Below are 57671 nucleotides of genomic sequence, written 5' to 3'. Positions count from 1 at the left end.
GGCCTACAAATCGGCTCTGCTGGTTCGACTTTTAGTCAAAGCGGGCGCGGACGTACAGGTAGTTATGACCGAGTCGGCAAAAGCCTTCATCACGCCGTTAACGTTAGCCACGCTCGCGAAGCGACCTGTCTTCTCTTCCTTTGTCCAGTCTGAACACCAGAGCGGGGGCGAAGGTAGCTGGACAAATCACGTTGAACTGGGCCTTTGGGCCGATGTCTTTGTGGTGGCTCCGGCATCGGCCCATACACTGGCCCGATGCGCCAACGGTCTGTGTGACGATCTGTTGTCGGCGGTGTACCTATCAGCGAAATGCCCCGTTTTTTTTGCCCCCGCTATGGATCTCGACATGTATCGTCATCCCGCCACAGTCGAAAATTTACGTAGGCTGGGTTCATTCGGTAATCACATTATCCGGGCGGAACACGGAGAATTGGCTAGTGGACTGGTGGGCGAAGGGCGGCTGGCTGAACCGGAAACCATCATGCAGGTCCTCAGCACATTTTTTGATCACCCGAAGCCTTTGCTTGGTAAACACGTCTTGATTACGGCTGGACCTACCCAGGAGCCCATTGATCCTGTACGTTATATCAGCAATCACTCGACCGGGAAAATGGGGTATGCCCTTGCCGCAGCCTTCGTCAAAGCCGGTGCTACGGTTACGCTGGTGAGCGGACCTACCGGGTTGCCACTCCCCGACCCGGCTATTCGGCGCATCGACGTACAGTCAGCCCGGCAAATGTTCGAAGCTACTCAGGCCGCTTTTGCCGAAGCGGATGTCCTGGTGCTGAATGCCGCCGTGGCCGATTATAGCCCGGCCCACCCGGCTGAGCAAAAAATCAAAAAAAAAGAAGCTCATTTTTCGCTTGAACTGACAAAAACCACCGACATTGCCGCTACGTTGGGCGCTCAAAAGAAGCCCGGTCAGCTATTGATGGGATTTGCACTCGAGACCAATAATGAGCGCGAGAACGCCCTTAAAAAGCTGCATACCAAGAATTTAGACTGGATCGTATTAAATTCCCTGCGCGACACTGGTGCCGGTTTTGGACACGATACCAACAAGATAACCGTTATTGATAAAGACGGGCAAACACACGAATTTGCGCTGAAAACCAAAGCGGAAGTAGCGGAAGATTTGGTGAACATTGTCGCCGGAAACCTAGTGTCATGATAAAGATAGCCCTATTAGTCGGCCTGCTGGGTTTGCTGACAACTGCGCAGGCGCAGGAATTGAACTGCCAGGTGACGATCAACTCCGATCAGTTGATTGCTCAGCAAAAAACAGACTTCACCTATGCCAGTCAGTTGCAGACCGTCATTACGGAGTTTATGAACAGTCGGCGGTGGACCAACGACCAGTTTACCGCTTCGGAACGCATCAACTGTTCGATCAATATCAATCTGGTAAAGTCACTTACCCAGGGGACCTTTGAAGCCACTGCGCAGATTGTTGTTACCCGTCCTGTTTACGGTACCAGTTATGAATCGACGATTTTTAATTACGTCGACCGATCCTTCAGTTTTTTTTATTTACCGACTACCCCTGTTTTTTTTCGGGAAAATCAATTTTCCGACGATCTGACGAGCATGCTGGCATTCTACGCGAATGTGATTCTGGCGGTAGATTATGATACGTTTGGCAAACGGGGCGGCAACTTGTACGTCCAGCGGGCGTTTAACATCGCTACTCTGGCCGATGGTGCCTCAACAAGTAACATTGGCTGGAAAACAAGTGGTGATCGTCGGAATCGGTACTGGCTGGTTGAAAACTTGCAAAATCAGCAACTGACTACGTTCAGGGACGCGATGTATACCTACCATCGGCAAGGACTTGATGTGTTTGGGGCCAATCCAGTGCAGATGCGCAAACAAACGCTGGATTTGTTGAGTAATATCCGGGTCGTGAGCCAGCAACTTCAGTACTCGGTGCTGATCAATACGTTTTTTGATGCCAAGTCGCAGGAATTGTATAATATTCTCTTTGAGGGCACACCCGCTGAACGTAAACGAGCCTTTGAGTTGCTGTCTTTTCTGGACCCGTCTAAAACGGAGCTTTACCGTAAATTAGTAACCACGTAGCCTCACCGGGTTTGAACCGCACCCCGTCTGGTGTTGTTAGGTAAGCAAGGAGCCTCATCTATGCTATCGCATTTACTCATAAAAAATTACGCCCTTATTGACGAACTTGAACTGGCACCCGACCGTGAACTGAATATTGTCACGGGAGAGACCGGAGCAGGGAAATCGATTATGCTGGGAGCTATTGGCTTGTTGCTTGGCAACCGGGCTGATACCAAAGTGCTGTACAATCCAGAGCAAAAGTGTGTTATAGAAGGCACATTCAGCATCTCGGGCTTCGCTATCGAACGGATTCTTGAGGAAGAAGAACTGGACTATTCCGATACCTGCATTGTACGGCGCGAAATCAGTGTCAGTGGAAAGTCCCGCGCGTTCGTGAATGATACCCCCGTTAACCTGGAGACGCTCCGGCGGGTGTCGAGCCAGATGATGGATATCCATTCGCAACACGACTCGGTTATGCTTGGCTCCAATGAGTACCAATTGGAGATCGTCGATACCTACGCGCAGGACGACATTTTATTACGTGGCTATCGGTCCCACTTTCAGGCCTACCGTAATAAAAAAGCTATTTACGACCAGTTGCAGTCAGAAGCGTCGGCGATGCGCAAAGAATTCGATTACAATAATTTTTTGTATGAAGAATTAGCAAAAGCACAACTGGTGCCCGACGAGCAGGAAACGCTGGAACAGGAGTTGACGATTCTGGAGAACGCCGAAGATATCAAGGAGCGTTTACAGGTGGCCTACGAGTATCTGGATAATACAGAGCAATCGGTCATTGACTTTCTGAAAGGTACGGTCAGTAATCTGGCGTACATCAGTAAAATTTCTAATCAGTATGAGCAGTTACAGCAACGGGCACAAAGCGCCCTGATCGAGCTGCGTGATCTGGCCGATGAGATCAGTACTGAACAGGAACGGGTTGAGGTTGATGATGCGCGGGCCGAGACGATCCGGGAGCGACTTAACCTCCTATACCAACTCCAGACAAAACACCAGGCCAGCGACGTGGCAGGACTGATCGCATTGCGCGATGAATTGAGTCAGAAGATCAGCAAGGTACTTAATCTGGATGATGAACTGGCTGAGGCCAAACGACAGACTGAGCAGGCCCGCGCTGAACTACAGACAAGTGCCGATACGCTTTCTGCTGCCCGTCAGGCGGTCCTACAACCCATCGAATCGGAAATTGGCCACTTGCTTCACGACCTGGGCATGCCCAACGCATCGCTCAAGATACAGGCTGAAACGGGTAAGCCTACGCTGGCGGGCATCGATACGATCTCGTTTTTGTTCAGCGCGAATAAAGGCATTAAACCTCAGCAATTGAAAAATGTGGCTTCCGGGGGCGAGTTTTCCCGGTTGATGATGGCAATCAAGTACATTCTCGCCAACAAACGCTCCCTGCCAACTATCATCTTCGATGAGATCGATACGGGCGTTTCCGGCGAAATTGCCATCAAGATGGGCAACATGATGCGCGATATGGCCCACAGTCATCAAATTATTGCCATTACGCACCTCCACCAGATTGCGGCTCAGGGTACGGCCCATTATTTCGTCTACAAAGATCATTCGGCGGCAAAGACTGCCAGTCGTATCAAAAAACTTACGTTTGACGAGCGTGTGAATGAGATTTCACAGATGATTGGCGGGAAAACCCCATCGCCCAGCGCGGTAAAAAATGCCCGGGAAATTCTGAAGCAGCGGGCTACGGTTACGGCAAAGTAGCGTTTTACTAATTTACTTCCCTGAGGGAGTTCGTTCAACACGGTCTCAGGCCGATTATCCCACAAACTGTACCTTTTATTAACTTTTCGATGTCAAAGTTTGTCTTCTCTATAGCCGCCTTACTTAGTGTCAGTACCGTTTTCTGGGCCTGTCAGTCCGACGAAGAGGCCGTCAAAAAAGCAGAAAACGATGTGTTTGCCCTCCACGATGAAGTAATGCCCAAGACAGATGATGTGATGAAATTGCGGAAGCAACTAAACAAACGCATCGCGTCGCTCGACAGTGTTCAGGCTTCGGCAGCGGGCACTATCCGGTCGGACGAAGAAAAAGAACAGGCCCGGTTATTGGTCCGAAATCTTTCAAACGCAGACAGTTTGATGATGAACTGGATGAGTCGCTACAATGGTGATACGCTCGCCAAACTTTCTACAGAGGATGCCCTGCGCTATCTATCTGAACAAAAAGACAAAATTACCGATGTTAAAACAAAGCTTAATTCCAGTATTGACCAGGCCCGCCAGTTTTTGGGCACTAAGTAGTCGTTGCTTCCTCGTGATTGGTTTAGCCCTTGCATTCAGTAGCTGTAGCTCAACCGATGACAAACTTCCCATTCTTGGGCAGCGTCAGGCTGTCACGAAACTAGTCGATGGAAAACCGGTCACCGACTCATCCTACCAGACAATCCCCGACTTTGCGTTTGTAAGTCAGTATGGCGATACCGTAACGGCTAAAACACTCGATGGCAAAGTGTATGTTGCCGATTTTTTCTTTACCAGTTGCCCTACCATATGCCCTAAAATGAAGGTGCAGTTGAAGCGGGTTTATGAAAAATTCAAAGGTAACTCCAATGTCATGATGCTCTCCCATACCATTGATCCTGCTCATGACTCAGTGCCTGTGCTAAAAGAGTTTGCCGACAACCTGGGCATAGCAGGTCGGCAGTGGTTGTTTGTGACGGGTGATCGGGAAAAAATTTACGACATTGGGCAAAACAGCTACATGGTAACGGCTCAGGCCGATTCGACGGCACCCGGTGGCGTTGTCCATAGTGGTGCCTTTATCCTTGTCGACAAAGCCAAACATATTCGTGGTATTTATGACGGGACCACCGAAGCAGGGGTCGACAAACTCATGGCAGATATAGACCGGCTGCTGGCCGAGTACAAATCATGATACGCACCGGTGCCATGGTTGCCCTTCTTCTAGTGTTAATCAATACGATTTCCTGTCAGACAGACGTAGAGATCAAACGCCAGCGCTATATAACCGAGGGGATTCTGATTTATAAGACCAATTGTGCAAACTGCCACCAAACTAATGGCCAAGGTTTAGCAGCCCTATACCCTCCCCTTGCCGGGTCAGACTACCTGGCGAACAAGAACACTGTTATCTGTTTGATTCGATACGGGCAACAAGGGCCCATTCAGGTCAATGGCAAACGGTACAACCGGCCAATGCCTGCGCAACCACAACTGAGTGATCTTGAAATTGCCGAGTTGACAACCTACATCTATAATGAGTGGAGCACAGAGACGACGGTGACCGACGTTAAAACAGTTACGCCCGTTCTGGATCAATGCAGGGAAAAAGTCGCAAGTCAGTGAAAAAGTGGTAGAGGTCGTAACGCACAGAAGTCATAAGTCGGTAAGTGGCTGACGCTGTTGTACTGCTTTCGCTGGTCCGCAGTCAGCCACTTACCGACTTATGACTTCTGCGACTTTTTTAAAATCCTGGTCCGCCTTCTACGTTGAAGACCCCCGTTGGCTTACGAATCGAATACTGGGTAAAATCCTGATTGGCATCAAGCCCAACTCCATACAGCTTTTCGCCCGTCATCTGGCTAAGCACTACTACCCGCTTCTCCGTAAATACCTTTTTTGTGACGGGGTTCCAGTTCAACTCCGGCGTAAGCAATTTCTCCTGTTTTTGCTTATTTACAACCACGACATTGCCCATGACCGTATATAGGTCTTTTGCTTTGTTGTAGCGGCCTGAATCTGACCGAAGTGTCGTTACCTCCTCGCCTGCGGGGCCATAAAAAATGATGGAAACCGGTTTTGGATACTTCCTGTCATCATTGGCATAACGAAATTGTTTCGGGGTCGTCAGCTTTACCTTCAGTAGAGCGGCCTCGCTATAAAGCAATTTCACATCATTTATTTCTTCTATCGGCCCCGTATAGGCAGCTACTTTTTTAGCTTGTTTCGGTTCTTCGCAGGAAAGCAGCGTGATTGACAGAAAGGAAATAATCAATGATGAATACCTTACCGACCTCACTACGTTAGCCGTTTGCCCGGTAACGGCAGTGGTCAGCCGTTTGGTCCATACTCCAACGCTCATCATAAATCATGTTTCATATGTAACGGCAGCTTAATCAACTACCTGCTTACGGAACCACCAGTCGTTGAGCGAGAAGCCCAGCGCCATCCGTACATACTGCTCTTTGATCTGCGTACCGGTAAGTACGCCCCGTTGGCCGCCAACTACAGACAGCGTGACGTGGTTGACCAGATAAGCACCCAGGGGTAGTGACAAACCAACGCTGGCATTTATGTCTTTGATCTGAACGCCTTCAACAAGGTATGGGAGCCTGTTATACTGGAAACCTAATCGGTATGTTATCAGATCCCGGTAGCGGGTTGACGTTGCTTTTGGCGTAATTTCCATACCCGTTGCAATACTGACCCCGTTGGTCAGATTGCCCGGTTGACCCGTACTGGTGCGGAATTGACTCCACTGTTGAAAGCCAACATCCAGACCTACCAGAAAGGTATTGTTTTTTTCCAGACTGATCCCAAAGTTGGTGCGTTGCGGCAGGGTTGCCCGCCCACCCGCGTTTATCCGTAATGTATCCGAGGAGGAAATGATAGTACCACCCAATGACGTTTGTTGGTAAACGTCCGTTTCCTGTGCGTTGACGCGGGTCTGTGGATCGTAGGTAGCCCCCACGTTGAGCGTCCATTTTTCACTCAGTTTAGGACGCCAGGCACCACCCAGTTTCCAGATTATGTCGCTGTAGTTTGCCCGGTTCAACCGGCTGACGCGCGTATCCTGAACGCCGGCGCCGGTATTGTCGTTGATGAGAACCCGAGAGTCGGATGCGTTCGTGATATTCCCGAAGACAAAGGCAGCTTCGACACCCACATAGATGTTTTTGGTAATGCGTACACCGTTCGCAAGCGATGCTTTATTCAATCCACCACGGCCCGTGTAATTGTACTCGGCCTCGTAGATGGTTCCGGCAATAGGGCGGTACTGACGGGTGCTATAATCTACGTAGGTATAGGGCTTGAGGCTCAGCGACAGGTTCCACCGCGTATTAGCCGGAACAGCCAACGCTAAATAGCCCAGGTTACCACCAAAATCACGCTGGTTCTGCAAACCACCATTCAGATTTTGAGACAGACTTTTCGATTGGCCCATAAGGCCTACTTCAAAGACTGTGAAACGGGTTCGTCGGGCTAGCAGGGCTGGATTTTGCATATTCAGGTAGAACGGACTGGCATTACTGATGCCGATACCACCCATGCCCATATTGGTCACATTTCCTTCATTGTACAACTCGCCAATGCCCAGTGCCGAATAGGGCGAGTTACCTAATCCCTGCGCCAGAACAACAGGCGACGATGCGGCAATGGCCAGCAAACTATGCGTTAACGTCTGGCGTATCCGCTTGTAAATTCTCAACATTATAGCGTAAAATTCGATTCAACCCAAACAGCACTAATTCGGGCACTGCAAATATCGGCCCTTTCAAACGACTTTCAAAGGAAGACGCATCCCCTCCGCACAACACCACTACCGTTTCTGGCCGCTCCTGACGGTATATATCGATGATACCATTCATCTCGAACACCAATCCGTTCACTACGCCACTCTGCATTGCCTGACGCGTATTTTTGGCTGTCAGGACGGGCCATTCCCAGGACGGTTCATCGGGATCGAAGTCGATCAAGGGCAGCCGTGCCGTTTGCTCGTGCATAGATCTGAACCGCATCCGTAGTCCTGGTGAAATAAGCCCACCCTGAAATACCCCACTTTTATCGACAAAGTCAGCTGTCAGGCAGGTACCCAGATCAAGGACGAGACAGTCTTTGTCAGGGAAAAGAACCATGGCCCCCACTGCTGCGGCCACCCGGTCAGCACCGAGCGTATGAGGTGTATCGTACGTATTTCCAATCGGCACGGGCGTAAGCCCATCCAGCACCCACACATCACTGCCAAGAGCGGCTAACCGGTCTTTGATACCCTCAGCCGACTGGCTTGTCGATGAAACGATCACCGGCATCGGCGGCCGTTCGGCCAGATGAGCAAATAAAGCATCGGGCGAGTTGTAGCGACGGACATCCAGCAATGTTGATCCATTGAACCAGCCGGTTTTCACCATCGTGTTTCCCCAATCGATAACCAGGTTAGCGGCAATAGGTGCGTGTGGTATTATCATGCGCATTCGATACCTGTAACGCTGAACAACCCGTGAGTCGTTGCGCCAGTGTTTAGTTTTAAGGAAATTTAAGGATAGCGTTCGCTAACCGACCGCCATTAGGATTTGTATTCCTCTACAGTCTTATCCTGGCTGTTTCGCCGGTTTATAAGTTAGCCATCCTGGGCGGAACTGTTGTGCATGAATCTTAGGCACATATTCACGTACCAATTAATTGACTTTCTTCACTTTTTCTGCTCAACGCCATTGATAAATTTGAGTAGAGAAGGATAGTAACAATCTCGATTAGTCCAAAACATAATATGACCTCCCTCTGGGCAAATAGTGACTTCAGCCTTTGGAATATGTTGCTTCATAAAGGCAGCGTCGGACACGGACAAGGCATAGTCCTGATCGCCGGCCAAAATCAACACAGGCATTCGGAGACGGTGCATACGATCCTCAAAGTTCCAACTCATTAGCTCACCCGAGTTGATGAAGTGCTGATAAATTTTTTGGCTCGCATCATTTAGCTCAGATGAGTGAGCTGCTTCTTGAAATGTGGCTAATTCAGGCAGAGAATTGCCTATGGATGGAGTTTGGCTGTGGCTTAGTAAATTGAACGCCAAGCTGTCGGATTGAGCCATCAGCTTACTATATAAATTACTGCTGGATTCCAGCGATTTCGCTTGGGTTCGTAACCCCTGAACCGTAGCATCATGAGCGGCTAAGCTATCCACGAATCGATCTGTATTGATTCCCACTGCTTCTGTGCTGTAACTCATATTAGATACTATAAGCCCTTTAACGGCTTGCGGGAAGGCATAAGCATACTCTAGGGCAATTGCTCCACCAAAGGAGTGACCCAGCAAATAAAGTTGCTCTACGCCCAGTTCCTTACGGATTTGTTCAATGTCTTTAACATAATTGGTCAGCGTCCAGAAAGCAGGGTTATTTGTTCGATCAGACAGACCACAATCAACCATATCTACGATGTATACTTGTACGCCCTTAGGAGGTAAAAAATAGGAAAATGGAGCGTATCCCGTATGGTTGTTACCTGGTCCACCAGGAATGATTAGTAGTTTGATATCGCTTGGCTCTGTCTGTTGCAGCCAGATTCGATATTGGCTACCACTATAGATCAGTTTTCCGCTCTCCGTCCTGCGTTTCTGAGTAAGAAGAGATTCGGTCATCTGAGCAGAGCTGAACAAGTAGCTTAATGACAACCCGAAAAGGAAGCAAATTCTGAGCATTATTGTAGTATAAATGTGTAGTCGGCCATCCTGCTACGTCATTACCTGATTGTATTTCGCTATGAATTTAGCGAGATTCTGGATGCTGCCAACGGTGTAGTCGCTCTTTGAAGAATATGAACCTGTTCAGGATTACTGACAGGTAGTAGCCTGGACGGCCACGTCCGGGTAAGCGTATTCCCATTTCACACCCGGACGTGGCCGTCCAGGCTACAACCGACTACCTCCTGCCAGTAATCCTGAACAGGTTCTATGGGTAGAGAAAAGTAGTTGAACCGATTGGCAGGATTAGTTTATGGGAAGTTGACGATTACAATCCCGGTAGCCTGTATTGAGCAGACCTGTTATGTAGTCTGTAGGTACAGCTGGCTGTATGCTTTTATGGGGCATAATAAGCCTTTTGTAGCCAGTATTCTTGTAGACTGGAAACCTTAGCCCGGCACCAGGAGCCTACTTATGTCCGGAAATTTTCAGGAAAATGCATTTCACAGTCGGCAGGTGGAAACATTTTATACGGGGAAACGTTATGTTGACAAAACCGGATCAGTGTATTACCTTTGCTACCATCAACCCGGTCAGCAGGTGGTGCTTTCTTAAAGGCAACGCTCCATAGCTACGACAGACTGTCCGTTTTCCCAAACGTTTTGATAATCACCAAGTCTGGCCCCACCAGACCTTTGTGTTTGGATCAAGTAAACTACTTCCAGTTAACCTGTTTTCATTGCGTACTTAAGCAACCCTGTTAGATTCAGATCGGTTTGGCATTTGACCCCTCTGTTCGCTTTTCAACCCGAAGCATTGCCTTTCACGATAGGCGTTACCTGCTTCTTATATACCAAACTCTATCATTACCGCCAGTAAATTGGCTTCTCCAAGGTTTACTGCTAACCTGCACTTATGTATAATATTGAAGAATTGAATGCAAAGCTCCTCTCTGAGCTTCGTCCCATTGCCGATGAATTTGGTATTCGCGACAATGCCAAATTCCAGAAAAAAGAATTGATTTACGAGATACTGAAGAAACAGTCGGTCATGCCCGGCCCTGATGTCGTTGAGGGAGCCGCTCCAGCCCCGGTCGCAGAGGAAGCCCCCCGTCGTGGCCGGCGCCCCAAGGCAGTACCCGCTACTACCGAGCCTGCGCCTGAACCCGTAACCCCTGTCGCATCAGACAGTGCACCCGTCTCCCGTCCGGCAACCGATGGACCTGACAGCAGCCGGACCCGTCAGCGTGTTCGGCGCGATGCCGGTGCGGCCGATATGCCAGCCCCTACCCCCGAAGATGGCATGACCTCCGCGGATCAGGGCGCTGCCGCCGAAACAAAACCAGGTACGTTCCCAGCCGACGCTGAGCCTTTACAACAACCTGAAACGAAAACTCAGCCTGCCGATGAGCAACCTGTACAGACTGACGTTCAGCCTGTAAATGGTGTCTCAGAACAACAGGTGCCCCGTTCAAGAAACGAGCGGGAAATAAATCCACGGACTGAAGTAAACCGCCAGCAGCGCCCACTGCGGTCTGACGGGAACCAGCCGGCGGGGCGCGATGGTGCAAATAATCGGCAACGCACAGATACTAACCGGGATGGCGCACAGCCACGTCGGGACCGGCTGGACCGGCCACGCGAAGGCAGTGAATCGTCAAATCGACCCATATCTGCCGGTCAGCGCCCCCGCACACCGCGTGTGGTATCCGACGAAGCGCCATCAACCTTTGCTTCGCGGCCAGACGAAGAAGCGCTGACACCAACTGTTCTATCAGAAGATAATGCTGGAAACAGGCAATCTGAAGAAGCTGTAGTGACAGATTCCTCGGTTGAAACGGATGCCCAGCCAGGCCAAACGCAGGAAGGCGAGAACCAGCAACAGAGCGATCAGCCGCAAACCGGCCAGCCGTCGCAGCCGCCGTTGAATCAGCCATCGCGGGAAGCACAGGAATACCAGAATCGCATTCGTCGCCAGTATAACCAGCATATCCGTGAATTCGATGGTATCATCGACAACGAAGGTGTTCTGGAGATTATGCAGGACGGCGGCTATGGTTTTCTCCGTTCAGCCGATTACAACTACCTCGCCAGTCCGGACGATATTTATGTATCGCCCTCACAAATCAAGCTATTCGGTCTGAAAACCGGCGATACCGTACGCGGAGCCATTCGTCCACCTAAAGAGGGAGAGAAATATTTTGCCCTATTACGGGTATCAACCGTAAATGGCAAAACAACGGAGGAAATTCGGGACCGGATTCCGTTCGAGTACCTGACTCCTCTATTTCCCGAAGAGCAACTTCACCTGAGCAACCGCCCCGAGAATTATTCGTCGCGGGTGCTGGACTTGTTTGCGCCAATCGGAAAAGGACAGCGCGGCATGATCGTGGCCCAGCCTAAGACGGGTAAAACGGTGCTATTGAAGGAGATAGCCAACGCTATTACGCGTAACCACCCGGAAGTATACCTCATCGTGTTACTCATCGACGAGCGCCCGGAAGAAGTGACAGACATGGCCCGCAGCGTTAACGCAGAGGTTATTTCGTCGACCTTCGATGAACAGGCCGACCGGCATGTGAAAGTATCGAGCATGGTGCTTGAAAAAGCTAAACGTATGGTCGAATGTGGCCATGATGTGGTTATTCTGCTCGATTCGATTACCCGTCTGGCCCGGGCCTACAATACCGTTGTTCCATCCTCGGGTAAGATTCTGTCGGGTGGTGTGGATGCCAACGCCCTCCATCGGCCGAAGCGGTTCTTCGGGGCTGCCCGTAACGTAGAGAATGGCGGTTCGCTAACGATCATTGCCACAGCCCTGATCGATACGGGCTCCAAAATGGACGAAGTGATTTTCGAGGAATTCAAAGGCACCGGCAACATGGAACTCCAGCTCGACCGTAAACTGGCGAACAAACGTGTATACCCAGCTGTCGATGTAATGGCTTCAGGAACGCGCCGGGAAGATCTGCTGCTGGATAAAGAAACCCTGCAACGGGTATGGATCCTGCGCAAACACATGTCTGACATGAACCCTATGGAAAGTATGGATTTTCTGCTCGACCGCATGAAAGGTACCCGAAACAACGAAGAATTCCTGATCTCGATGAACCGGTAATTCGACATCGTTCTTCTACACACTTTAAAAAAAGCCTGAACATCACCGTTCGGGCTTTTTTTATGAGCCTGACTGAATAATTGGTATGACCTGTATGCTAGAAGAAAGCTTCCCTACCTGATTTTCAAATCACTATCCCAGGTATTTTTGGCTTTACTTGTTCAAATACATTCCGGTAGTTCACTTGGAATAATTACCCTGCTTACTTTTGTTAGGATATAGGTAGTAGTTGTCGCGTTTAGCCTTTATAAGAGGGTAATGTACCGGGCCGATAGGGGTCCAAGACGAGGGTCAGAAGTAGCCAGTTCCTGCCCTTCGATAGTAACGGATCGGTTGGCATATCCAGACGCACACCTACATGAGGGACCTAATTCAGTATGCGATTCCGGGCTTTATCATCTTACTCGTTGCGGAGGTCATCCTGACCGCCAGGCAGCAGAAAGATTACTACGACGTCAAAGACACGGCCGGAAGCCTGACCATGGGCATCGGTAACGTGATCGTGGGAATTGTGGGGAAAATGATCGTCTTCGGCACGTATTCTCTCGTCTATCAATTTCGGCTGTTCACCGTCGATATGACGCAGGTATGGGCCTGGATAGTGCTGTTCTTCGCCGATGATTTCAGCTATTACTGGTTTCACCGGATCAGCCATAGCAGCCGTTACTTCTGGGCGTCGCACGTGGTACACCACTCCTCGCAGAAGTACAACCTCGGCACGGCACTACGCCAAACCTGGACGGGTACCCTTTCGGGTGCTTTTCTATTCTGGATCTGGCTGCCGCTGGTCGGCTTTTCGCCCATTGCGGTTATGACGATGCAGGCGGTCAGTTTACTGTATCAGTTCTGGATTCATACCGAACACATCGATAAACTGCCCGCCCCTATCGAGTATATTTTCAATACGCCATCCCACCACCGGGTGCATCATGGGTCAAATCTGGCCTATCTGGACAAAAACCACGCCGGTATTCTCATCATATGGGACCGGTTGTTTGGTACGTTCGCTCCTGAACAACAGCGTCCAACCTACGGGCTGACCACCAATATCGATTCGCATAACCCCATCAGAATCGCCTTCCACGAGTGGACAGCTATCGGGCGGGATGTAAGCCAGGCCGGGTCCCTGCGTAACGCACTGGGTTATATCTTCGGTCCGCCGGGCTGGAGTCACGATGGCAGCCGACGAACCACGAAGCAGCTAAGAAACGAGGAACAAAAAAAGTCCGGCGTTCTCACCGATTCGATCTAGTGTTAGAAATCCTCGGCCCGATAAGCCGTTGAAACAACCCGGTCCCAGTCGGGATGGCGTTTGATATAAACGGATACAAACCGGCAGAGCGGCACAATTTTCAGATTATTCCGGTCGATATAGTCCAGAGCACCTTTTACCAACTGTGAGCCTATTCCCTGACCTTCCAGGCTAGGATCTACTTCCGTATGAACTAGAGCAAGCGTTTCATCATCGACCTGCGTGTAGTTTATGATGGATACTTTATCACCGGTTTTCATCTCAAACCGGTGATGATGGCGATTATCCGTAACAACGGAACCGTCGGTCGGGCTGTCGGACATTTTCATACCTGTATATTTGTTTTTACGACTGTGTCTTACTTCTACGTACTGCATTACCGGCTCATTTGTTTAACTTGACACATCGGGTCGTTTCAATTTTCAATGGGGCGCTCAGCCAATGGCCTTACCTACCCTGGCGGTTGTAAGTAGGTGGTAAAGCCCTTAATTTTCGACTCAGTCCTCCTGTCCCCCTCTTATGAACCGACTCGACCGTTTGACCGCTATTCTCATCCACCTGCAAACCAAACGGGTTGTGCGAGCGCAGGAGTTGGCTGACCGGTTTTCCATAAGCCTGCGCACCGTTTACCGTGATGTGCGCTCTCTGGAAGAAGCGGGCGTCCCAATCGGCGCAGAAGCAGGCGTTGGCTACTTTCTGACCGATTATCACCTGCCCCCCGTATCGTTCACCAATGCAGAAGCCAGTGCTCTGCTCCTGGCGGGAAAACTAATTGAAAAATGGGCCGACAAATCGATACGCACTGAGTTTGAATCTGCCCTGTATAAAATTAAATCGGTGCTGAAGCAACCGGACCAGGAGCACCTTAACGAACTCGATGAACTGATGCACGTGTCCAGGCCAGAAATCCGGCAGCCCTATTCCGATACGTTACTGACTACCATTCAACGGGCCATTGCGCAACAGTATATCCTTGATATTATATACCATTCGAGCTATAACGATGCTGAAAGTCGGCGCGAAGTCGAACCTGTTGGCCTGTATCACTACAGTATGGCGTGGCATTTGATTGCCTATTGCCGCATCCGTCAGGACTATCGTGATTTCCGGGTCGACCGCATTCGTGAACTCAGTGATACTGGGCAGCAATTTGCCCGCCACGAACGGCTTTCCTTACAGCAATACCTCAACCAAATCAAAGCCAGATTTGACAGGCCGTCAGCCGTAGTAACGGTGGTTTTTGAGAAGGCAATTGTACGCCATCTGCACGAACAAAAATATATATGGGGGTTTTTGGGTGAGGAAGACCTGGGAGATCGCGTTCGAATTCAACTTAGTACACCTTACATCGACGGGCTGGCCCGCTGGCTTCTCTCTTACGGAAAATTCGTTACTGTCGAAGAGCCAGAATTACTGGTGGAAAAGATGCGTGCCCTGGTTAACGAAGTTCGCCATCATTACCGTCAACCAACCTTGATTGACGTTGACTAATTCGCTTGGGCCATCCCAGATTCCCTAAACGTTTGTATCTGCCTGTTGCCCGGTTTCGTATATTCCCTACCGGCATGAACACACGGCAACTCTATTCGCTTCAAAACAGCTCGTTATTTAGTAGTATTACCTAATGCGCTGACTACAAGCGCTCCCTGCTCCCCAGCCTGTAACATTGGCAAAATGAGCAACCGTTTAGTTAATATTCTATAACTATAGACTAACTATCAAGTTTATATGTCGTTACATTAAACTAAACGTTATGAACCATTTTTTCCCTGATTCAATGCTTCGTTTTACGCAATGGAGCCTCGCCCTTACATTACTGGCTGGCCTGACACTATCGTCATGCGAAGATCACCGAATTGCTCTGCCAGGGCAAAGTATCCAGCCAACCGGACCTAAGCCTGACTTTGCACCTACCATCAGACCTCAAATGCAGGCTGTTATCGAAGAGCTTCAACGCCTGAATCCTGTTCCGCTTTATCAACTCTCGACGGAGGAGGCCCGTAGCCAACCGACGTTCAAGGATGCCTTAAACGCTGTACTCGACAAAAATAACATTGCTCCTCCCAAAGCAATGGTTACCAAGAGCGAGCGTACCATTCCAGGTGCCAATGGCACACCAATCAGGGTTGTCCTCTACAGACCGGATGGCGCATCTGCCACTGCCCCGGTCATTGTTTATTTCCATGGTGGAGGCTGGGTAATTGGTAGCCCCGAAGTATATGAGTATTCGACACTGGCACTTGCTCAGAACACAGGGGCAATTGTTATGTCGGTCGATTACCGGCTGGCTCCTGAAAACAAATTCCCAACCGCTCATGAAGATGCCTACGCAGCCTATAAATGGGTAAAGGAAAACGCAGCATCTATTGGCGGAAATGCGGAGAAAGTGGCGGTTGCGGGGGAGAGCGCTGGTGGAAACATGGCGATCACGGTAGCTATGATGGCCCGCGACCGGGGATTGGGTTTACCTGTTCATATTTTGTCGGTGTTTCCGGTAGCAAACAATGATCTGTTTTCACCGTCTTACAACCAATATGCAAACGCCGTTCCTCTTAGCCGTCCCTTAGTCCAATGGTTTGTGGAGCGCTATTTCAGAACGCCCGCCGATGGCGATAGCCCCCTGATTTCCCTGACGGATGTGGCTAACCTAAGCGGTTTACCCCCAACCACGATCATTGGGGCAGAAATTGATCCGCTGCAAAGCGAAGGAATGGCCCTGCGGGAAAAACTGAAATCTGTTGGCGTACAGGTTACGTATCAACTCTACGAGGGCGTAACCCATGAGTTTTTCGGCATGTATGCAGTTGTCCCGGAAGCTGCGCAGGCACAGGAGCTTGCGGCCGTTCAGTTGAGAAATGCGTTCAAATAGTTAAACCCGTTACTCCCATGACAGAACAGCCCGACACTCACTGAGTATCGGGCTATTCTGTTAGGGGAGACTATGGTAAATTGTTCCTTACTGGTGATCCATCCCTCCGCCTTTCTTGCAGCAACTGGGCAACTTGGCATATCCTGCTTCGTCGGCCAGCACTTCTTCGGCGTCGTACCCGGTTTTGCTGATGTTTGCTTTCAACTTGGCAACATCGGTTTTGGCAGGGTTATATTTAATGGTCACTACTTTTGACTTGACGTCCAGTGTCGACTCTTTGACACCTTTCTCAAAGGCCAGATTTCGCTCGATGCGGGCTTTACACATCCCACAAATGGCTGATGTTTTGATCTTTACTTCTTTCTCTTTGTCATCGCGGAGCGATATGCCGGCAAAGCTGTTGCCGAAGATCATCAGCGACGTAAGGGCGGTTAGAAATAGGTTCCGTAACATGGTTGTAGATGGTTTATGGTTTACTGATAACGAAAAATAGATATTAATGGTGCCGTGTCTTATGCCCTTTCATGCCGCTCATGGTCATAAGTGAAGGCGATAGCCGAAGGTAAACCTGCCCGGACACGGGTGTTTTGCCGTAAATCGGTTGCAATAATCGATCCATAGCAGCACCTGTTACCTGAGCACCCAGCACCAGATCACTCCCGTATTGCTGAGCAATCCGATAGTTCATACCTAACGTCAGGTTGTTTATGGTCAAAGGCTTATGACTATCAAGTCCGGGAATACCGTCGAAAAAGGGTAAGCTAAGCTCCTCGGGCGACTTCCCTACATTTTCATACCGGCCGTAAAAAGCAACCCGGTCAAGTTGAAGACTACTTTCGGCCAGGAATCCATTCTCATTAATGCCATCGTGGGAATTCTGTCCCCAGACCAGCGCCGACGTTACATAGCGTCCTTCCCGACCCAGTCCTTTACTGTGCAGTACCGAAGCCGTTGTCCTGATAACATCCTCCTCCGGATGGCTTTCTTCGGGACTCGTCAAGAATCCCTGCGAGAACTGGACTGCCAGCGAAGGCGACGGGTTTACCGACACCCGATAAGCGTAACTGTCGAAACGGGGTTGGTCAAAATCATACCGATTTTCGTCAGGCTCGCGCCCCTTGAACGTTGACCCCTCGACCTTAATCCATTTATACCGAAACCCGGCCGTTGCCACGCCGAAAAGGATGTGAGTGGCGTCCTGCCAGTGGTGACTTAAGGGTGCATCGGGGTTATTGAACGACGAAATGCGGTGCATAAAAGCCGGTGGCCCTACCGCCGGCTCGCCAGGATAACCCACATACGCATAAACGTCGATGTCTTTGCTGAATGCGTGGGCGTAACTAACCGACAATTCGGACACCAGATCATGGGGGTGCTGCCGGTCGATGAGTGGCTGGCCTTTGTAGGTTTCGCCCGTCTGGAAGAGCAGTGGGTACCCACCATTGCTTACCGTAAGCGGGTCGAGGGACAGCATGGCCCGTACCTGAAACAGACCCCGTTGGCCTACCTTTCGCTGGGCCATGCCCATAACCCAGTTGGGGGCTCCCAGTTGCCTATCCCGCCCCCGTCCGCCAGCATTATTGACATTCTGACTCGTGTAGCGCAGGTAGATGGCATAGTGCAACATATAACTCCAACCACCGGGTTTAACCGGGTGACGCATGTAGGCATACATGGGTGTGTTATCGGGGTGCCACGTCGTACCTGATCCGTTGCGATTCATCGATAAATTACGAGAGAGCGAATGCGTCATTCCCATGGTGGTATCCATCGTCATGCCATCGTTCGACATACCCATGTTCTCCATGGAGGGGTCCTTACCGCCCGACATGTCCATTCCATGCATCGAATGGTCCATGGGTTTTATCGTGTCGGCTGGTTGTTTGCCGCTGGCGGGTGTCATCTGGTGGTGCTGGTGTTGCCCCAGCGCGACGGTCGATACCCCCAACAACACAAACAGTTTTAGTTTTTTCATACCGTTGATTTTGTTGAATAGATTAAATTGAAGCAGTCAGCACTGACCCAGCCTGCTCCCACACGCAGAGCACATGGTCGTTGCTCAATCGGAGTAATTTGGGGAAGCCACCCTCGCCAATAGACCGGGGCTGCGTTTCCCCCGGTGCCAGAATCCATACGTGGCTATCGCGCTGAAAGGCGATGTAATCCCCTTTTTTAGTACTGACAATTTTGGCATTCCTGCCGGTGCCCACTTCCGTTTCAGCCTGGCCAGGGCGAGCCGTAAACAGCTTATCAGACCGTCGCCAGACGGTTGTGACAGGCCCGTCGGGAGCCATATACACACCACCACCATCCATAGGGCAGGCATTGAGTTTCCAGGTACCAGCGCCCAATTTTTCGGCCTTCCCGAACATATGCCCGCCGTCGGACGATCGAAGCAGATACATATCCCGCGAACCGGCCATTGAATTCCGGAACATCACCGCCACCGACCGGCCCTGGCACACGATAGAGGGCTGGCAACACTCACAGATAGTTCCTGAGGGTGATTCATAGACCAGGCGGTTTGCCGACCATGTCCTTCCCTCATCGGTTGAGTGAGCGCCCATCAGTTTATTTTGCTGATTGCCCCGCAAATCAAGCCAGATGGCCATAAAAGAATCATCAGGCCCGGCCGTTAAGGCAACAAATCCTTCTTTAGCCATTTCAGGCTCATCAGTTACATGTACCGGCTTTTGCCACCGACCGGTTTTACGATCGAGGGTATACCCCCAAACATCGCCCCCCTTGTCGATGGCTGTTATTACCACCGAGCGGGTAGTTGCAGCAATCTGAGGACCGCGCGATGCGCCCAGATGCAAACCGAACAAGCTGTCTACAACTGCCGGACGCGAGAAGGTATGTCCATCAGCCGAGGTCGTGTAATAGATTAGTGCTCCCCGGCCGAATACTACATGGACAGCCCCGGCAGGGTCCGTTACCGCCGATGGGTGCATGCCCGTACCGATAACATGACTCGTGTCTGCCGGACTTAACACGTTCATGAAAAATAAGACGAATAGGCTGTAAAGCTGTGCCATTGGCTGGGTTAGGAATTAACGTCAATTCAAAAGTAAAGGATAGGGAAGTGACACCCAGACCTGTCTGGAAGGCACCTCCCCGGTATCCCTTAGGCGTTGGCCATCTGGCGGCATTCTTCGGCGCATTTGCGACAGGCTTCAGCGCAGGCTTTGCAATGGGCATGGTGGTCAGCGTGCTTTTCGCACTCAGCCGCACAAGCGTCACACGCATCGGCACATAACTGTATGAACTGGCCCATAAACTGCGAACCCCGTGCTTCGAGCCGTCCGCAGAGTGTACAAATGTCGGCGCAGTCACGGCATAATTTGATACAGGCCGTCATATCATGACCTTTGCTATCTTCATCGCCCATTTCCAGGCAGGCTGTCACGCAGCGTTCGCAGGCTTCAGCACAGTCAAAGCAGGTATCGCTGTGCTTGTGGTGATGTTGTGTCGTTTCCATAATCTTATTGAGTAAGCGATGTAATGACCATTATTGGTCAACAAAGTAACCGCCTGATGCTCGTTCGGTTTTTACACAATTCGGGTCCGTCTGTACGAATAACCGGCCCTTAGATCGAATCCAGCGGTCGACGGGCATTGAGCGCCAGTTTCTTGAACTGACCGGGTGTTTGTCCGGTTACCTGCCGAAACTGGTTCGACAAATGCTGCACGCTACTATAGCTCAGTCGCCAGGCCATCTCGGTCAGCGTCAGCTCGTCATAGCGAAGCCACTCTTTCACCTTTTCGATTTTCAGCGCAATGGTGTATTTTTCTACAGTCTGACCTTCGATACCCGAAAACAGGCCACTCAGGTAGGAATATTCGTATCCAAGTTTACGCTCCAGGAACGCCGAATAGTTTTCGGTAGGCAAACGATCGCCTTTCAGGTGATTTACTTCATTGATCAGCAGAGCTTTCATATGCTCAACCAGCGCGTGTTTCCGGTCGTCGATCAGTTCGAACCCTCCTGCTACCAATACCCGCCGAACATCGTCGAGCGTAACCCCGGGCGGCAGGCCGTCGACCTCAACCTCACCCAGTTCGACCCGATGCATCGTTAGACCCATCGCTCCGAGATCGTCACGAACAGCCCGCTTGCAGCGGTCACATACCATGTTGCGAATAGTGAGGATCATCAGCGTATCGGTTTGAAGCGAAAACCCACATATACCATCCGGCCCGTTACCGGCCCCCACACTCTCGATCCTGCGTCAAAATCGGCCCCAAAAGGATCATTGGCCGCTACGATGGGCGTTTGCTGCCGAAAGCCCGTTAGGTTCTCTCCCCCAATGTATATTTCCCAACCGCTCACGAAAGCACGGCTAACCTGAGCGTTGAGGTTATAATAACCCGGGGAGTATTCCAGTGGGACAACGGTATAATCAGCTCCTGTTCCAGCGCGCAGATACGGAATCCGACGGGGTCCGTTCCACTGTAGGGTTGCGTCGAATTTCCATTTGTCGAAAGGCAGTGCATACCCTACGTTCAGCAGGAACCGGTCGCGGGGGATCATCATACGGGGCAATAACAGCGTGTCTTCAGACGGTACGCTCATACTTTGACGCACATCAAACAACCGGTAGGCCAGTTTCACATCCATCCGGCGGATGGGCTGGTAATTGAGTTCGGCCTGAAAACTGTTGGCGAACGATTTACCATACAGGTTATGAAAATGGATTTCGCGGGGGTGCTCGATATCCACAAAAAGCTGCTCCCGGAAATCGGTGCGGTGATAATCGAGAACGAGTGATGCTTTCTTCCCGAAAAGGGTAAAATCGTTGGTCAGGCTTCCTCCATAATTCCATGACACTTCGGGGCGTAGCTGGGCCTCATTGATGACGACACGCGAACTAACGAGATAGCCAAAGTTTTCGGCCAGGAAGTTAGGCACCCGGAAACCGCGTCCGGCCGATGCCCGCAGAGTCAGGTTTGGACTTAGATCATACTTCAGGTGAGCCCGTGGCGTCCATTGTGGACCGAATAGATTATGGTAATCAAACCGTCCGCCCAGCACAACCGTCATTTTTTCGGGGTAGGTGTAGGTATACTCGGCAAAAACACCCGGTACCGATTCCGTGCGGTTCGTTTGCAGGGTACCCAGCTGTTCCCTGTAATCATCCAGCAGGTAGCTAAGTCCCGCCTTATAGGTATGGTTGGTTGAGCCAATAATGTTCTGATAGATCAAATTGGCATATATCGTCCGCTGTCGGCCTGCATAGGGTTTAAAGCCGAAAAGGGCAGTTTGTTCGTGATTCAGCCCGTTCAGAATAAGACCCAACCCTTTATAAGGCTGATCGGGATACAGTCGGGCCGTTTTGGAAAAGAACTCCAGCCGCTTTGTCGTGTTGCCGAAACGGTACCTCGATGGACCAAAACGGGATAGCTGCCCGCCGTTGCGGTCCTCATAAAGCGCTTTTACACCAAACTGAGCCATAAACCGCTCCCCGTTGTACTTGTAGCGATTGATCGCATTGATCTGGGTATAAAGCGGCAGGTCGCGGAAACCGTCCTTATTCTGATCAGTCTCTTTTTGCAGCGTACTGGCATGGCCCAATACCCCAACACTCCATTTTTTGTTGATAGGCTGAGACCAGTTGAGATTACCTTCAACCCGACCGAAACTGTTTACGTACCCGTTCACGAATAATTTATCGGGCGAGTCTGGCTTTTGCAGTTCGATGTTCATCTGCCCACTCATCGACTCGTAGCCATTGACGACCGAGCCAGCTCCTTTACCCACATCGATACTCGTAATCCAGGTTCCGGGGATATAGTTAAGGCCGAACGTGGTCCCTAATCCCCGAACGGTCGGGATATTTTCGACGTTGGTCTGAACGTATTGCCCACCCAGTCCCAGGAACTGGATTTGCCGCGCGCCCGTTACCGCATCGGCATAGGACACACTTACCGATGCATTCGTTTCGAAACTTTCGGACAGATTACAGCAGGCGGCCTTCGCCAGCGTCCGCTGCGTGATAAGTTCTGTCTGGATTGGGTTGATACGGTCGATTTGACCGGGTGCACCGGAAACGGTCACCTCCTGTAAGGTCCGTTCAGCACGCAGAGTTACATTTAGCGTGACAGTGGGATCAATAACCAGCAGTGTATCAGCCTGATAACCCACATAGCTAATGACCAGCTGGTTTACTGAGGGATGAGTAGCCAGCTGAAAACTACCGATAGAATCCGTAACGGTTCCAGCCGATGTACCGAGCCACAGCACAGTGGCTCCCGTAAGTGGTGCCGGTTTACCATGGAGGGTTTCACTGATTCGCCCCCGTACGGTTGTGTTGACGTTGGTAACAGAGTCGGCGGACGATTTGATAGAACTGGAATCGGATTGGCCCAACACTGACTGGTTGAACCCTGCTGTTAGCAACAACAGCAGTATCCATAAAGAGATAAAGCGCATGATTTTGTTGATTAATGGAAAACACAGGAAGCCCATGTCCTACAGACATCGGCAATATGAATTCAATCAACAAATCAAAGGAGAAGACACCGGTCGAGGGTCAGGATTTCGCGCCCGGACGGAGAAGGGGGCGCTTCAACGAGCGAAATGGAAGATGACTCGCGGTCAAAGGTCCACTCGATAAGGTAAGCAATAAGCGTTATGACCCCCGCCATCACTGTTTCAGTGACGGTTTTAACAAACTTGGCAACGAGCTGACTCAGCGACGATTGGGCATCAACATTTTCAAAGCTGCTTTCATCCTGGCAGCAGTTGGATTTGTCGATAGACGTTTGCGGGGACGTCATGGGTTGACCATCGATCGAGCAACCCACTTTCGTTTTGGTGTCGCTAAACGCAACGACCAACATTTTTTTCTTACCGCGCATCTGGCACGAATGTTCAACCAGACCAAATCCCGTACTGCTCAGCAGCACAACACAGGTCATCAGAAGGTTAAACAATTGGAACAGCTTGCGTTTCATAATGGGTCAAATATCAGCATTGAACAAATTCAACACAAGTATTCGCCCCAGAAATAGGCGAATTATGTACTAATCGGCGGTAATTATACTCATCCGATAACGATCCGTTATCGGATGAGTACCTATAGGTTCAATCATGCATTTTCTGTTTCGCGTTCAGCTACCTCGCTGATTGGGCGCAGATTACGCTTCTCTTCTTCATTAAACGGGAAAATATCCAGAATTTTCGTTGTATTGACGTCCGTAATCTCGTAGGGATCAAGCGCCGTTTTCAGACTCGTCTCAATGAGTTCATACGCTTGCTTGGGGGTTTCGGCATTGACCAGCATCAGGCTGGGCGTTTTCTTCTGCTTGCCGGTCTTTTCGTCTTCAGTGATGAACATGGCCTTCACCTTATACCAAATCTCTCCCCCCTCTTCATTATGAAAGACGTCGGCGAGTTTCATACGCGAGATATCGGTAATTTCAAAGTCGGGTGTATTGGCAGCGATCTCCTGATAGAGCCGGGCTTCCGCGTCGGTGTAACTGACAGCATCGACCAGATAGGCCTCCGTAACCGTTTTCTGCTTAATAAATTCTTCGTTGCGCGTACCGACGGTTGCGTCGTCAATAGGTTGCTGATAGCGGATTTTTCCGAGGAACCAGTTAGGCATTTTTAAAGGATTTGATACGTATTTAGAACAAAAAATGAGCTACAAAGGTGCCGAAAAAACCTTAATTACCAGTGCTGGTTTGCTCCGGTAACCGGCAGCCGACTATCGAGATATTAACGGGTGATATCAGCCCGATACGGCACTGAAAAAAAACTGGGAGGTGGCTGAACCAAAGTGCACCATTTAAATGTATATACATTAAATACTCATACATCAAATAACCGATCATCATGGAAGCTCAAGCAATTACCGCCACTACCTGGGTTATAGACCCTACCCACTCAGAAGTCCAGTTTAAAGTGAAGCACCTTATGGTTTCGACCGTAACGGGTTCGTTTGGCCAGTATGAAGGTCAACTGATCATGAATGGGGATGACTTTGAAGACGCCAAAATCAATTTTTCGGCTGACATCAGCAGCATCAGCACCAATAACGAGCAGCGGGATACACACCTTAAATCGGGCGAGTTCTTTGACGCCGACCAGTTTCCCCAGCTTACCTTCGCGTCAACCGGCATGAAAAAAACGGGCGACGATACGTATGAATTGAGTGGTGATCTTAGCCTGCACGGCGTAACCAAACCCGTAATCCTTAAAGCAGAATATGGCGGTCAGATGCAGGATTTTCATGGTCAGACCAAGGCTGGTTTTGAAGTAACCGGTGTCATCAAGCGTAAGGAGTATGGCTTGACCTGGGATGGCGTTACCGAAGCCGGTGGTGTGGTGGTGAGCGACGATGTTCGCCTGATCATGAACATTCAAGTGACCAAACAAGCCTGACTTTAAGTGACCGATACCGGCCCTAGCCGCATCAATTAACATGAAAAGCCCCGCCTGAAACGTTTCAGGCGGGGCTTTTCATGTTAATTGTTCAACTTATAGAATCAAACCACTTCTTCGCAACATCGCTTTAGGCGACGGTTCACGGCCCCGGAACTTCTTGTAGAGTTCCATCGGCTTTTCGGTACCGCCTTTCTCCAGTACGTTTTTGCGGAAGCTATCGGCAGCCGTTTTGTTTTCCAGACCACCTTTCTCTTTGAAGAACTCGAATGCATCGGCGTCCAGTACTTCACTCCACTTATAACTGTAGTAGCCAGCCGAATACCCGCCCGCAAAGATGTGCGAGAAGGCCGGACTAACCGCTACCCCTTTCACACGGGGAAATAGGTTCGCTACCGAATCGACACGATTTTCGACCTCTGTAATACTCTCACCCGTCGGCTTTTGACCGTGGTAGTACATATCGGTCAGGCCAAGCCGTAGCTGCCGGAGGTTAGCCAGACCAGCCAGGAAGTTCTGGCTCGCGCGGATCTTCTCGATCAGTTCATTCGGAATAACTTCGCCTGTCTGGTAATGCCGGGCGAACAGCTTCAGGGCTTCAGGATCGTAGCACCAGTTTTCCATCACCTGCGAAGGTAACTCAACAAAATCGCGGGGAACACTCGTACCGCTCAGGCTTTCGAAAGTACCGTTGGCCAGCATACCGTGCAGTCCATGACCAAACTCGTGGAACAGCGTTGTGACTTCATAGAAAGTCAGCAGGGAAGGTTTGGTATCGGTTGGCCGGGTGAAATTACAGACGTTCACGATGTGCGGCCGGATGTTGGTACCGTTCTCTACTTTCTGCCCCTGAATATCGTTCATCCAGGCTCCGCTGCGCTTCCCGGCGCGGGGGAAGTAGTCACCGTAAAATACCGCCAGAAACTTGCCATCCTTGTCGAATACATCGAAGGTTTTCACCTCCGGGTTGTAGACGGGAATATCGGTGCGCTCTTTGAAGGTAATACCATAAAGTTTATTGGCAACTGTAAAAGCACCGTTCAGCACGTTATCCAGTTTGAAGTAGGGCTTCAACATTTCATCGTCGAGGTCGTACTTCTCTTTCTTCAGTTTCTCGGCATAATAGTTATTGTCCCAAACCTGTAGCTTGTCATCGGCAAACCCATGCGCTTTGGCGTAGGTTGTCAACTCAGCCAGCTGCCGTTCTGCTGCCGGGCGGGCATACGTCACCAGCTCATCCAGAAACGACTGGACCTTATCGCGCGAGCCAGCCATACTTTCCTCAAGTACAAAATCGGCGTGGGTTTTATAGCCTAACAGATTAGCCCGCTCATAGCGCAGGTTTACGATCTTCTCAATAATGGCCGAGTTATCGTTTTTATCGCCGTGGAAACCCCGGCCATTGTAAGCCATATACAGTTTCTCGCGCAGGCTGCGATTGTCGGCATACTGCATGAAGGGGCCATAGCTGGGGGCCTGCAGGGTGAAAACATACCCCTCTTTGCCTTTTTGTTTGGCCGTTGCTTTAGCGGCTTCCCGCACAAAATCAGGCAGACCGGCGAGGTCCTTCTCATTCGTAACGGGCATCATGAACTCATTGGTTTCGTTGAGTACGTTCTCCCCAAACTGAAGCGATAACTGCGACATCTCTTTATCGATAGCCCGCAGCCGCTCTTTACCGGTGGCATCGAGGTTAGCGCCATTTCGGGCAAAGCGTTTGTACGCCTTTTCCAGCAGCATCGACCGCTCGGGGTCGAGTTTCAGACTGGCCCGCTGGTCATAAACCGACTTGATTCGGGCAAACAGTTTCTCATTCAGCGTGATGTCGTTGCCATACTCGCTCAGCATCGGCGAGGCTTCTTTCACGATCTTCTGAAGCTCAGGCGTTGTTTCGGCACTATTGAGGTTGAACAGCACGGATGTTACCTTACCCAGCAGATCACCGGCCCGTTCGAGCGCGACAATGGTGTTTTCGAAGGTGGGTTTATCCGTACTGTTAACAATAGCAGCCACCTCTTTCCGGCCCTGGGCAAGCCCTTCGGTCAGGGCAGGCAGGTAATCCGTGTTTTTTACTTTGTCGAACGGGGCCGTCTGGTGGGGTGTCGCATAGGCCGATAAAAATGGATTTGGGCTCATCTTGGGTTGTTGGGGCGAGGGTTGCGCAACGGCCGACAGGGTCGCTGCCACCAGCAATACGCCAGTTTTTTTGATTCGTTGATGTGATAACATACAGTTCTGAAGGATGAGTTTCCCCGAAAAATACGAAACAAACTGTGGCGGGTCAACTTAATCCATCTGGAACGGGCTGTAAATGGGCTAAGTGGTCGTTAGTTACCCGGACAGGCAAAAAAAACAGCCGATCCGATATGGATCGACTGCGTCTCCTTTATCTGTGACCAACTGGTAGTTAGTACCCGTATGGGCCGTAACCACCCCCTCGCCCATTTCCGTAGCCACGCCCATTTCCACGACCGGGGCCGCGTCCGGCAACGCGCTCATACGGACGCATTCGTTCAATAACCCGGTCACGCTGGCGAGCGTCGAGCACAGCCATCATGTCGAAGAATTCGCGCTGGCGCAGTTGACGAACTACATCCCGCTGCCGTGGGTCGCGGGGGTTGATCGACCGGGTCTGCTGGTCGAACCGATCCCGAACCCGGCGAATCTCCCGCTCCTGCCGACGGCTCAGATTCAATTCCCGATCCCACCAGTCGAGGTGCCGGTCAAACTGATAATCGTCGTAATCGTAGTTGTAGTTCGGCTGTCCATAATTCGGATCATAGCCTCGCTGCTGCTGCGGATAGGTATTGGGCTGAGGGGCTGGGTACCCATATCGCTGCGCCATGGCTCCGGTCGATACTAAGGCAATCAACATAGCGGCCGTCATCAGTACTTTTTTCATGGTGGTTGTTATTTTCAGGTTGTATTTGGCTCTTGGAACAACCGCCCATGAAATGGTTTAACTTATTCTGGAAATAAATCTATCGAGTTCCGGCGTCTCCTGGGTGAGCTATTTTGCGTACTCGATGCCCGTAGCAACATGTCGTTTGATGTCCCGGATTCGATCGTTGAAATTCAAGGTGGGGAAGTCTATGTGGGGCACCAGCGTAGCTTCCAGATAGCCCATCACCAGCTCATCGTGTGGAATACGCTTTCCAGTTTCTACACTGACGTATTTCGAGGTTACCCAAAGCACATTTTTTAAGTGCGTTTTAGCATCGTCTGTCATGTAATACTCGGTTACGGTTGTGTCTTCATTGACATAGATTAACCGCGACATGATGCGCACCCATTCGCTTACCTTCGCTGGCCGGACATAGGCGATCTGGTGCTGGTAAATTACCCAGCTGGTCTTTAGTTCATGGAAGAGCTGACCGGGGTTGAAGTCATATAACTTAGCCACCTGATCTTCCCGTGCATTAAAGTAATAGTCGAAGTATTTAGCGTTATTGAGGTGTTGAAGCGGGTCACAATCCTGAAATCGAATAATCGTCCGTGATTCGGTTTCGGTCGGGTAGCTGCGGTTAGGGTCGCGTTTGAACATAGCATGTCGTTTTTTATTCCTGATATCACAACTTAAAAAAGGGATCGTCGGTCCGATCTGTTTTCATAAAATTCCGCTTAAATCCGTTTCTACGAGTATGTACAGTTCGGATATTTGCGTTAGTTCAATAAAATCAGTGTTTTATTCAAATCAACAGCTTCCATGAAATCCACTCGCTTCCTAGTGCCCCTTGCTCTCCTGTTCATTGCTTTAGTTTCATTTGCGCCTAAAGCTGACTCCGATGCCGTTGTAGGTACGTGGTTGAATGGCACCAAAAAAGGGCACGTTCAGATTTATAAACAAGGAAATACCTACCGGGGTAAACTCATCTTCCTCACCGAACCGAACGACCCCGCCACCGGTAAGCCCAAAACAGATATCAAAAATGCAGATGTGTCGAAACGAAACCGTCCGTTGATCAACCTGCCCCTGATGTACAACTTCAAATTCGATGGGGGAAACGTCTGGACTGATGGCAAGATATACAACCCGGAAGACGGAAAAGAGTACAATTGCAAGATGACCCTCAAAGACCCCAATACCCTCGATGTGCGTGGTTATGTAGGCATTTCACTGCTTGGCAAAACCCAGACCTGGACAAGGATTAAATAAACAGTCGGTGAGTTGGTGAGTCAGTCAGTTGGTGAGTCAGTAGCTGACTAACTGACCGACTCACCAACTCACCGACTCACCGACTCACCAACTCACCGACTGGCTGACTCACCAACTCACCAACTGTTCATGACAATTATCATCGGTGCCGGTCCGGCGGGTTTAGCGATGGCTGGACAGCTGGCACATCGCAAACGCCCGTTCGTAGTGCTGGAGGCCAGCGAATACATTGGCTTTTCCTGGCGTAACCACTATGACCGGCTCCATCTGCATACGGTCAAACAATACTCGGCCCTGCCCCACCTTCCTTATCCCGCTACCTACCCTACCTATGTATCGAGATTGCAACTGGTTGAATACATGGAGCAATATGCGGTCCATTTCAACATAAAGCCCCTCTTCAATCAACACGTAGTCAGCATCAGGCGAACCGCCACGGGCAGGTGGCAGGTACAAACCCAAACCCAGACATTCGAAGCCGAACAGGTAATCGTATCCACGGGGTACAACCGCATCCCAAACAAACCGGAACTACCCGGCCAGCAGGCGTTCAGAGGTATTATCTGGCACAGTCAGGAATACCGAAACGGAGCACCGTTCCGGGGTGAGAACGTTTTGGTGGTGGGAATGGGCAACACCGGTGCTGAGCTGGCGCTGGACTTGCTGGAGCATGGCGCAAACCCCTGTATATCGGTGCGTGGGCCGGTTAACATTGTCAAGCGCGACATCATGGGGAAGCCAGCTCAGCCGACAGCCATCATCCTGAACAGGTTCCCGAACTGGTTTTATGACCTGGTGACAGGTCTGTCGCAGAAAATGACCGTTGGCAACCTGTCCCGGTATGGGTTAGGAAAACCCGACCATCCGGCTTCCTTCGATACACGCCGGGGCAAGATTCCAGTCATTGATCTGGGCACCCTCGATCAGATCAAAGCGGGTCGTATTACGGTCCTGCCCGGTATCGAGCGGGTCAATACAAAAACCGTGAGCTTCACCGACGGCCGTGAACTTGCCTTCGATGCCATCATTCTGGCTACAGGTTACCGGCCGGGCCTTGCCCCCATCCTCGGCCCCGACCTGTCGGACCGGATTCTGAACCAGCGCGGCTACCCGAAACAGTTATGGTTCGATCAGCCTGAATTGGAAGGCCTGTACTTCCTGGGCTTCACCACACCCCTGACCGGTATCATTTACAATCTGACCATCGACTCAGAGAAAATTGCCCGGCATGTCGCCAAAAACAATTCGATTCCAGCCTAGTTATACAGAAGCAGTCACAGCGATTGTTTATATCATTCAACGTTAAAACACTACTACCATGAACGAGACAACTTTGAAAGGCGGCTGGAACGAACTGAAAGGCAAAATCAAACAAGCCTACGGCGACCTGACCGATGACGATCTGACCTATACGGAAGGTAAGGAAGACGAAATGTGGGGCAAACTCCAGCAGAAGACGGGTAAAACCAAAGACGAGATCAACAAATCGATTGCCGAATTATAAGCAATCCTATATAAGAGTAAGGCCGGAGCTACCAAGCTCCGGCTTTTTTTATGGTCCAAAATCGATGGTTTGCCTGCTCTTTTTTCCGCTTCGTGTAAATAGGAAACGCCAGGTCTGGCTAAACGGCTTCCTTTGGGTATCAATTCACGATACGCATGAACCGGCTTTCTCTTCTCTTTCTTTTGCTGTTTTCGATGCCTGCTGGGGCGCAGACAGTCGTAACGAACGTGCAGGAGGTTCTGGCGCTGGCCCGACGGAACAACCCTGATCTGGTCAATGCCCGTCAAAACCGCCTGGTTCAGGAGCAGCAGCGGGCCGCCACCCAGGCCAGCCTGATGCCTGCCGCCCGGCTGTTTACCAATTTCGATTACAACTATGCCCTTCCTGTCCAGTTAGTTCCTGCCGAATTTCTAGGTGGTCGGCCGGGCGAATTCCGCGAGTTTCGGTTCGGGCTTCCCTTTTTTCTGACAGCCGGTATTGAGGTGAATGTCCCTATCGTTAACCGCCCGGCCCGCGCCGATCGGGGTATAGTGGGGCAGAATCTTCAGATCATCGACGACCAAAACCTGGTGTTGCAGGACGAGATTTCGACCCAGATCGCCCGCATTTATCATGCTGCGATACTAACCCGTTCGGCCATTGCTATTACCCGACGTAACCTGCTGGCTGCCGACACCCTCTCACAGATCGCCCGTCAGCGGCTCACAAAAGGGTTGATCGAACCACTGGAATACAACCGTATCCGGGCGGTACAGCTTACAACGACCGATGTGCTGTTTCAAAACGAACTGGCCTACGTTCGTAACCTCAACCAGCTCAGGCTATTACTGGGGCTGGCACCCGCTGATAGTCTCCATCTCTCCGAGGATTTATCAGACCGGCCCGTTCCGGAATCCTTACCCGTTATCAATACCGTAGAACGCCCGCAAGTGACGCTCCGGCAGGCCCGGCTCGATCTGGCCCGGTTACAACTCGACCGCGAGCGCCTTCAGCGCTGGCCTACGCTGGCGGCATACGGACGGTATACCCAGCAGGCACAACGCAATCAACTCAACTTTCTGAACCCCAATGAGCGCTGGTTTACCATTGGTGTTACCGGCCTGCAGTTCAATTGGGCGATCTATTCCGGCGGCTTGAGAGCCAATAACCTGACCCGCGCCCGGCTCCAGCTTAAACTGGCAGAAAGCGAACTCGCCTACGAACGCAACCGTCAGCAGACCGATACCGACGATGTCCGGCAATCGTATAATCAGGCCCTGCGTTCGCTGGAACTGAACCGGCAGAATTTTGAACTCAGCAACCAGAACGTACAGATCGCGCTCGTAAAGTACCGGTCTGGTCTGTTCGCTTACGATCAGTACCTAAACGTGTTCAACGAGGCTTTGTCGGCTCAAAACCGGTTTCTAACCAATCTGTCGAACGTATTCATCAACCAGACGATCCTGCAACTAAGACATGGTCAGTAGCGGTACTATGATTCCACAACTCATGAAAGCTCTCCTCTGTATTACCAGTATACTTTCCGGCCTTATCCTGACGTCCTGCAACCGGAAGCAGGAGGAACGCTCCCCTACCTATCAGGCGCTGACGGAAGCCGTTTATGCTTCGGGTAATATTTTCCCACGCAATGAATACACAGTCACAGCCGATGCTACCGGCGTATTGGAGCAACGGCTTGTCAATGAAGGGGATACTATCCGTAAAAATCAACTCCTGTTCGTACTTGAAAGTGCAACCCAGGACGCTCGTCAACAAGCGGCTGCCAACGCTTACCGGCAGTCGAGGGCTAACCTCGGTGCCAGGTCGCCCGTGCTGGCAGAGCTGGAAGCCCAGGTGCGTAACGCGCACATCCGGCTTACCAATGACTCGGTCAACTACAACCGCTTTCGTGAATTATACGCGCAAAATGCGACATCCCGCGCGGAACTGGAACGGGCGGAACTGAACTATACGCTGTCGCGCAACAACCTGCGTGCTCAGCAAAATACCCTCCTGCGCAGCCGCGACCAGATACGGCTCGATGTTGAAAATAACCGGAGTCAACTCGTTACGTCGGAGGTCGCGGGCAATAACACACGCATCCGCAGTTTTGTCGATGGCAAGGTCTATGAAGTCTATAAGGACCCCGGCGAAGTTGTCCGCTCCGGTGAGCAACTGGCGCTGGTGGGCAGTGGTACTCAGGTTTACGCCCAGTTAGCTGTCGACGAAAGTGACTTCGGCCGCATTCGGCCCGGGCAGGACGTTGTTATCAAGACCGACGCCTACCCCGACAAGGTTCTGAAAGCGCGCGTACGAAAAATGTATCCCAAGCTAAACCGCAGTGACCAGTCGTTTCGGGTCGACGCGGAGTTTGTGGGCGACAGTCCGGCATCGTATTACGGTCTTACGGTTGAGGCCAACATCATCATTAGTCAGAACCGGCGTGTACTGACCATCCCCAAAACGTACGTTGTCGGCAGCGATAGTGTCTGGATCGAGCAGGCGGGCAAAAAGCAGAAGGTGCGCTTCAGAAAGGGAGCAGAGAACTTCGATCTGGTCGAAGTAAAAAGTGGATTGAGCGAAACGACTAAATTACTACTTATTGAGTGAGGGGTTGAGTGAATGAATGAGTGACTAGCTATCACATACAACTATTTACTCAATCACTCAACCAGGCTACGCGCCCCGCTCATTCACTCAACAGGTTACGCCCCCCGCTCATTCACTCATTCGAAATTCACTCAATCCTCATGGATCTGCACATCGCTTCTCAAATTGCCCGGACGCATTTACTGGCCAAAAAACGTCAGACACTAGTTGCTATGCTCGGTGTGACGTTTGGGATTGCCATGTTCATTACGATGATTTCGTTCATGCAGGGTGTCAACCAGTTTCTGGAAGATTCGGCGCTCGATGCCAGCCCGCACATCCGTATGTACAACGAGGTTAACACGCAGCGACCCGGCCTTATCGAAGCCCTCAAACCAAATGGGTTCAATGTTATTTACCATCAAAAACCAAAAAATGAGTCGGCCCGGCTTAAAAACGGCCTGATTATGGCCCAGCACATCGAGCGTGAACCGGGGGTGCTGGGTGTGTCGCCCCAGATTGCAACACAGGTGTTCTACAACAATGGCCCGATTCAGTTATCCGGTACGATTTCGGGGGTCGACATCGACCGCGAGAACCGGCTTTACAAGCTCACCACCCGGCTGAAGTCGGGTAGTTTAAAAGCGTTAAAAACGAACCCCGACGGGCTTATTATGGGCTCTGTTTTAGCCCGTAAGCTCAACGTACAACTGGGCGACAAAGTGACGGTTACGCTTCCCGGCGGTGGCACCCGTATTCTGCGGGTCGTGGGCACCTTTGGCTTTGGCGTCGGCACGGTTGATAATACCAAGAGCTACGCCAACATCTCGACCGTACAGGAAATCATGCAACGTGATCCCAGCTACATCACCGATATCCACATAAAAATGATCGATCCCCTTCAGGCGATCGACTACGGCAAAAGATTGCGCACGATGTATGGCTACTATACTGAAGACTGGGCTACGGCCAATACCGCGATTCTGGCCGGCGAAAAAATCCGTAATATGCTCACCTATGTCGTATCGATCACGTTACTGGTCGTGGCTGGCTTCGGTATTTACAACATCATGAACATGACAGTCATCAACAAGATCAAAGACATAGCGATCCTGAAAGCCACGGGTTTCGATGGGAAAGACATTGTGGCTATTTTCCTGCTGCAAGCCCTATTTATCGGCTTTACGGGCGGGCTGCTTGGGCTGGTAATCGGCTTCGGGTTGAGCTACCTGCTTTCCATTACCCCCTTCGACGCGGGTGACTTCCTGAGCATCAAAACATTCCCGGTTATTTTTGCACCCAAATACTATGGAATGGGTCTGCTGTTCGGCATAGTCACTACGGTACTGGCAGGCTATTTCCCCTCTCGAAAAGCCGCCCAGGTCGACCCGGTGTCGATTTTAAGGGGATAACTAATTGACCGTGGTCTGTAGAATGGGCCACGTACGTATTTCACTCCTCACCCATGATGTCTACTGTCCTCTCTGCCCGACACCTCAACAAGTACTTTTACGACCCGGATAAATTCCAGGTATTGAAAGACATTACGTTCGATGTTCAGTCGGGCGAGTTTCTGGCTATCGTTGGCAAGTCTGGGTGCGGCAAATCGACCCTGCTCTACCTTTTATCGACGATGGATACTGATTACGACGGTCAGGTCGAGATGGCGGGCACCACCCTGACGGGGCGCAATCAGGATTTTCTGGCCCGGTTCCGGAACGAACACCTTGGTTTTGTGTTTCAGTTTCACTTTTTGCTACCTGAGTTTTCGGTGTTGCAGAACGTCATGCTGCCGGGCCTTAAACTGGGAAAGTATCCGGAAAAGGTAGTTGAAGAACGGGCCATGGAAAAGCTCCGGTTAATTGGTATGGCCGACTACGCCCGCAAACCAGCCAGCAAGCTCTCCGGAGGCCAGCAGCAGCGCGTGGCCATTGCCCGTGCGCTCATCAACGACCCCACTATCATTATGGGTGACGAACCCACCGGCAATTTAGACCGGGCCAACTCCGAAAATGTATTCGCTATCTTTCGCGACCTTGCGGCTAAGGGACAGACCATTATTGCCGTTACCCACGATCCTGACTTTGCGGCCGGCACAGACCGGGTTATCGAAATGAGCGACGGCATGATTATAAACGGCCATGAAACTAAAGATCGACAGGCGAATTGAGGCCGCTTTTTTACTTATCGCCCTGATCGGTATTGCCGGGCGGGCGTGGGTACTGCCCAGCATCAACTGGTGGCAGCAGGCTATCCTGTTTGTGGTGACGCTGCTGCTTTTCAATGGCATTCTGCTGTTTCATTATTGGTTCAACAACTACCTGAACAAGCATCTGCCTTTTGAGCAGAATATGGCGCGTCGTATTACTGTTCAGTTACTGGTTGGCTGGATAGTGGTCAAAATAATGCTGTTAATGGGTGGCCTGTTGATTATTAAGCAGATTATTCCGGCCCTCAGTGAATCCATCAACCGGCTGACACTGATCACTCTTGGCCTCGTTGCCTTTCTCGTCAACATCGTTATCAGCCTGATCTTCATCGCCAGCTATTTATTCAAGCAGTGGGAGGAGAACAGGCTACGGGCCGCGCGGCTCGAAAAAGAAAAATCACAGGTTCAGTACGACAACCTGAAAAACCAGCTAAATCCTCATTTTCTGTTCAACAGCCTGTCGTCGCTGGATAGCCTGATCGACGATAACCCGGCGCTGGCCCGGCGGTTTCTGCAACAGCTTTCCCGAGTATTCCGGTATGTGCTGCAGCATAAAGACAAAGCGCTGGTACCCCTGGAAACGGAACTCGACTTTATCAAAAACTACGTCTCTCTGCTGCAAACGCGCTTTGATGGCACCTTCCGGCTCACGTATCAAATCAGTCCGGATGCACTTGACCGGCAGATTGTACCGGTTACCTTACAGATACTGATCGAGAACGCCGTCAAACACAACGTCATCAGCGAGGCCCGGCCCCTCATCGTTTACATAACCGCCGATCATCGTTCGCTAACCGTCTCGAACCACATACAGCGCAAGAAACAGGTGGGCACTTCGAATGGTCAAGGGCTACAAAACTTACAGTTGCTATACAGCTACCTCAGCACCAGCCCTGTCGACGTGCGCGACGATGGAACGCTTTTCGAAGTGAAGGTACCGCTGATCCCTTAGAACAAGAATATGACAATTCTACTGATCGAAGATGAACCCCTTATTGCCCGACAGTTGCTCAAACTGGTACAGCAACTGGAACCCTCAGCCACGATTGAGGGGCCATTGACCAGTGTACAGGCCGTAATCGACTACCTGAATGTGCACCGCCCTGACCTGATCATTGCCGACATTCAGTTGGCCGATGGTGTCAGTTTCGATGCCTTCGGACAACTGAATCTGAATGTACCCATCATCTTCACCACGGCTTACGACGAATACGCTATCCGCGCCTTCAAGCTTAACAGCATCGATTACCTGCTCAAACCCATCGACCCCGACGAACTACAGACGGCCCTCGCCAAATACCACCGCTGGCAGCCATCGGGTACTGACTTTGCCGATCAGTTCAAGACCTTTCTGTCGCAGTTGAACGGACAGTCGGCAACCCCCCACTACAAACGGCGGTTCATGGCCCACCAGCTTCGCCAAATCGTGTCCGTATCGCAGGAGTTGGTTGCCTGCTTCATACGCGATGAACTGATTTACCTGTATACCATGACCGGGCAACGATTGGTCACGGATTACAAGACCCTCGATGAGCTGGACGAGCTGGCTGACCCTGCCCACTTTTTCCGCGCCACCCGCCAATGCCTGGTCCACCTCGACGCCGTTGCTGGTTACCGGCCCCACCACACGGGTAAAGTGCAGGTGTTACTGCACCCTCCAAACGATCAGTTTGAGCTAATGGTCAGCAAAGAAAAGGCAGCTCAGTTTCGCCAGTGGTTTGAGGGATAAGTCCATCCCCTACGCTAGCTCGTGCACGGGAAAATATCAGCTATGTTTTTGTTAAAAATTCACAAAACCAGTTGACTTTCAGCAGGCTTAGCAGTAACTATACGCGTAGTTTTACGAACCTCAACTTTCCACTTCTTCTACGCACATGGATTCATATCACCGCTTCACTGCCAAGATTATACTGACCGCTTTACTGCTTGCCAGCGTCTTCGCCCCCGCCCCTGCTCAGGATACCGCAACCACCCCACCCGAAGGCGTAACCCGGGTCACCTCCGTTGAAGGAATCACCGAATACCAGCTTAAGAACGGCTTGCGCGTCTTGCTGTTCCCCGACCCATCCAAACCTACGATAACCGTCAATATCACCTATATGGTCGGCTCCCGGCACGAAGGTCTGGGTGAGACCGGAATGGCTCACCTGGTGGAGCATATGGTTTTTAAAGGCTCGACCAAGCATAAAAATATCCCGCAGGAACTCACCGAACATGGCTCCTGGCCGAACGGCACCACCTGGTATGACCGAACAAATTACTTTGAAACCTTTGCGGCTACCGACGAAAACCTGAAATGGGCACTCGATCTCGAATCGGACCGGATGGTCAATTCTTTTATCAAAAAAGAAGATCTCGAAACCGAATTTACCGTGGTGCGTAATGAGTTTGAGATGGGCGAAAACTCCCCTCAGTATGTGCTGATGGAGCGGGTGCTGGCATCGGCTTACCTGTGGCATAATTACGGAAAGTCGACCATCGGCTCTAAGGAAGATATCGAGCGGGTGCCGATCGATAACCTTAAATCCTTTTATCAGAAATATTACCAGCCCGACAATGCCATTTTGCTGATAGCCGGCAAATTCGATGAAGCTAAAACGCTGACGATGGTCAATGAGCTATTCAGCCCGATTCCCCGGCCGGCCCGGGTGCTCAAACAGCCCTATACCGTTGAACCGACCCAGGACGGCGAACGGCAGGTGACGCTCCGGCGAGTGGGCGACACCCAGGGCGTAGCCGCCGTTTACCACACCCCCGCCGGAACGCATCCCGACTACCCGGTTCTCGATGTGCTGATGGATGTGATGACCAACGAACCCAGTGGCCGGCTCTATAAAGCCCTGGTCGAGAACAAGAAAGCCGCTTTTCAGTATGGCTGGACACCCGCCCTGCATGACCCCGGCTTCGCTTATTTCTACGCGGAGGTGCGCAAGGAAAGCTCGCTGGACTCGGCCCGGAACGTGATGATGAACACACTGGACGACGCCAGCCGAAACGCGCCCACAGCCGAAGAAGTGGAGCGTGCCAAAACAAAGATCCTGAGCACGATCGACCTGATGTTCAAGCAGGTAGACCGCGTGGGCCTGCAACTCAGCGAATACATGGCGGCCGGCGACTGGCGGCTGGTGTTCCTCTACCGCGATAACGTCCGCAAGGTGACCCCCGCCGACGTACAGCGCGTGGCCCAGGCTTACCTGAAACCAAGCAACCGCACCGTGGGCCTGTTCATTCCCGATCAGAAGCCCGACCGCGCCGAGATACCAGCGGCCCCCGATGTGCTGTCGCTCGTAACCAATTATAAAGGCGAAAAGATGGTAACGGCTGGCGAAGCTTTCGACGCATCGCCTGCCAACATCGATGCCCGTACCAAACGCGGTCAGGAAGCCAATGGCCTCAAGTATGCGCTGCTGCCTAAAAGTACGCGGGGGAACTCGGTAAATATGCAGATCCAGCTTCGCATGGGCAACGAGACCAGTTTGATGAATAAGATGACGACCGCCGGCTTTACGGCTTCCATGCTCGAACGTGGCACCAAAACCCGGTCGTATCAACAACTAAAAGATGAGCTGGACAAGCTGAAAGCCCGCGCCTATGTGTACCAAAACGGGCAAAGTGCCATCGTCGGCATTGAAACAGCGAAGGAAAATCTGGCAGCCGTGCTGAAGATTGTGACCGACTGCCTCCGAAACCCGATCTTTCCCGAAGCGGAATTCAATAAACTGAAAGAAGAACGGCTGGCCCAGATCGAATCCCAGAAGCAGGAGCCGCAGGCCATCGCGTTTAACGTTGCCCAGCGTACCATGAATCCGTACCCGAAAGGCCACGTCTGGTATACGATGACGTTCGATGAAGAGATCGACGCTATTAAAAAGTTAACGGTCAACGAGGTCAGGCAGTTTTATAAAGATTACTATGGCGCTCAGAACGCCGTAGTTTCTGTGGTTGGTGCGTTCGATGAGCCGGTTATCCGAACCACGCTCAAAAATGACCTGGGTAAGTGGAAAGCCGCCACACCATTCGCCCGTGTACCCATGCAGCTCTTCGCCGATCTGAAAAACAAGACGGAGTCGATCCAGACAAGCGACAAGACCAATGCCATGTTCGTGACCGGTTTGAAATTCCCCATGCGCGACGACGACCCGGAGTATGCAGCCCTCTACATGGCCAATTACATCCTTGGTGATGGTTTCCTGAACTCGCGCCTGGCCACCCGCATCCGTCAGAAAGAAGGGGTCAGCTATGGCGTCGGTTCTTTCCTCTACGCCGACGATAACGACAAAGTGGCCAATTTTGGCTCCTATGCCATCTATAATCCCGAAAACTCGGAGAGGCTGGAGAAAGCGTATCGCGAAGAAATCGAAAAAATGGCGAAAGACGGCGTGACCGCCGATGAGCTGAAAGCGGCTAAAACAGCTGTTCTGCAAAACAAACAGGTAGAACGATCGCAGGATGGTATACTGGTCAGCAAGTGGGCACAATACCTTACCAAAGCCGACGGTCGAACATTTGCTTACGACGCCGATTACGAAAAACGCATTGCCGCCCTAACGCCCGAACAGGTCAACGCAGCTGTCAAAAAATACATTGACTATAACAAGCTGACTATCGTCAAAGCAGGTGATTTTGAAAAAGCATCAAAGAAACTGGCAGAAAAACAACCCGCTTCATCGGTGAGCGGCAGTAAGAAAGACTAACCCCGGCTGAACCGGGAGTCCAGGAACGATAAAAGTCTATGCAGGGTCAGGGATACACCGCTCACTCGCCTGACCCTGCTTTTTATTCGTACCAGACACCCGGTTCAGTTTTTTTTATATCTTTAAACTATATTTATCGTTAAAGACCTAAAGGTTACGTTTTAATATGAAACTTTTCATCATTTTTCTGTTAGTAGCCCTGTTTTCGTTGTCCGGATGGGCGCAGGTGAAGGTTATACTGCTAAAAGATACAGCCACCTATCAGCTAAGCCAATCCGGCCTGGACACCAGATTCGCAGCCATAACCAACCTCTTTCGCGCTAAACCGGCCGGGCTGGGGAATGCGATGCGGGCCCATGGGCAACAGTTCGACACGTTTATGAAAAAGCGGGCCGACGTTCCTCAACGTGGGTTCAACGTAATCGTCTACGAATATTATCAGCCCAGCGGCAACGCGGAGTTCGTGCTGATCGACACCGATCGGCCACAACCTGACTCCGTACTTAAACAGATGGTTCGGGTCTTAACCGACTTTTATGCTGCTACCCCCTACCCGGCCAGCGGGCCGGTACCCTTTCGTAGTATGTTGGGATTCATGTTCGGAAGAACTGTCGTGGCACCCCGCACTATCCGTCGCGGAGCAGGCATTGTAAGCACCCTGGAAGCTGCTCAGTCAACCAATCGGCCCGACACGGTAAAGATGCTGGCCTTCAACCAGCTCGATCTCCTGGACGTACCGGATATCGTGTACCGCTTTCCAAATCTGGAAGAGCTGGATTTATCAAAAAACAGGCTTCATACGCTTCCCGCCCGGTTAACAGCCGATATTCCGACCCTGAAACGGCTTAGTCTTCTGGGTAATACCATCCCGGACGACAGCGTGTTCATCACCAGAAACACCCATTTACGGGCGCTGAATCTACAGAGTAACCAATTTACGCGCGTTCCGCCCGCTATTCACCGGAACCGCCGTCTCGAAAGTCTCTGGCTGGGCAATAACAAGCTGGCAGCACTGGACATGAAGACACTTCGTCGCCTACACAAGCTAAACGACCTGAATCTATACAACGCCGGTCTCACCGCCGTGCCTGCCTCCATAGGACGGCTCAGGCACGTGACGGTGCTTGATTTATACTACAATAAACTCCGGGAATTACCGCGCCGGATCGGACGGATGAAGCGGCTTGAGCAGCTGGCCATTGCTCATAATGAACTAACTCAGCTTCTCCGGCATCCCTGGCCAAATTACGTAACCTGCATATGCTCTATGCTCACCATAATCGAATAAGCCAGCTACCCGTCAATTTCTCAACCCTGAACGAGCTGCGGGTACTGGACATAAGTTATAACTGGTTCAACGTAGCTCCTTCGCTATTGTCGTTACTACCTGCTCTGGAGGAGCTCGACCTTAACAACAATAATTTACAGGAACTGCCCACAGACCTCAGTCGGCTGAAAAACCTGAAGAAGCTCCACCTTCGGTCCAATCCCCTTACCCAGGGCGATGCTAAAACGGGGCCTTATGCCCAACTTATTGAGCAGTTGGAAGCCAACAAAACAGAGGTTTTCTATTGACTCAATTAAACTTTGCCTGGAATCTTCATAATCAATTATAGATAAAGCAGAAAATTGAGCTAAAATAGGATAGAAAGCCAACCGGCCGGTGTTAGCTATACGTCAATACCTCTGTTGCATGCAAGTTGCTACTTCCCCTCTTACCACCGCGCCTAATCGCGTAACGCTCTGGTCGGCCCTAACCTCCGTATATTTTCTCTGGGGATCGACCTACCTGTTCATTCACTTTATGACCGAGCGGATGCCACCCCTGTACATGGCCTCCCTGCGGTACATCATTGCCGGCACGCTCCTTTACGGGTACGCCCGACTGACAGGAACACCCCGGGCAACGCGTACAGAATGGAAGTCGGCCGGTATCGTCGGGATTTTGCTGCTGACAGTGGCTAACGGGTGTTTGACGCTGGCGCTTCAGTACATTCCTACGGGTGTTGCTGCTCTATTGGGTGGTCTCCTGCCCGTTTTCCTGCTAACCCTCAACTGGGCATCGTTCGCGCGTAAACGGCCTACGAATCTGGCCCTCGTTGGGCTGGTCATTGGGCTGACGGGTATCTACTTTCTGGTCAAACCCGACAAATTACAGGGAACAGGCGGTCTCCACGCCAACCTGATCGGTGCGGGACTGGTAACATTCGGCAACTTCGCCTGGGCTGTCGGGACGCTGCTTGCCCCGCGTGTTTCACTGCCATCGGGCACTATTTCGAGTGGCATTCAAATGCTCGTTGGCGGCTTCGTCCTGCTGGCTATCAGTCTGTGTGTAGAACCCGTTACGCCCTGGAGCATTTTAGATGCGCCCACAAAGGCCGTTGGTTCTATGTTTTACCTGGTTGTTTTTGGCAGTATCATCGGGTTTTCCTCCTATGCCTGGCTTGCCCGTAATGCATCGCCCCAATTGTTATCTACCTATGCCTTTGTCAATCCAGTAGTTGCCATGCTGCTGGGTGTAACCTTCGCCGGTGAACTATTTTCAAGCCAGTCGCTGCTCGGTGCCGTTATTGCCCTGGTAGGCGTTATCCTGATTACCCTGGGGAGAAAATAAGTGAGTGACTGAGTAACTGGCCTGGTTAATTCCCTCAATCACTCAGTTAACCGGTGGCACACCTACACTTGTCCAGCCACCATCGACCACCAAGCTTTGGCCGGTGATGTGGCGTGACGCGGGCGATACCAGAAAGAGGGCTGCGTTGGCAATATCATCGACCGTAGCTGGTCGACCCATCGGCGTGATGCGTGACCAGGTGGGAATATAAGCCGGGTCATCCAGCGTTCGTTCGGTGAGCGTAGCACCGGGGGCAATGGCGTTGACAGTAATACCCAGGGGCGAAAAATCGATAACCAACTGCTTCGCCAGCATTTCCAACCCCGCCTTGGTCATGCTGTAAACGGGAAGACCCGGATGGCCCAGATGCCCCACTACCGACGACATAAACAGGACGCTACCGCCTGTTTGCTGAACGCGCATTTGCCTGGCAGCCGTCTGGGCCAGAAAAAAACTTCCGCGCAAATTCAAATTCACAATGGTTTGAAACGCATCGGGTGTCGTGGTGAAGATATCGCCGAAAATGGTAATTCCAGCGTTGGCAATAGCAATATCCACCGAACCAAAGGTATTGGCCGCTGTCTCGACCATATGCTGAATGAACGCCACATCCGATGCATCGCCGGGGCAGGCTACGCAGTTACCCCGCATCGAAGAAGTGCCCGGCTCCAGGGCATTGATGCGAGTGGCGGCCTTGTGGGCCGTTTCTTCGTCAAAATCGTTGAGCACTACATGAACACCCTGCTCTACAAGCGCTTTCGCAATGGCAAACCCAATGCCAATACCCGCGCCGGTGATGATCGCCGTCCGGTTGTTACGGGGACTCGTAATCGACTCCATAAGTATACCCTTAGTTGACGCCTGTCACCTGCATGGGCAACGTATATATCCCTTCGGAAGCAGTGATGAATAAGGTCCGACGGTCTTTACCCGAGAAGCAGATATTACCAACCCAACCCGCTGGTACGGGTATGTTTCCAAGCTTTTTACCGGCTGGGTCATAAACGGTAACGCCCTTACCGGTAATGTAAAGATTTCCCAGGTTGTCGAGCGTCATACCATCCGACCCCTGCGATACATAAAGCTGGCGATTTGTCAGCTTGCCACCAGCACCAATCTGGTATTTATAGGTTTTATTATCCTTGATGTCGGCCACGTACAGAAACTTACCATCGGGCGTTCCGATAATACCATTTGGCTGCTTCAGATCAGCATCGACGACTATCGGCTCTTTTTGCCCGACTGGCAGATAGTACACTTTCTGTCCGTCGATTTCGGGACTTTGCCGCGTCCAGTAGTCGCGCTGGTAGTACGGATCGGTGAAGAAGATACCGCCGTTGGGCTCAATCCAGAGATCATTGGGACCATTAAGCTTTTTCCCCTTGAAATCGGTCATCAGCACCGTAACGGTCTTGTCCGGGGTGATCGACCAGAGTTCGTTATTTTGATCGGCGCAGGTGACGAGATTGCCTTTTTTATCGAAGTACATGCCATTGGAGCGACCGGCTTTGTCCATAAATACCGACAGTTTCCCCTCCGTATCGTATTTCCAGATTTTGTCGTTAGGCTGGTCGGTAAAAAAGACCGTCCCGTCCTTGTCGACGGCTGGCCCTTCGGTAAATTTAAACTGACCAGACACCTTCTGTAGCGTTGCACCGGGTTGGATGATTCGCTGGAGTTCGCCCGATGGCGTGTCGTTCTGTTGTGCGAGTGCTGTCATGGTAATGCCCGACAATGCCGCTATTACTAAACCGTATTTACGAAATAACGTCATGTGCCGTAGTAAAAGTTGATATACGTACTCGTTGATAAACGCAGCGAAACATACTTGGTTGGAATCGATTAGGGAAAGGGAATACAATCAAACGCGGGTTGGGTCGGGGTGCTGGTAGCCTTTGCGGTATGGCCGCTGTAGGAGTGCCGTAGCCTCCGGGTCGCCCACGACCTGACGCTTTTTCGGGTCGTAAACAATGGGACGGCCCGTTTTCATCGATATATTGGCCATAATACAGCTTGCCGTTGAAATATGTCCTTCCTCAATATCGGCCACTGGTCGGCCCCCTGTTTCGATCGCTTTCAGGAAGTCGAGCATGTGCAGGCGGGTAGCGGGTGCTGCGTTCAGTTCGATTTTCGGATTGGTGGGCTCGGTAAGATCTTCCGGGTATTTTTCCTTTTCGTATACCACATCCTTGTGAATCTTCTCCCCGTCTTTCAGCGGAACGAAATCACATTGCATGGTGCTGCCCCACAGCGTGCCTTTATCGCCGTACAGCGTAAACGACCAGGGATAATCCGGGTTGTTGGGCGTTCCCCAGGACCGATGCTGCCAGACACAGTTTAAGTTGTCGTATTCGAAAACAGCCGACTGCGTATCGGATATATTGGATTTACCGGATTTATCGACGTAAATACCGCCCGTAGAACTAATTCGGGTAGGCCAGCCCAGCTTCAGCATCCAGCGAACGGTATCGAACATGTGTACGCACATATCCCCCGTAATGCCATTGCCGTATTCCATAAACGTGCGCCACCAGCGAACATGCGGCAATCCGTCGTAGGGGCGCAACGGTGCCGGGCCTGTCCACATGTCGTAGTCCAGGAATTCAGGAACAGCCTGTACGGCCGGATTACCGTTGGCCCGCATGGGGAAGTAGCAGCACATCTCTACATGGTGTACCTTACCCAGCAAACCGGCATCGACAATATTCTTTTTAGCGTCGATCAGGTGGGGCGTACTTTTCCGCTGGGTGCCTACCTGCACAACCCGTTTGTACTTACGGGCGGCCGCCACCATGGCTTCGCCTTCGATGACGTCCACGCTGATGGGCTTCTGCACGTACACGTGAGCCCCGGCTTTCATGGCGTCGATGGCCTGTAAGGCATGCCAGTGATCCGGCGAGCCAATCAGCACAATGTCTAACTTGTTTTCAGCCAGCATTTTGCGGTAGTCGCCGTACAACTGGGGCGTTTTCCCTGATTTCTGACGCTGGCTTACCAGTTTAGCCGCATCGGCCAGCATATTTTTGTCTACGTCGCAGAGCGCGACGACCTCAACGGGCGCGACCTGAATAAGCCGTAACAAATCACTTTTACCGTACCAGCCTGTACCAATCAGGGCGACCCGATAGGTCTTTGCCTGATCGATAAAACTTGAGTCCATACCGCTGGCTCCCAGGGTAGTAAGGGCAAGTGATGCCGAAGCGCCCTGAATGAACTGACGGCGGTTGATGTTGAACTGATACATAAGAAGTTGCGGATTCTAACGTCAAAATGTCGATTACGTTACCAGAAAAGCTGATCGGGTTTGGCACTTACTGTTTATTCACTGCATAAATGTTTCTTTTGTAAATCCCGCCGGGCGGTAAATTGGGGTTCCTTAACCCTATTACCCATGACTTATATACGTTTGCTACTGATAATCAGTGTCCTATCCCCAATCATGACTGCTGTGGCTCAGCCTGCTAACCGGGCGGGCATTGAGCAGACTGATTTTGGCACCTTTCCCGATGGGCGCGTGGCCCAGTTGTTTACCCTGCGTAATACGGCCGGAATGACCGTTCAGATTACCAATTACGGCGGCTATATCGTTTCATGGACAGCCCCCGACAGGGACGCCAGGCAGGAAAACATTACGCTGGGTTTACCTTCGTTTGCCGATTACCTGAAGGGTACGCCCAGCCTCGGACCTATCATCGGTCGCTTCGGCAACCGCATTTGCGGGGGTACGTTCACCCTCGATGGACAGGTGTATACGGTTGCAAAAAACGCAGGGGTCAACCACATCCACGGGGGTCGCGTTGGTTTCGACAAAAAGCTGTGGACCGCCACAACCAAATCCGGCCCTGAACCCTCGCTGGCCCTTCAGTATACCTCCCCCGACGGCGAAGAAGGGTATCCCGGCACCCTGGCAGTGACGGTTACGTATACGGTACAAAAAGACAATGCGCTGCGGATCGACTATCAGGCAACCACCAACAAACCGACAGTTTTAAACCTGACCAACCACGCCTATTTTAACCTGAGCGGGATGAAGCGGGACGTATTGAACCAGGAGCTGTTGATCAAGGCCGACCAGGTGCTGCTTACCGACAAAACCCAGATCCCAACAGGCGAACTGAAGCCCGTGGCCGGAACCGTCTTCGACTTCACGAAGGCAACCTCCATCGGACTACGCATCAACGATACGACCGATACGCAACTCCGCTATGGCAAAGGATACGACCATTGCTGGGTGTTTACCGACTCATCCCGGACCTTAAAACTGGGCGCAACCCTGTATGAGCCAGTGAGTGGCCGGCTGATGACTATGTACACGACTGAACCTGCGGTACAGATCTACACGGCAAACCACCTGAATGGATCACTTAAGGGGAAAGAAGGCGTTGCTTACCAGCGTCGATGGGGCGTTTGTCTGGAAACGCAGCATTTCCCGGACGCTCCGAATCATCCAAACTTCCCGACTACGACTCTTCGGCCCGGCGAAACGTATCGGAGTACTACGGTGTATAAATTTTCGGTGCGTTAAGCTGACAGGAAAACGGAAACGCTCTAGTGCGAATCCCGCTTAACCTCGCTACCCGAACCACCCCGCAGAAAGTCAAAGTCGGCCCCTTCGTGAGCCTGCGTCACGTGGCGTATATACAGGTTGACATACCCCCGGTCATAGCCCAGATCGACCGGCTTGAAATGTACCAGCCGGCCAGCCAGCTCTTCATCCGATACATGAAGATGCAGGCGCCGGTTTTCTACATCAAGCGTAATGAGATCGCCATTTTGAACCAGGGCAAGATTGCCACCCACGGCTGCTTCAGGCGATACGTGTAGTACCACCGTTCCGAAACCTGTACCGCTCATACGTCCGTCCGAAATACGGACCATGTCGTGAACGCCCTGCGCCAGAATTTTGGCTGGTAACTGCATGTTTCCTACTTCGGGCATACCCGGGTATCCCTTTGGCCCTACGTTTTTCAGGACCAGCACACAGGTAGGATCGACATCGAGGTTTGGATCGTCGATACGGGTCTTATAATCGTCAATGTTTTCAAAGACCACCGCCCGGCCGGTATGCTGCATCAGCGCCGGTGTGGCGGCCGAGGGCTTCAGCACAGCCCCATGCGGGCACAGATTACCCCGTAACACAGCGACCCCCGACTCGGGTTTGAAAGGGTTATCGATGGTAGCAATTACGGCCGGGTCGTAGCATTGCGCGTTGACACAATTGTCGCCAATACTATGCCCATTTACCGTTAAAACATCATTATGGAGCACGTTCCGCAATTCACGGATGACAGCAGGCAATCCACCGGCGTAGAACAGATCTTCGACGAAGTGTTCGCCCGACGGCTGCAGGTTTGCCAGCAGTGGTATTTTGGCCGACAGCAGATCGAAATCATCCAGCGACAAATCGACCCCTACCCGCCCGGCAATGGCCGTCAGGTGCAAGATAAAGTTGGTTGAACCACCCAGTGCAGCATTGACCATAATGGCATTCTCGAACGCCTTCCGGGTCAGAATTTGTGACGGTTTTACGTTCTCGCGAGCCAGCTCGACCATCCGGACGCCGGTCATGTGGGCGAGCACCTTCCGGCGTGAATCGGCGGCCGGGATCGTCGCATTATCGGGTAAACTCAGGCCCAGCGACTCCACCATAGCCGCCATCGTACTGGCCGTTCCCATTACGGCACAGTGACCCTGACTACGGGCCATACTGGCTTCGGCCGCAACGAACTCGGCCTGCGACATCAGGCCCATCTTGAAATCTTCGGCGAAGCGCCACAAATCCGAGGTGCCAATTTTCCGTCCCTGGAACCGCCCGGCCAGCATAGGCCCACCCGACACGACCATGGTAGGAATATCGACACTACAAGCCCCCATCACCAGCGAAGGCGTTGTCTTATCACAACCACACATCAGAATAACGCCATCGATCGAGTTACCCCGGATGCTTTCTTCAACGTCCATGCTGGCCAGATTCCGGAACAGCATGGCGGTAGGTTTGATCTGGCATTCGCCGAGCGACATGACCGGAAATTCCAGCGGAAAACCACCGGCTTCCCACACGCCCCGCTTTATGGCTTCGGCCAGTTCCCGGAAATGGGCATTGCAGGGGGTCAGTTCAGACCAGGTATTACAAATCCCGATGACAGGTTTCCCTTCGAATTCGTGATGCGGAAATCCCTGGTTTTTCATCCAGGCACGATATATAAAGCCATCTTTTCCGGTGCGGCCAAACCAATCTTGCGAGCGTAAAGGCATTATCTGGAGGAGTACAAAAATCTGTCGATAGTTATCGGTAAAGCCAATGAGAGGGCCGTTTTACTTTTCTCCTGAGCCAATCTATCTTCCAATGACGGAATAATCGACTGTCTGACCGGGCTTTCGACAGGCTCCCACTAGCCTTTTTTTTTGTACGAAATCAATTTAACCAGGGTCGCTCTAAGGGCGTGAAACTCAGCAAGTTTCTGTCCACACACCTTCATTTGCCTTTTTCCATATAAAAGCCGTTTATGTAAAATATTGATAATCAATAAACTAAACCGTTCAATCAAAACGTTACTTTCCTATCATCATCTCTTTTGTGTCTTGCTAATACGAGTTGGATTTTCCCTATTGATGGCGGCTATTCGCCCGGCGACTACAGTTGCAGCCCGAATAACGGCATCCCCCCTTCTTCAATCGGCTTCATCTGCCAATAAGGTTACGGTTAACGCCGATGCTACCCGGTCGATCCTGACCGGTGCAGATATGATGACCACCCGACTGGCAAACTCCACTACGGCAGCCCCCGATCTGCCCATGCTCGATGTCAATTTTTGTGGAGAATGTTTACCGCTCGATCAAACCAATGTAGCCGATCGCTGGAAACGGGTATTTACCCTGTTCCGACCCCATGCCAGCGACCTGGGCGATATACAACGACGGGCTGATTCGTTCTTTCCCATTATCGATCCTATCTTAAAGAAACACGACATCCCCGACGATTTTCGGTATGTGCCTTTAGCCGAAAGCGGCTTGCGCCCTAAAGCCGTTTCACGGGCCGGAGCCGCGGGTTACTGGCAGCTCATGCCTGGCACAGCCCGCTCGTTAGGCCTCAAGGTGAACAGCAAAACCGACGAACGTTTCAATGTGCATAAAGCCACAGAAGCCGCCTGCAAATACCTCCGGGCACTCTACACCCAACTAGGTTCCTGGTCACTGGTTGCCGCGGCTTACAATGTAGGACCGGGCTACATTAGTGGGCAACTGAAGCGCCAATCGCACCGCGACTACTACCAGATGCGGCTCCCGCGTGAAACCCAGTATTACCTGTTCCGGGTACTGCTCTATAAAGAAGTGATGTCGCGTCCCGGCGACTACTCATCGTTTTTGTCACCGGCCACCCAAACGGCCTATCAACCCTGGCCAGCCGCTGGCCTGGCCCGCCTGAGTTGATGCCCGTATAGCCTAAAAAAACCGCCCGATATACTTTACCAGGTTGATCGGGCGGTTTTTCTGCGTTCTTTTGGTACAAAAATGTGGTTTCGCTCACAAGAGTTAGGGCTAATCGAAACCCTACCCCGCCAAATCAGTTATTAGAGTACTCCAACGGCCGGGTAAACATCCGGCCGGCACTACATCCCGCGTTTGAATGCAGTCTGACACGACAAAACCCGCTGATCGGGAACCTGACCGGCCCGTCATTACCCGGCGACTCGACCGGCTTTTTCTGGATTTAGCCGACGTATCCTCGTTCGTCGGCCGTTTTTTCAGGGAAATGTTCCTGCCTCCTTATGAGTTCAAGGAAATTGTCAGACAGTGTTACGAAGTGGGCTACAGGTCTTTACTGCTTATTTCTACCACTGGTTTCATCACCGGTATTGTCTTTACCAATCAATCCCGCCCCTCCCTTACCGAGTTCGGTGCTGCATCGTGGCTACCTTCCCTGATCGCTATCGCCATTGTTCGGGCGCTGGGTCCGCTCGTAACGGCCCTGATTGCAGCAGGTAAAGTTGGATCGAGCATTGGGGCAGAGCTGGGATCGATGAACGTAACGGAGCAAATCGACGCGATGGAAGTATCGGGTACCGATCCTTTCAAGTTTCTGGTCGTCAGCCGGGTTATTGCCACCTCGTTCACCATTCCGTTGCTGACGATGTACACGATATTCGTCGCCCTCATTGGGGCTTATATCAATGTCAATCAGCACGAACAAACCAGTTTTACGTCCTATATCCAGGAAGTATTTGGTGCTATTACCTACGTAGACATCTTCGCATCGCTGATCAAATCCATTGTATTTGGTTTTACGATCGGTATAGTTGGCTGTTATAAAGGTTACCATTCATCAAAAGGAACGGAGGGCGTTGGGAAAGCGGCAAATTCAGCTGTTGTCACATCCATGTTTCTGGTATTTATTGAAGAATTGCTCTCGCTGCAAATTGTGGGCGCTATTCGGGGCAGTTGAGTGGAAGTAGTAACGGGCCAGCCTGGATGGCTTATTTACACATTCACTTATTTATTTACTCTTTACTACATGACACCATCTACCGAACCAGTCATCACCATTCGGGGACTATGCAAGTCCTTCGGCGATCTGCACGTGTTGCAGGGCGTTGATCTGGACGTATTCCGGAGCGAAAACGTGGTCGTTCTGGGGCGTTCGGGTACGGGCAAATCGGTCCTGATCAAAATAATGGTTGGCCTGCTCAAACCCGACGCCGGCAGCGTTGTTGTACTGAGCCAGGCTGTCGATCAGTTACGTGGCAGAGACCTGGATGCTTTTCGACGGCAGGTCGGTTTTTCATTTCAGAGCAGTGCGCTGTACGATAGTATGAGTATTCGGGAGAACCTGGAATTCCCGCTTGTACGCAACATACGCAACCTGAGCCGGGCCGACATTGACCGGGCCGTTGAAGAAGCGCTTGACGATGTGGGGCTGTCGCAAACCATCAACCAGATGCCGTCTGAACTGTCTGGCGGGCAGCGTAAGCGGATCGGTATTGCCCGGACGATGATTCTGAAGCCCGAGATCATGTTATATGATGAACCAACAGCCGGCCTGGACCCTATCACCTGCATTGAAATCAATAACCTCATCAATGAGGTACGTGAACGATACAAAGCCACATCGATCATCATTACCCACGATCTGACCTGTGCTAAAGCAACCGGCGACCGGGTTGCCATGTTGCTGGATGGCAAGTTTGAACGGGTGGGTACTTTCGATGAGGTTTTCGCCGATCCCGACGAGCGGGTTCAGCAGTTTTACAATTATAATTTCGTGAACTGAACAGGGTTCACAGCCCCTTATAACCGATGAGTACAGAATCGAATAAACGCTCCGTTGTCGTTGGCATCTTCGTCCTGCTGGGCGTCCTTATTTTCGTGGCCGGGGTGTTTGTCCTGGGCGGTCAACAAAAACGCTTCACCAAAAGCATTCGCATCATGGCCGTTTTCAGCGATGTCGCCGGGTTGAAGGCCGGTAACAACGTCTGGTTTTCGGGGGTGAAAATTGGCACTATCAAACGGGTCAAATTTTTCGGAACGAATCAGGTGGAAGTCGATATGGATATTGAGCAGAGCGCCCAGTCGTATATCCGGAAAGATGCCCAGGCCACCATCAGCTCGGATGGGCTGATCGGCAACAAGATCGTTCAGATTTTCGGCGGTACGCCCAAAGCCGGGCCGGTGGAAGAGAACGACCGGTTGAAAACCCAGGAGGCTCTGAGTTCCGATAAGGTATTGGAAACCTTGCAGGAGAATAACCAGAACCTGCTCCGGGTTACCAACGATTTTAAAGCACTGGTAGGCAACATCCGCCGGGGTAAAGGAACGGTTGGTGCCGTTCTGACCGATTCAGTTGTGGCTAATAACTTCAAACTGGCGATGGAGAACCTACAGAAAGCTTCGCTCAATACGGTAAAAGTAACGGGTTCCGTGTCGGCGTTTGCGGCTAAACTCAATACGAAGGGGTCGCTGGCCAACGAACTGGTGACCGACACTACCGTATTCCGGCGACTGAGCCGAACTGCATCCCGGCTGGAGAATGCAGCGGGCTCGGCCGAAAAAACCGTTAGCACGCTTAATCTGACCTCCGAGAATGTGAACCGGGCTTCCGAAAAGCTCAACAACACGAACAGCCCGCTGGGTGTGTTGCTGACCGATCAGGAAACGGCTACGAACCTCCGCACGACCCTGCGCAACCTGAATAAGGGTACGGAGTTACTGAACGAGGACCTGAAGGCTGCTCAAAGCAATTTCCTGCTACGGGGCTTTTTCAAGAAAAAGGCCAAAGAAGAGTCCAAACGTAAAGCAGATAGTACGACTGTGGTGCAACCCCAGCCGTAGGACGCTATCTTCGGCATTGACTTTCGGGGCTAGGCTGCCAGTTCCTGCCATGAAATAAGGCCAATGGCAAGAACCGCCAGAGCCAGACCGACCTTATTGGCCACCGACAAGCGCTCCCGAAAGAACAGTGCGGCTACGAGTGCGGCTAGTAGAATGACCCCAATATTATAAGTTGGATACACAAACGCGCCGTTTCCGTTGAATGCCGACAAAGCCAGCAGCAGGGTATAAAAGCTAAGAAAGTTAGGAACGCCCAGGGTTACGGCCCCGATCAGACTGCGCGGGTGAATAGTTTCTTTTCCCTGCACCAGGCGTACCGTCAGCATGAGCAGACCAGCTACAACAGCACCAATTACCATTGTCAGCGTCACCTGAATGGTCTTATCGGTTGAGGGTATGTACCGCAGGTTCATGTAGTTAATCATGGTATTGGTTGCTCCGTAGCACAGAAAAACGGCCACGGGCAGCAGCACCTGTAGGCCCATTCGACGGGATTTGGGCGTGTTCATCGGATTGGTTTCCTTGTCGGACTTGCTTTCTTCTTTGTAGGTACTCAGCCCAACGGCCACGACGGCCAGCACCAGGCCCAGGTAATTGAAAGCGTCGAAACCGCTGCCCGCCTTCGTACTGGCTGCGTTGAACACGAACAGGCTGAAACAAACCGGAATCACCAGCGACAGGTTATTGGCCAATGAAGTGGCCGTAATACCCATCCGCTGCGTACTGGCTCCTGACAGCAGAAACGTTACGATGAATCCTACGCCCAAACCGAGAGCCAGCCAAGTCCAGGTCTGGGCAAAATCGATGTGAAAGGACTGATCGGCTGGTAACAGCAAATAGCCGGTCAGGAAACAAACAGGGTAGTTGAATACGATGGCCTGAAATGTATTGAGGTTGTACCGGGGAAACAACCGGAAGTTCAGCAACAGTAAAACAGACAGACCGATACTCAGGAGTAGGAATAACATAATGAACTGAACGATAATTTTCTGCGAAACTACACCCTTGTCGCTTACGATTCAGCGTATATTCAGCAGCCATATCGTATAACTTTGCGGCCTATGTTCAAAAAACTGTACGTTGCCCTGTTTTGCCTGTCGGCGACAGTCGCTTTTAGCCAGCGTACGTTCTCGATCTCAGCGACAGCCTCGCCCACCCTGGTCCGAACCAACCACAACCGAACCTACCTCTATCCTGATAGCGATGGCCAGGTGGTGGAGCCCGTTTTTCTGGCTGGTACTGTGAACACTATCGGTTTCACGGCAGGTCTGGGAGCCCACTACACCTACGCGCCCGGCTGGTCGGTCGCTACAGGTATCTGGTATAGTCAGACAGCGAGGCAGCAGGCCCGGCTGGCCGCAGCAGGTGAAGGCACAACAACACTGAGAAGTCGCACCCTACGCGTGCCCCTCCTGCTCAATTACCAGTTGACCACCCGGCGGTTCGCGCCCTATTTCTCACTGGGTCTGTGGCTCGACTTTCCCCTGAACGCGCGCGTCATCGTTGACCGAATCGATGAGCCAACGCAGCGTCTACGACTTAAAACCGACACGGGTCCGATCTTTCAACCTTTACTAGGCGTTGGTGGCCGCTATCAACCTGCTCGCCGGTGGGCACTGATTGTCCAGCCAGTCTGGTCCTATAACCTGGGTCGGTTTGGTGGAGCCCGAACGTATAACTCGTCGTATGAAGTGAATATATTGGCTCAGATAACGTACGCCCTCTGAAGACCCTATTATTTTATGCGTTTACTGCCTCTTTTTCCTGACTACCGGACTCTGTGTATATTGCTCATCTTCCTCGGGCTGGAGCCTGCCGCTGCTCAGGTGGTCATGCCGGAACGGACGCCGGTCGTTATTGATCAGTTCGTTCAGCAACTCATGGATAGCGCTCACATACCCGGTCTGTCTGTTGCCATCATCCAGGGTAATAGACTGCAATACAGCCAGGGGTATGGGCTTACCACTACCGACTCGTCGCAGCGGGTAACGTCGGCCACCGTATTCGATGCGGCCTCGCTGAGTAAGCCTGTCTTTGCCTATGCCGTTCTGCAATTGGTAGATGAAGGCGTGCTGGCGTTAGATACACCCCTGTTCAACTACCTGCCTTATACGGATATAGCATCCGACGAACGCTATAAGCAAATCACCACGCGCATGGTGCTCAGCCACCAAACGGGGTTTCCTAACTGGCGCAAAAACCGAAAGTCGAAGGTGCTTTCCCTACTGTTTACCCCCGGCCAGCGATTCGGTTATTCCGGTGAGGGTTTTGTATACCTACAGAAAGTAGTTCAGAAGCTCACGGGAAAACCCTTGAATGAGTTGATGACGGAGCGTGTTTTCGGTCCCCTACAGATGACCCGGAGCAGTTACATCTGGAACCCGGCATTCGACACCAACTTTGCGTTACCACATGACGAATCCGGCCAGGTGGAGCCAAAGGGGAAACCGGAGCAGCCAAACGTAGCCTACTCCCTACAGACTACCGCCGATGATTATGCCCGGTTTGTGATAGCTATACTGACAGGCAGTGGCCTGAAACTGAAAACTGCCGATCAAATGCTGTCCCGCCAGACGCAGCTCCCCAAAAAACTTTTTGGAGAAGATGGCCTCTCTCCTTCTTTAAGCTGGGGTCTGGGTTTTGGGCTAGAGCATACACCGGCAGGTGACTACTTCTGGCATTGGGGCGACAATGGCAGTTATAAATGTTACGTGACTGCCAGCCGGGAGCAAGGCAATGCACTAGTGTATTTCACCAATAGTGCCAACGGGTTGAACATCAGCCGGGAGATGGTAACCCATTTCCTCGGGGGTGATCATCCGGCACCTGAGTTCCTGGGTTATGCTCCTCACAGAAAAGACAGCCCTTCCCCAGCCGCAAAGCGCTGATGCAGTTACCTGTCTGGATAACTCAGGACACTTGTTTCATCTCGTTCTCCGCCAGCCAACGCATCCGGTAGGCATTCATGGCCGTACGGCCCAGCTGATTGACAAGCCGGTAGTTGACAACAATTCCCACGGCGGCTCCGATACCTGGAATCAACTGGGCCAGCTTGGCTAAGTCGATGTAGTCACGGTATTCCTGCTGAAACGTGAGCCAGTCGAACTGGTTGATATCATTGGGTAGCTGGCGGCTGTGTTCAGCCCAGTCGGCCACATTCCGGTAAACAGACTGGCGACGCTCCTGACTTGAGAAGGCCAGTTGAAATACGTATAGGATAAATACCCGCTCGCGGTAGTCGCTGACCGAATAGCCGTATAAAGCTGCGATTTCGAAAAGCAGCTTCATTTTCAGGCTCAGCAGCAGTGGAAAATCGGCAAAGCTCAACAGGATACCTCCTGCCCCCGTTACGCCCCCTTCGGCAGCGCTTGTCTTTCGGTAGAAATTGATCCGTCTGGCCACAGCCGCATCCCGTTCTGTCAATGTCATACCCGTGGCAGGCTGCCGGGTAAGGAACTCGGCACCGAACAGAACCGCCCGTGTCATTTGCTTGATGGCTACCGTAATGGCCTGATGTATCCGATCAGGAATGATGCGATTGATCCGGCGTTGCACCGCTGTAGAAAGCCTTCCAACGGCTGAAGGCGGCTTTTGCATTGCCTCTTGCCAGCGTATCAGTTCATCACGAACCGCAATTTCGTAGGAGGTCATAGATGAGATTTTATATAAAAAGAACTAATTTTAACGAATTAAAATCCTCTCTCTGTCGTTTTTTCCTTATTATCTTCTGATCATTTCCGTCTTTTTATGAAGAGAATCTGCCTTGTTTTGGTCGTTCTGCTTAACATTGCAAGCACCAGCTCAACCGAAATCCGAACCAACGACAGAAAACTTGTTGCCACCCTTAAAAAGGCTATTAACGCTCACCGGAACCCCACCATTTACGATCAGCTTAATCTCGATCAATTTGGTCTTCAACGCGACGTTTTCGACTATGCCCTGCGTGGCTGGCAGAAAATGGGGGCTCAAAAACCGGTTCTATCCATCGTTGATTTGAGCCAGCCCTCCACAAAGAAACGACTGTATGTCGTCGATTTGCTTAAAAAGAAGATCCTCTTCAATACGTACGTATCGCACGGCCAGAAATCGGGAGACCTGGTTGCTACTTCTTTTTCCAACACCCAGTCGTCGTTTCAGAGCAGCTTAGGCTTTTATAAAACGCTCAACACGTATATGGGAAAGCACGGCCTTTCGCTGCAACTACAGGGATTGGAGAAAGGATTCAACGACAACGTATATAACCGCAATATTGTCCTTCACGGTGCCGATTACGTCTGCGAAGAGTTCATCCGCAAAACTGGCCGGTTAGGTCGTAGCCAGGGCTGCCCGGCTGTTCCTTATGCGGAGTCGAAAAAGATCATTCAGGTTGTAAAGGGAGGTACCTGCCTATTCGTTTACTCTCCCAATCCTGATTACCTGAAAAATTCGGCTTACCTCACCGGTGGCCAGACAGTTTCACTCTAAGGGTGAAGACATTGTCATTCAGCCCTTCTTTCCCT

General features: G+C 51.5%; 54 protein-coding genes and 1 pseudogene (1 of these 55 cut by a window edge). 33 read left to right on the top strand and 22 right to left on the bottom strand.

Annotation, left to right across the window (positions count from 1 at the left end; genetic code table 11):
* The 7 genes and pseudogenes from coaBC to FH603_RS29175 all read left to right on the top strand — a co-directional run.
* Positions 1–1171, top strand: partial view of a bifunctional phosphopantothenoylcysteine decarboxylase/phosphopantothenate--cysteine ligase CoaBC gene (coaBC, locus tag FH603_RS01150; protein ID WP_186735178.1) — the 3' portion only. 50 nt of this gene lie to the left of the window's left edge; 1171 of the gene's 1221 nt are visible here — the last part of the coding sequence; its start codon lies beyond the left edge, outside the window; it ends in the stop codon at positions 1169–1171.
* Positions 1168–2079, top strand: a complete 912-nt coding sequence (porD, locus tag FH603_RS01145; protein ID WP_186735177.1) for a type IX secretion system protein PorD — start codon at positions 1168–1170, stop codon at positions 2077–2079. Before coaBC ends, porD begins: the two co-directional genes overlap by 4 nt.
* 60 nt (positions 2080–2139) lie before the next feature.
* Entirely contained in the window at positions 2140–3813 is a 1674-nt protein-coding gene (recN, locus tag FH603_RS01140; RefSeq protein ID WP_186735175.1) for a DNA repair protein RecN, read from the top strand.
* Positions 3814–3902: 89 nt separating this feature from the next.
* A complete protein-coding gene (locus tag FH603_RS01135; protein ID WP_186735173.1) occupies positions 3903–4352 on the top strand; it encodes a viral A-type inclusion protein in 450 nt (149 codons plus the stop codon).
* Entirely contained in the window at positions 4318–4986 is a 669-nt protein-coding gene (locus FH603_RS01130; RefSeq protein WP_235985305.1) for an SCO family protein, read from the top strand. The genes FH603_RS01135 and FH603_RS01130 overlap by 35 nt, the downstream gene beginning before the upstream one ends.
* Positions 4983–5267 (top strand): annotated as a pseudogene (locus FH603_RS01125) (c-type cytochrome); the annotation flags it as partial. The gene FH603_RS01130 and the pseudogene FH603_RS01125, both read left to right, overlap by 4 nt.
* Entirely contained in the window at positions 5268–5417 is a 150-nt protein-coding gene (locus tag FH603_RS29175) for a hypothetical protein (protein ID WP_394366365.1), read from the top strand.
* A 118-nt stretch (positions 5418–5535) separates the two neighbouring features.
* Here FH603_RS29175 and lptC read toward each other — a convergent pair whose 3' ends face one another.
* The 4 genes from lptC to FH603_RS01105 form a co-directional block, all read right to left on the bottom strand.
* Positions 5536–6156, bottom strand: coding sequence for an LPS export ABC transporter periplasmic protein LptC (gene lptC, locus FH603_RS01120; RefSeq protein ID WP_425326516.1), 621 nt, complete (start codon positions 6154–6156; stop codon positions 5536–5538).
* Positions 6157–6183: 27 nt separating this feature from the next.
* On the bottom strand, positions 6184–7503 hold the full coding sequence (gene bamG, locus FH603_RS01115) for a BamG family beta-barrel-assembly machinery protein (RefSeq protein WP_235985295.1): 1320 nt from the start codon (positions 7501–7503) through the stop codon (positions 6184–6186).
* The gene (locus tag FH603_RS01110) at positions 7460–8263 is read right to left on the bottom strand and encodes a type III pantothenate kinase (protein ID WP_235985296.1); all 804 of its coding nucleotides are present in this window, start codon (positions 8261–8263) and stop codon (positions 7460–7462) included. Before FH603_RS01110 ends, bamG begins: the two co-directional genes overlap by 44 nt.
* A gap of 218 nt (positions 8264–8481) precedes the next feature.
* Complete coding sequence (locus FH603_RS01105; RefSeq protein ID WP_186735168.1) at positions 8482–9432, bottom strand: alpha/beta fold hydrolase; 951 nt, start codon at positions 9430–9432, stop codon at positions 8482–8484.
* A gap of 957 nt (positions 9433–10389) precedes the next feature.
* Here FH603_RS01105 and rho point away from each other — a divergent pair.
* Together rho and FH603_RS01095 are read left to right on the top strand one after the other, a co-directional pair.
* The gene (rho, locus tag FH603_RS01100) at positions 10390–12591 is read left to right on the top strand and encodes a transcription termination factor Rho (RefSeq protein WP_186735166.1); all 2202 of its coding nucleotides are present in this window, start codon (positions 10390–10392) and stop codon (positions 12589–12591) included.
* Between the two features lie 358 nt (positions 12592–12949).
* Entirely contained in the window at positions 12950–13843 is an 894-nt protein-coding gene (locus tag FH603_RS01095; RefSeq protein WP_186735164.1) for a sterol desaturase family protein, read from the top strand.
* Between the two features lie 2 nt (positions 13844–13845).
* Here the strand turns inward: FH603_RS01095 and FH603_RS01090 are convergent, their stop codons facing one another.
* Positions 13846–14172, bottom strand: coding sequence for a GNAT family N-acetyltransferase (locus tag FH603_RS01090; protein WP_317171198.1), 327 nt, complete (start codon positions 14170–14172; stop codon positions 13846–13848).
* Positions 14173–14362: 190 nt separating this feature from the next.
* Here FH603_RS01090 and FH603_RS01085 point away from each other — a divergent pair, with 190 nt between their 5' ends.
* Positions 14363–15334, top strand: a complete 972-nt coding sequence (locus FH603_RS01085) for a helix-turn-helix transcriptional regulator (RefSeq protein ID WP_186735162.1) — start codon at positions 14363–14365, stop codon at positions 15332–15334.
* Positions 15335–15596: 262 nt separating this feature from the next.
* Positions 15597–16712, top strand: coding sequence for an alpha/beta hydrolase (locus FH603_RS01080; RefSeq protein ID WP_186735160.1), 1116 nt, complete (start codon positions 15597–15599; stop codon positions 16710–16712).
* 87 nt (positions 16713–16799) lie between these two features.
* Here FH603_RS01080 and FH603_RS01075 read toward each other — a convergent pair whose 3' ends face one another.
* From FH603_RS01075 to FH603_RS01040, 8 genes are all read right to left on the bottom strand, one after another.
* On the bottom strand, positions 16800–17165 hold the full coding sequence (locus FH603_RS01075) for a heavy-metal-associated domain-containing protein (protein WP_186735158.1): 366 nt from the start codon (positions 17163–17165) through the stop codon (positions 16800–16802).
* 43 nt (positions 17166–17208) lie between these two features.
* Entirely contained in the window at positions 17209–18687 is a 1479-nt protein-coding gene (locus FH603_RS01070) for a hypothetical protein (protein ID WP_186735155.1), read from the bottom strand.
* A gap of 22 nt (positions 18688–18709) precedes the next feature.
* Complete coding sequence (locus FH603_RS01065) at positions 18710–19750, bottom strand: sialidase/neuraminidase family protein (RefSeq protein ID WP_186735154.1); 1041 nt, start codon at positions 19748–19750, stop codon at positions 18710–18712.
* Positions 19751–19839: 89 nt separating this feature from the next.
* Entirely contained in the window at positions 19840–20193 is a 354-nt protein-coding gene (locus FH603_RS01060) for a four-helix bundle copper-binding protein (protein ID WP_186735152.1), read from the bottom strand.
* A 109-nt stretch (positions 20194–20302) separates the two neighbouring features.
* Positions 20303–20869 (bottom strand): AraC family transcriptional regulator, encoded by a 567-nt coding sequence (locus FH603_RS01055; RefSeq protein WP_186735150.1) that lies wholly within the window; start codon positions 20867–20869, stop codon positions 20303–20305.
* Positions 20869–23145 carry a TonB-dependent receptor gene (locus FH603_RS01050; RefSeq protein ID WP_186735148.1) on the bottom strand — a complete coding sequence of 759 codons (2277 nt, stop codon included), beginning with the start codon at positions 23143–23145 and terminating at the stop codon, positions 20869–20871. The genes FH603_RS01055 and FH603_RS01050 overlap by 1 nt, the downstream gene beginning before the upstream one ends.
* A 74-nt stretch (positions 23146–23219) precedes the next feature.
* Complete coding sequence (locus tag FH603_RS01045; RefSeq protein ID WP_186735146.1) at positions 23220–23669, bottom strand: HYC_CC_PP family protein; 450 nt, start codon at positions 23667–23669, stop codon at positions 23220–23222.
* 134 nt (positions 23670–23803) lie between these two features.
* The gene (locus FH603_RS01040; RefSeq protein WP_186735144.1) at positions 23804–24322 is read right to left on the bottom strand and encodes a DUF4494 domain-containing protein; all 519 of its coding nucleotides are present in this window, start codon (positions 24320–24322) and stop codon (positions 23804–23806) included.
* Positions 24323–24552: 230 nt separating this feature from the next.
* On the opposite strand from FH603_RS01040, the gene FH603_RS01035 reads away from it, so the two are divergent.
* Positions 24553–25101: a YceI family protein gene (locus FH603_RS01035; protein WP_186735142.1), complete on the top strand. Its 549-nt coding sequence runs from the start codon at positions 24553–24555 to the stop codon at positions 25099–25101.
* Between the two features lie 96 nt (positions 25102–25197).
* Here FH603_RS01035 and FH603_RS01030 read toward each other — a convergent pair whose 3' ends face one another.
* The 3 genes from FH603_RS01030 to FH603_RS01020 all read right to left on the bottom strand — a co-directional run bounded on the left by FH603_RS01030 (position 25198) and on the right by FH603_RS01020 (position 28645).
* Entirely contained in the window at positions 25198–27330 is a 2133-nt protein-coding gene (locus FH603_RS01030; RefSeq protein ID WP_186735140.1) for a M3 family metallopeptidase, read from the bottom strand.
* Positions 27331–27508: 178 nt separating this feature from the next.
* Entirely contained in the window at positions 27509–28003 is a 495-nt protein-coding gene (locus FH603_RS01025) for a hypothetical protein (protein WP_186735138.1), read from the bottom strand.
* 108 nt (positions 28004–28111) lie between these two features.
* Entirely contained in the window at positions 28112–28645 is a 534-nt protein-coding gene (locus tag FH603_RS01020) for an acyl-CoA thioesterase (protein WP_186735136.1), read from the bottom strand.
* A 162-nt stretch (positions 28646–28807) separates the two neighbouring features.
* Between FH603_RS01020 and FH603_RS01015 the strand changes: the two genes are divergently transcribed.
* The 13 genes from FH603_RS01015 to FH603_RS00960 all read left to right on the top strand — a co-directional run bounded on the left by FH603_RS01015 (position 28808) and on the right by FH603_RS00960 (position 42846).
* Positions 28808–29257, top strand: coding sequence for a DUF2147 domain-containing protein (locus tag FH603_RS01015; RefSeq protein WP_186735134.1), 450 nt, complete (start codon positions 28808–28810; stop codon positions 29255–29257).
* 129 nt (positions 29258–29386) lie between these two features.
* Entirely contained in the window at positions 29387–30517 is a 1131-nt protein-coding gene (locus FH603_RS01010) for a flavin-containing monooxygenase (protein WP_186735133.1), read from the top strand.
* Positions 30518–30575: 58 nt separating this feature from the next.
* A complete protein-coding gene (locus FH603_RS01005) occupies positions 30576–30761 on the top strand; it encodes a CsbD family protein (protein WP_186735131.1) in 186 nt (61 codons plus the stop codon).
* A 155-nt stretch (positions 30762–30916) separates the two neighbouring features.
* Positions 30917–32227, top strand: a complete 1311-nt coding sequence (locus tag FH603_RS01000) for a TolC family protein (protein ID WP_186735128.1) — start codon at positions 30917–30919, stop codon at positions 32225–32227.
* A gap of 22 nt (positions 32228–32249) precedes the next feature.
* Entirely contained in the window at positions 32250–33350 is a 1101-nt protein-coding gene (locus tag FH603_RS00995) for an efflux RND transporter periplasmic adaptor subunit (protein ID WP_186735125.1), read from the top strand.
* Positions 33351–33490: 140 nt separating this feature from the next.
* Entirely contained in the window at positions 33491–34741 is a 1251-nt protein-coding gene (locus FH603_RS00990) for an ABC transporter permease (protein WP_186735123.1), read from the top strand.
* A gap of 56 nt (positions 34742–34797) precedes the next feature.
* Entirely contained in the window at positions 34798–35499 is a 702-nt protein-coding gene (locus FH603_RS00985) for an ABC transporter ATP-binding protein (RefSeq protein WP_186735271.1), read from the top strand.
* Positions 35471–36490 (top strand): sensor histidine kinase, encoded by a 1020-nt coding sequence (locus FH603_RS00980; protein WP_186735121.1) that lies wholly within the window; start codon positions 35471–35473, stop codon positions 36488–36490. The genes FH603_RS00985 and FH603_RS00980 overlap by 29 nt, the downstream gene beginning before the upstream one ends.
* A 9-nt stretch (positions 36491–36499) precedes the next feature.
* Positions 36500–37267, top strand: a complete 768-nt coding sequence (locus FH603_RS00975; RefSeq protein ID WP_186735119.1) for a LytR/AlgR family response regulator transcription factor — start codon at positions 36500–36502, stop codon at positions 37265–37267.
* A gap of 145 nt (positions 37268–37412) precedes the next feature.
* Positions 37413–40232 carry a M16 family metallopeptidase gene (locus FH603_RS00970; RefSeq protein ID WP_186735117.1) on the top strand — a complete coding sequence of 940 codons (2820 nt, stop codon included), beginning with the start codon at positions 37413–37415 and terminating at the stop codon, positions 40230–40232.
* Between the two features lie 166 nt (positions 40233–40398).
* Entirely contained in the window at positions 40399–41520 is a 1122-nt protein-coding gene (locus FH603_RS00965) for a leucine-rich repeat domain-containing protein (protein WP_235985297.1), read from the top strand.
* A complete protein-coding gene (locus FH603_RS28500) occupies positions 41493–41807 on the top strand; it encodes a leucine-rich repeat domain-containing protein (RefSeq protein ID WP_235985298.1) in 315 nt (104 codons plus the stop codon). The genes FH603_RS00965 and FH603_RS28500 overlap by 28 nt, the downstream gene beginning before the upstream one ends.
* 118 nt (positions 41808–41925) lie before the next feature.
* Positions 41926–42846, top strand: coding sequence for an EamA family transporter (locus FH603_RS00960; protein ID WP_186735115.1), 921 nt, complete (start codon positions 41926–41928; stop codon positions 42844–42846).
* A 42-nt stretch (positions 42847–42888) separates the two neighbouring features.
* Here the strand turns inward: FH603_RS00960 and FH603_RS00955 are convergent, their stop codons facing one another.
* From FH603_RS00955 to FH603_RS00945, 3 genes are all read right to left on the bottom strand, one after another.
* Entirely contained in the window at positions 42889–43686 is a 798-nt protein-coding gene (locus FH603_RS00955) for an SDR family NAD(P)-dependent oxidoreductase (RefSeq protein WP_186735113.1), read from the bottom strand.
* 10 nt (positions 43687–43696) lie between these two features.
* Positions 43697–44620 carry an SMP-30/gluconolactonase/LRE family protein gene (locus FH603_RS00950; RefSeq protein ID WP_186735111.1) on the bottom strand — a complete coding sequence of 308 codons (924 nt, stop codon included), beginning with the start codon at positions 44618–44620 and terminating at the stop codon, positions 43697–43699.
* A gap of 87 nt (positions 44621–44707) precedes the next feature.
* Positions 44708–46090, bottom strand: a complete 1383-nt coding sequence (locus FH603_RS00945; protein ID WP_186735109.1) for a Gfo/Idh/MocA family protein — start codon at positions 46088–46090, stop codon at positions 44708–44710.
* Positions 46091–46285: 195 nt separating this feature from the next.
* Here FH603_RS00945 and FH603_RS00940 point away from each other — a divergent pair, with 195 nt between their 5' ends.
* The gene (locus FH603_RS00940; protein ID WP_235985307.1) at positions 46286–47371 is read left to right on the top strand and encodes an aldose epimerase family protein; all 1086 of its coding nucleotides are present in this window, start codon (positions 46286–46288) and stop codon (positions 47369–47371) included.
* 23 nt (positions 47372–47394) lie between these two features.
* Here the strand turns inward: FH603_RS00940 and FH603_RS00935 are convergent, their stop codons facing one another.
* Entirely contained in the window at positions 47395–49101 is a 1707-nt protein-coding gene (locus FH603_RS00935; protein ID WP_186735105.1) for an IlvD/Edd family dehydratase, read from the bottom strand.
* A gap of 327 nt (positions 49102–49428) precedes the next feature.
* Between FH603_RS00935 and FH603_RS00930 the strand changes: the two genes are divergently transcribed.
* The 4 genes from FH603_RS00930 to FH603_RS00915 all read left to right on the top strand — a co-directional run bounded on the left by FH603_RS00930 (position 49429) and on the right by FH603_RS00915 (position 53172).
* Positions 49429–50277 (top strand): lytic transglycosylase domain-containing protein, encoded by an 849-nt coding sequence (locus tag FH603_RS00930; protein WP_317171199.1) that lies wholly within the window; start codon positions 49429–49431, stop codon positions 50275–50277.
* A gap of 196 nt (positions 50278–50473) precedes the next feature.
* Positions 50474–51289 (top strand): MlaE family ABC transporter permease, encoded by an 816-nt coding sequence (locus FH603_RS00925; RefSeq protein WP_186735103.1) that lies wholly within the window; start codon positions 50474–50476, stop codon positions 51287–51289.
* 69 nt (positions 51290–51358) lie between these two features.
* On the top strand, positions 51359–52114 hold the full coding sequence (locus FH603_RS00920; protein WP_186735101.1) for an ABC transporter ATP-binding protein: 756 nt from the start codon (positions 51359–51361) through the stop codon (positions 52112–52114).
* A 26-nt stretch (positions 52115–52140) separates the two neighbouring features.
* Positions 52141–53172 (top strand): MlaD family protein, encoded by a 1032-nt coding sequence (locus tag FH603_RS00915; RefSeq protein WP_186735099.1) that lies wholly within the window; start codon positions 52141–52143, stop codon positions 53170–53172.
* 29 nt (positions 53173–53201) lie between these two features.
* Here the strand turns inward: FH603_RS00915 and FH603_RS00910 are convergent, their stop codons facing one another.
* Positions 53202–54140: an EamA/RhaT family transporter gene (locus tag FH603_RS00910; protein ID WP_186735097.1), complete on the bottom strand. Its 939-nt coding sequence runs from the start codon at positions 54138–54140 to the stop codon at positions 53202–53204.
* A gap of 93 nt (positions 54141–54233) precedes the next feature.
* On the opposite strand from FH603_RS00910, the gene FH603_RS00905 reads away from it, so the two are divergent.
* Together FH603_RS00905 and FH603_RS00900 are read left to right on the top strand one after the other, a co-directional pair.
* On the top strand, positions 54234–54899 hold the full coding sequence (locus FH603_RS00905) for a porin family protein (protein ID WP_186735095.1): 666 nt from the start codon (positions 54234–54236) through the stop codon (positions 54897–54899).
* 15 nt (positions 54900–54914) lie between these two features.
* On the top strand, positions 54915–56060 hold the full coding sequence (locus FH603_RS00900; RefSeq protein WP_186735093.1) for a serine hydrolase domain-containing protein: 1146 nt from the start codon (positions 54915–54917) through the stop codon (positions 56058–56060).
* A 22-nt stretch (positions 56061–56082) separates the two neighbouring features.
* Here the strand turns inward: FH603_RS00900 and FH603_RS00895 are convergent, their stop codons facing one another.
* On the bottom strand, positions 56083–56823 hold the full coding sequence (locus tag FH603_RS00895; RefSeq protein ID WP_186735091.1) for an EcsC family protein: 741 nt from the start codon (positions 56821–56823) through the stop codon (positions 56083–56085).
* 96 nt (positions 56824–56919) lie between these two features.
* Here FH603_RS00895 and FH603_RS00890 point away from each other — a divergent pair, with 96 nt between their 5' ends.
* Complete coding sequence (locus FH603_RS00890) at positions 56920–57636, top strand: murein L,D-transpeptidase catalytic domain family protein (protein ID WP_186735089.1); 717 nt, start codon at positions 56920–56922, stop codon at positions 57634–57636.
* The last annotated feature ends 35 nt before the right edge of the window (positions 57637–57671 follow it).

It is taken from the genome of Spirosoma utsteinense (assembly GCF_014282275.1).
GTDB lineage: Bacteria > Bacteroidota > Bacteroidia > Cytophagales > Spirosomataceae > Spirosoma > Spirosoma utsteinense.
The sequence above is the reverse complement of the archived record's forward strand: the minus strand, read 5'-3'. Positions and strand labels throughout refer to the sequence as shown.

Bases quoted from the DNA above. Each gene is read 5' to 3' on its own strand.
- porD (WP_186735177.1), top strand. From the start codon at position 1,168: ATGATAAAGATAGCCCTATTAGTCGGCCTGCTGGGTTTGCTGACAACT.
- recN (WP_186735175.1), top strand. From the start codon at position 2,140: ATGCTATCGCATTTACTCATAAAAAATTACGCCCTTATTGACGAACTT.
- FH603_RS01135 (WP_186735173.1), top strand. From the start codon at position 3,903: ATGTCAAAGTTTGTCTTCTCTATAGCCGCCTTACTTAGTGTCAGTACC.
- FH603_RS29175 (WP_394366365.1), top strand. From the start codon at position 5,268: ATGCCTGCGCAACCACAACTGAGTGATCTTGAAATTGCCGAGTTGACA.
- lptC (WP_425326516.1), bottom strand. From the start codon at position 6,156: ATGATGAGCGTTGGAGTATGGACCAAACGGCTGACCACTGCCGTTACC.
- bamG (WP_235985295.1), bottom strand. From the start codon at position 7,503: ATGTTGAGAATTTACAAGCGGATACGCCAGACGTTAACGCATAGTTTG.
- FH603_RS01110 (WP_235985296.1), bottom strand. From the start codon at position 8,263: ATGCGCATGATAATACCACACGCACCTATTGCCGCTAACCTGGTTATC.
- FH603_RS01105 (WP_186735168.1), bottom strand. From the start codon at position 9,432: ATGACCGAATCTCTTCTTACTCAGAAACGCAGGACGGAGAGCGGAAAA.
- rho (WP_186735166.1), top strand. From the start codon at position 10,390: ATGTATAATATTGAAGAATTGAATGCAAAGCTCCTCTCTGAGCTTCGT.
- FH603_RS01095 (WP_186735164.1), top strand. From the start codon at position 12,950: ATGAGGGACCTAATTCAGTATGCGATTCCGGGCTTTATCATCTTACTC.
- FH603_RS01090 (WP_317171198.1), bottom strand. From the start codon at position 14,172: ATGAAAATGTCCGACAGCCCGACCGACGGTTCCGTTGTTACGGATAAT.
- FH603_RS01085 (WP_186735162.1), top strand. From the start codon at position 14,363: ATGAACCGACTCGACCGTTTGACCGCTATTCTCATCCACCTGCAAACC.
- FH603_RS01080 (WP_186735160.1), top strand. From the start codon at position 15,597: ATGAACCATTTTTTCCCTGATTCAATGCTTCGTTTTACGCAATGGAGC.
- FH603_RS01075 (WP_186735158.1), bottom strand. From the start codon at position 17,165: ATGTTACGGAACCTATTTCTAACCGCCCTTACGTCGCTGATGATCTTC.
- FH603_RS01070 (WP_186735155.1), bottom strand. From the start codon at position 18,687: ATGAAAAAACTAAAACTGTTTGTGTTGTTGGGGGTATCGACCGTCGCG.
- FH603_RS01065 (WP_186735154.1), bottom strand. From the start codon at position 19,750: ATGGCACAGCTTTACAGCCTATTCGTCTTATTTTTCATGAACGTGTTA.
- FH603_RS01060 (WP_186735152.1), bottom strand. From the start codon at position 20,193: ATGGAAACGACACAACATCACCACAAGCACAGCGATACCTGCTTTGAC.
- FH603_RS01055 (WP_186735150.1), bottom strand. From the start codon at position 20,869: ATGATCCTCACTATTCGCAACATGGTATGTGACCGCTGCAAGCGGGCT.
- FH603_RS01050 (WP_186735148.1), bottom strand. From the start codon at position 23,145: ATGCGCTTTATCTCTTTATGGATACTGCTGTTGTTGCTAACAGCAGGG.
- FH603_RS01045 (WP_186735146.1), bottom strand. From the start codon at position 23,669: ATGAAACGCAAGCTGTTCCAATTGTTTAACCTTCTGATGACCTGTGTT.
- FH603_RS01040 (WP_186735144.1), bottom strand. From the start codon at position 24,322: ATGCCTAACTGGTTCCTCGGAAAAATCCGCTATCAGCAACCTATTGAC.
- FH603_RS01035 (WP_186735142.1), top strand. From the start codon at position 24,553: ATGGAAGCTCAAGCAATTACCGCCACTACCTGGGTTATAGACCCTACC.
- FH603_RS01030 (WP_186735140.1), bottom strand. From the start codon at position 27,330: ATGTTATCACATCAACGAATCAAAAAAACTGGCGTATTGCTGGTGGCA.
- FH603_RS01025 (WP_186735138.1), bottom strand. From the start codon at position 28,003: ATGAAAAAAGTACTGATGACGGCCGCTATGTTGATTGCCTTAGTATCG.
- FH603_RS01020 (WP_186735136.1), bottom strand. From the start codon at position 28,645: ATGTTCAAACGCGACCCTAACCGCAGCTACCCGACCGAAACCGAATCA.
- FH603_RS01015 (WP_186735134.1), top strand. From the start codon at position 28,808: ATGAAATCCACTCGCTTCCTAGTGCCCCTTGCTCTCCTGTTCATTGCT.
- FH603_RS01010 (WP_186735133.1), top strand. From the start codon at position 29,387: ATGACAATTATCATCGGTGCCGGTCCGGCGGGTTTAGCGATGGCTGGA.
- FH603_RS01005 (WP_186735131.1), top strand. From the start codon at position 30,576: ATGAACGAGACAACTTTGAAAGGCGGCTGGAACGAACTGAAAGGCAAA.
- FH603_RS01000 (WP_186735128.1), top strand. From the start codon at position 30,917: ATGAACCGGCTTTCTCTTCTCTTTCTTTTGCTGTTTTCGATGCCTGCT.
- FH603_RS00995 (WP_186735125.1), top strand. From the start codon at position 32,250: ATGAAAGCTCTCCTCTGTATTACCAGTATACTTTCCGGCCTTATCCTG.
- FH603_RS00990 (WP_186735123.1), top strand. From the start codon at position 33,491: ATGGATCTGCACATCGCTTCTCAAATTGCCCGGACGCATTTACTGGCC.
- FH603_RS00985 (WP_186735271.1), top strand. From the start codon at position 34,798: ATGTCTACTGTCCTCTCTGCCCGACACCTCAACAAGTACTTTTACGAC.
- FH603_RS00980 (WP_186735121.1), top strand. From the start codon at position 35,471: ATGAAACTAAAGATCGACAGGCGAATTGAGGCCGCTTTTTTACTTATC.
- FH603_RS00975 (WP_186735119.1), top strand. From the start codon at position 36,500: ATGACAATTCTACTGATCGAAGATGAACCCCTTATTGCCCGACAGTTG.
- FH603_RS00970 (WP_186735117.1), top strand. From the start codon at position 37,413: ATGGATTCATATCACCGCTTCACTGCCAAGATTATACTGACCGCTTTA.
- FH603_RS00965 (WP_235985297.1), top strand. From the start codon at position 40,399: ATGAAACTTTTCATCATTTTTCTGTTAGTAGCCCTGTTTTCGTTGTCC.
- FH603_RS28500 (WP_235985298.1), top strand. From the start codon at position 41,493: ATGCTCTATGCTCACCATAATCGAATAAGCCAGCTACCCGTCAATTTC.
- FH603_RS00960 (WP_186735115.1), top strand. From the start codon at position 41,926: ATGCAAGTTGCTACTTCCCCTCTTACCACCGCGCCTAATCGCGTAACG.
- FH603_RS00955 (WP_186735113.1), bottom strand. From the start codon at position 43,686: ATGGAGTCGATTACGAGTCCCCGTAACAACCGGACGGCGATCATCACC.
- FH603_RS00950 (WP_186735111.1), bottom strand. From the start codon at position 44,620: ATGACGTTATTTCGTAAATACGGTTTAGTAATAGCGGCATTGTCGGGC.
- FH603_RS00945 (WP_186735109.1), bottom strand. From the start codon at position 46,090: ATGTATCAGTTCAACATCAACCGCCGTCAGTTCATTCAGGGCGCTTCG.
- FH603_RS00940 (WP_235985307.1), top strand. From the start codon at position 46,286: ATGACTGCTGTGGCTCAGCCTGCTAACCGGGCGGGCATTGAGCAGACT.
- FH603_RS00935 (WP_186735105.1), bottom strand. From the start codon at position 49,101: ATGCCTTTACGCTCGCAAGATTGGTTTGGCCGCACCGGAAAAGATGGC.
- FH603_RS00925 (WP_186735103.1), top strand. From the start codon at position 50,474: ATGCAGTCTGACACGACAAAACCCGCTGATCGGGAACCTGACCGGCCC.
- FH603_RS00920 (WP_186735101.1), top strand. From the start codon at position 51,359: ATGACACCATCTACCGAACCAGTCATCACCATTCGGGGACTATGCAAG.
- FH603_RS00915 (WP_186735099.1), top strand. From the start codon at position 52,141: ATGAGTACAGAATCGAATAAACGCTCCGTTGTCGTTGGCATCTTCGTC.
- FH603_RS00910 (WP_186735097.1), bottom strand. From the start codon at position 54,140: ATGTTATTCCTACTCCTGAGTATCGGTCTGTCTGTTTTACTGTTGCTG.
- FH603_RS00905 (WP_186735095.1), top strand. From the start codon at position 54,234: ATGTTCAAAAAACTGTACGTTGCCCTGTTTTGCCTGTCGGCGACAGTC.
- FH603_RS00900 (WP_186735093.1), top strand. From the start codon at position 54,915: ATGCGTTTACTGCCTCTTTTTCCTGACTACCGGACTCTGTGTATATTG.
- FH603_RS00895 (WP_186735091.1), bottom strand. From the start codon at position 56,823: ATGACCTCCTACGAAATTGCGGTTCGTGATGAACTGATACGCTGGCAA.
- FH603_RS00890 (WP_186735089.1), top strand. From the start codon at position 56,920: ATGAAGAGAATCTGCCTTGTTTTGGTCGTTCTGCTTAACATTGCAAGC.